At 69.8% G+C, this 56042-nt stretch carries 56 protein-coding genes, 1 tRNA gene and 1 riboswitch (2 of these 58 running past the window's edge); of the genes, 35 read left to right on the top strand and 22 right to left on the bottom strand.

What is annotated here, in order from left to right; genetic code table 11:
- Nucleotides 1-810, top strand: the 3' end of a protein-coding gene (locus FB381_RS13540; protein ID WP_141780764.1) for a UvrD-helicase domain-containing protein. The gene continues 951 nt to the left of window position 1, outside the view; the window shows 810 of its 1761 coding nt (coding positions 952-1761); the start codon falls outside the window, past its left edge; the stop codon is at nt 808-810.
- Between the two features lie 513 nt (nt 811-1323).
- Here FB381_RS13540 and FB381_RS13535 read toward each other — a convergent pair.
- Nucleotides 1324-1409 (bottom strand) — tRNA-Leu (locus FB381_RS13535).
- Nucleotides 1410-1629: 220 nt separating this feature from the next.
- Nucleotides 1630-2397 (bottom strand): glycerophosphodiester phosphodiesterase, encoded by a 768-nt coding sequence (locus tag FB381_RS13530; protein WP_170225151.1) that lies wholly within the window; start codon nt 2395-2397, stop codon nt 1630-1632.
- 104 nt (nt 2398-2501) lie between these two features.
- Between FB381_RS13530 and FB381_RS13525 the strand changes: the two genes are divergently transcribed.
- The gene (locus FB381_RS13525) at nt 2502-3794 is read left to right on the top strand and encodes a M20/M25/M40 family metallo-hydrolase (RefSeq protein WP_141780762.1); all 1293 of its coding nucleotides are present in this window, start codon (nt 2502-2504) and stop codon (nt 3792-3794) included.
- Nucleotides 3795-3845: 51 nt separating this feature from the next.
- Here the strand turns inward: FB381_RS13525 and FB381_RS13520 are convergent, their stop codons facing one another.
- From FB381_RS13520 to FB381_RS13510, 3 genes are all read right to left on the bottom strand, one after another.
- Nucleotides 3846-4403 carry a histidine phosphatase family protein gene (locus FB381_RS13520; protein WP_141780761.1) on the bottom strand — a complete coding sequence of 186 codons (558 nt, stop codon included), beginning with the start codon at nt 4401-4403 and terminating at the stop codon, nt 3846-3848.
- A gap of 65 nt (nt 4404-4468) precedes the next feature.
- Complete coding sequence (locus FB381_RS13515) at nt 4469-4687, bottom strand: DUF5703 family protein (protein WP_425465448.1); 219 nt, start codon at nt 4685-4687, stop codon at nt 4469-4471.
- Nucleotides 4688-4801: 114 nt separating this feature from the next.
- The gene (locus FB381_RS13510) at nt 4802-5752 is read right to left on the bottom strand and encodes an aldo/keto reductase (protein ID WP_141780760.1); all 951 of its coding nucleotides are present in this window, start codon (nt 5750-5752) and stop codon (nt 4802-4804) included.
- Nucleotides 5753-5848: 96 nt separating this feature from the next.
- Between FB381_RS13510 and FB381_RS13505 the strand changes: the two genes are divergently transcribed.
- The 3 genes from FB381_RS13505 (at nt 5849) to FB381_RS13495 (ending at nt 8236) form a co-directional block, all read left to right on the top strand.
- Nucleotides 5849-6673 (top strand): undecaprenyl-diphosphate phosphatase, encoded by an 825-nt coding sequence (locus FB381_RS13505; protein ID WP_141780759.1) that lies wholly within the window; start codon nt 5849-5851, stop codon nt 6671-6673.
- Nucleotides 6674-6692: 19 nt separating this feature from the next.
- Nucleotides 6693-7949 carry a threonine ammonia-lyase IlvA gene (gene ilvA / locus FB381_RS13500; RefSeq protein WP_141780758.1) on the top strand — a complete coding sequence of 419 codons (1257 nt, stop codon included), beginning with the start codon at nt 6693-6695 and terminating at the stop codon, nt 7947-7949.
- A 62-nt stretch (nt 7950-8011) separates the two neighbouring features.
- Nucleotides 8012-8236, top strand: coding sequence for a hypothetical protein (locus tag FB381_RS13495; RefSeq protein WP_141780757.1), 225 nt, complete (start codon nt 8012-8014; stop codon nt 8234-8236).
- Nucleotides 8237-8289: 53 nt separating this feature from the next.
- On the opposite strand, the gene corA is transcribed toward FB381_RS13495, so the two are convergent.
- Nucleotides 8290-9270, bottom strand: a complete 981-nt coding sequence (gene corA, locus FB381_RS13490; RefSeq protein ID WP_141780756.1) for a magnesium/cobalt transporter CorA — start codon at nt 9268-9270, stop codon at nt 8290-8292.
- Between the two features lie 73 nt (nt 9271-9343).
- Between corA and FB381_RS13485 the strand changes: the two genes are divergently transcribed.
- From FB381_RS13485 to mshC, 4 genes are read left to right on the top strand one after another with little or no spacing between them, the layout of a single operon-like run.
- On the top strand, nt 9344-10072 hold the full coding sequence (locus FB381_RS13485) for an MSMEG_4193 family putative phosphomutase (RefSeq protein WP_425465457.1): 729 nt from the start codon (nt 9344-9346) through the stop codon (nt 10070-10072).
- Between the two features lie 2 nt (nt 10073-10074).
- Entirely contained in the window at nt 10075-10680 is a 606-nt protein-coding gene (locus FB381_RS13480) for a DUF3090 domain-containing protein (protein ID WP_211352427.1), read from the top strand.
- Nucleotides 10681-10684: 4 nt separating this feature from the next.
- A complete protein-coding gene (locus FB381_RS13475) occupies nt 10685-11467 on the top strand; it encodes an SCO1664 family protein (protein ID WP_246088098.1) in 783 nt (260 codons plus the stop codon).
- A 32-nt stretch (nt 11468-11499) separates the two neighbouring features.
- Nucleotides 11500-12732 (top strand): cysteine--1-D-myo-inosityl 2-amino-2-deoxy-alpha-D-glucopyranoside ligase, encoded by a 1233-nt coding sequence (gene mshC / locus FB381_RS13470; protein ID WP_141780755.1) that lies wholly within the window; start codon nt 11500-11502, stop codon nt 12730-12732.
- Nucleotides 12733-12834: 102 nt separating this feature from the next.
- On the opposite strand, the gene FB381_RS13465 is transcribed toward mshC, so the two are convergent.
- Entirely contained in the window at nt 12835-13683 is an 849-nt protein-coding gene (locus tag FB381_RS13465) for a PAC2 family protein (RefSeq protein WP_141780754.1), read from the bottom strand.
- A gap of 190 nt (nt 13684-13873) precedes the next feature.
- Here FB381_RS13465 and metH point away from each other — a divergent pair, with 190 nt between their 5' ends.
- Nucleotides 13874-17596 (top strand): methionine synthase, encoded by a 3723-nt coding sequence (gene metH / locus FB381_RS13460; protein ID WP_141780753.1) that lies wholly within the window; start codon nt 13874-13876, stop codon nt 17594-17596.
- 77 nt (nt 17597-17673) lie between these two features.
- Here the strand turns inward: metH and FB381_RS13455 are convergent, their stop codons facing one another.
- A complete protein-coding gene (locus FB381_RS13455; RefSeq protein ID WP_141780752.1) occupies nt 17674-18396 on the bottom strand; it encodes a hypothetical protein in 723 nt (240 codons plus the stop codon).
- Between the two features lie 111 nt (nt 18397-18507).
- Between FB381_RS13455 and FB381_RS13450 the strand changes: the two genes are divergently transcribed.
- Nucleotides 18508-18909, top strand: a complete 402-nt coding sequence (locus FB381_RS13450) for a TIGR03668 family PPOX class F420-dependent oxidoreductase (protein ID WP_141780751.1) — start codon at nt 18508-18510, stop codon at nt 18907-18909.
- 42 nt (nt 18910-18951) lie between these two features.
- On the opposite strand, the gene FB381_RS13445 is transcribed toward FB381_RS13450, so the two are convergent.
- Complete coding sequence (locus tag FB381_RS13445) at nt 18952-19890, bottom strand: hypothetical protein (protein ID WP_141780750.1); 939 nt, start codon at nt 19888-19890, stop codon at nt 18952-18954.
- Between the two features lie 230 nt (nt 19891-20120).
- Between FB381_RS13445 and FB381_RS13440 the strand changes: the two genes are divergently transcribed.
- Genes FB381_RS13440 through fdhD form a run of 4 tightly spaced genes read left to right on the top strand, consistent with a single transcriptional unit; the run spans nt 20121 to nt 23366 of the window.
- The gene (locus FB381_RS13440; RefSeq protein WP_170225150.1) at nt 20121-20654 is read left to right on the top strand and encodes a CBS domain-containing protein; all 534 of its coding nucleotides are present in this window, start codon (nt 20121-20123) and stop codon (nt 20652-20654) included.
- A 35-nt stretch (nt 20655-20689) separates the two neighbouring features.
- Nucleotides 20690-21694 carry a Dyp-type peroxidase gene (locus tag FB381_RS13435; protein WP_141780748.1) on the top strand — a complete coding sequence of 335 codons (1005 nt, stop codon included), beginning with the start codon at nt 20690-20692 and terminating at the stop codon, nt 21692-21694.
- Nucleotides 21691-22491 (top strand): family 1 encapsulin nanocompartment shell protein, encoded by an 801-nt coding sequence (locus tag FB381_RS13430; protein WP_141780747.1) that lies wholly within the window; start codon nt 21691-21693, stop codon nt 22489-22491. The genes FB381_RS13435 and FB381_RS13430 overlap by 4 nt, the downstream gene beginning before the upstream one ends.
- Nucleotides 22492-22529: 38 nt before the next feature.
- Nucleotides 22530-23366: a formate dehydrogenase accessory sulfurtransferase FdhD gene (fdhD, locus tag FB381_RS13425; protein ID WP_141780746.1), complete on the top strand. Its 837-nt coding sequence runs from the start codon at nt 22530-22532 to the stop codon at nt 23364-23366.
- 20 nt (nt 23367-23386) lie between these two features.
- On the opposite strand, the gene FB381_RS13420 is transcribed toward fdhD, so the two are convergent.
- Entirely contained in the window at nt 23387-23977 is a 591-nt protein-coding gene (locus FB381_RS13420; protein ID WP_141780745.1) for a TetR/AcrR family transcriptional regulator, read from the bottom strand.
- 122 nt (nt 23978-24099) lie between these two features.
- On the opposite strand from FB381_RS13420, the gene FB381_RS13415 reads away from it, so the two are divergent.
- From FB381_RS13415 to FB381_RS13405, 3 genes are read left to right on the top strand one after another with little or no spacing between them, the layout of a single operon-like run.
- Nucleotides 24100-25644, top strand: coding sequence for a long-chain-fatty-acid--CoA ligase (locus FB381_RS13415; protein WP_141780744.1), 1545 nt, complete (start codon nt 24100-24102; stop codon nt 25642-25644).
- A 48-nt stretch (nt 25645-25692) separates the two neighbouring features.
- The gene (locus FB381_RS13410) at nt 25693-26805 is read left to right on the top strand and encodes a sterol desaturase family protein (protein WP_141780743.1); all 1113 of its coding nucleotides are present in this window, start codon (nt 25693-25695) and stop codon (nt 26803-26805) included.
- Nucleotides 26806-26826: 21 nt separating this feature from the next.
- Entirely contained in the window at nt 26827-27480 is a 654-nt protein-coding gene (locus FB381_RS13405) for an HAD family hydrolase (RefSeq protein WP_246088097.1), read from the top strand.
- Between the two features lie 13 nt (nt 27481-27493).
- Here the strand turns inward: FB381_RS13405 and FB381_RS13400 are convergent, their stop codons facing one another.
- From FB381_RS13400 to FB381_RS13380, 5 genes are all read right to left on the bottom strand, one after another.
- The gene (locus tag FB381_RS13400) at nt 27494-28600 is read right to left on the bottom strand and encodes an ABC transporter ATP-binding protein (protein WP_141780742.1); all 1107 of its coding nucleotides are present in this window, start codon (nt 28598-28600) and stop codon (nt 27494-27496) included.
- 79 nt (nt 28601-28679) lie between these two features.
- The gene (locus FB381_RS13395; RefSeq protein WP_141780741.1) at nt 28680-29687 is read right to left on the bottom strand and encodes an ABC transporter ATP-binding protein; all 1008 of its coding nucleotides are present in this window, start codon (nt 29685-29687) and stop codon (nt 28680-28682) included.
- Nucleotides 29688-29692: 5 nt separating this feature from the next.
- Entirely contained in the window at nt 29693-30661 is a 969-nt protein-coding gene (locus FB381_RS13390; RefSeq protein ID WP_141780740.1) for an ABC transporter permease, read from the bottom strand.
- Nucleotides 30662-30666: 5 nt separating this feature from the next.
- Nucleotides 30667-31677: an ABC transporter permease gene (locus tag FB381_RS13385; RefSeq protein ID WP_141780739.1), complete on the bottom strand. Its 1011-nt coding sequence runs from the start codon at nt 31675-31677 to the stop codon at nt 30667-30669.
- Between the two features lie 83 nt (nt 31678-31760).
- Nucleotides 31761-33410, bottom strand: coding sequence for an ABC transporter substrate-binding protein (locus FB381_RS13380; RefSeq protein WP_141780738.1), 1650 nt, complete (start codon nt 33408-33410; stop codon nt 31761-31763).
- A gap of 185 nt (nt 33411-33595) precedes the next feature.
- Here FB381_RS13380 and rpe point away from each other — a divergent pair, with 185 nt between their 5' ends.
- Complete coding sequence (gene rpe, locus FB381_RS13375) at nt 33596-34252, top strand: ribulose-phosphate 3-epimerase (RefSeq protein ID WP_211352425.1); 657 nt, start codon at nt 33596-33598, stop codon at nt 34250-34252.
- Here the strand turns inward: rpe and FB381_RS13370 are convergent.
- Nucleotides 34183-37215 (bottom strand): AfsR/SARP family transcriptional regulator, encoded by a 3033-nt coding sequence (locus FB381_RS13370; protein WP_141780736.1) that lies wholly within the window; start codon nt 37213-37215, stop codon nt 34183-34185. The two genes, rpe and FB381_RS13370, sit on opposite strands and share 70 nt — an antisense overlap.
- Nucleotides 37216-37274: 59 nt before the next feature.
- The gene (locus FB381_RS13365; protein ID WP_211352424.1) at nt 37275-38834 is read right to left on the bottom strand and encodes an AMP-binding protein; all 1560 of its coding nucleotides are present in this window, start codon (nt 38832-38834) and stop codon (nt 37275-37277) included.
- 84 nt (nt 38835-38918) lie between these two features.
- Nucleotides 38919-39080, top strand: a riboswitch (FMN riboswitch).
- A gap of 92 nt (nt 39081-39172) precedes the next feature.
- Between FB381_RS13365 and ribD the strand changes: the two genes are divergently transcribed.
- The 4 genes from ribD to ribH are packed head-to-tail and all read left to right on the top strand — an operon-like array spanning nt 39173 to nt 42590.
- Nucleotides 39173-40255 carry a bifunctional diaminohydroxyphosphoribosylaminopyrimidine deaminase/5-amino-6-(5-phosphoribosylamino)uracil reductase RibD gene (gene ribD, locus FB381_RS13360; RefSeq protein WP_246088096.1) on the top strand — a complete coding sequence of 361 codons (1083 nt, stop codon included), beginning with the start codon at nt 39173-39175 and terminating at the stop codon, nt 40253-40255.
- Nucleotides 40256-40864, top strand: a complete 609-nt coding sequence (locus FB381_RS13355; protein ID WP_141780735.1) for a riboflavin synthase — start codon at nt 40256-40258, stop codon at nt 40862-40864.
- Nucleotides 40861-42108, top strand: a complete 1248-nt coding sequence (locus tag FB381_RS13350; RefSeq protein ID WP_141780734.1) for a bifunctional 3,4-dihydroxy-2-butanone-4-phosphate synthase/GTP cyclohydrolase II — start codon at nt 40861-40863, stop codon at nt 42106-42108. Before FB381_RS13355 ends, FB381_RS13350 begins: the two co-directional genes overlap by 4 nt.
- Nucleotides 42108-42590 carry a 6,7-dimethyl-8-ribityllumazine synthase gene (gene ribH, locus FB381_RS13345; RefSeq protein WP_141780733.1) on the top strand — a complete coding sequence of 161 codons (483 nt, stop codon included), beginning with the start codon at nt 42108-42110 and terminating at the stop codon, nt 42588-42590. Before FB381_RS13350 ends, ribH begins: the two co-directional genes overlap by 1 nt.
- A gap of 11 nt (nt 42591-42601) precedes the next feature.
- Here the strand turns inward: ribH and FB381_RS13340 are convergent, their stop codons facing one another.
- Genes FB381_RS13340 through FB381_RS13330 form a run of 3 tightly spaced genes read right to left on the bottom strand, consistent with a single transcriptional unit; the run spans nt 42602 to nt 44610 of the window.
- Entirely contained in the window at nt 42602-43405 is an 804-nt protein-coding gene (locus FB381_RS13340; protein ID WP_211352423.1) for a MerR family transcriptional regulator, read from the bottom strand.
- Nucleotides 43406-43410: 5 nt separating this feature from the next.
- Complete coding sequence (locus FB381_RS13335) at nt 43411-43947, bottom strand: VOC family protein (RefSeq protein ID WP_141780731.1); 537 nt, start codon at nt 43945-43947, stop codon at nt 43411-43413.
- A gap of 57 nt (nt 43948-44004) precedes the next feature.
- Nucleotides 44005-44610, bottom strand: a complete 606-nt coding sequence (locus FB381_RS13330) for a class I SAM-dependent methyltransferase (protein ID WP_141780730.1) — start codon at nt 44608-44610, stop codon at nt 44005-44007.
- A 100-nt stretch (nt 44611-44710) separates the two neighbouring features.
- Here FB381_RS13330 and FB381_RS13325 point away from each other — a divergent pair, with 100 nt between their 5' ends.
- The 7 genes from FB381_RS13325 to FB381_RS13295 all read left to right on the top strand — a co-directional run bounded on the left by FB381_RS13325 (nt 44711) and on the right by FB381_RS13295 (nt 49684).
- Entirely contained in the window at nt 44711-45067 is a 357-nt protein-coding gene (locus FB381_RS13325; RefSeq protein ID WP_141780729.1) for an ArsR/SmtB family transcription factor, read from the top strand.
- Nucleotides 45064-46098 carry a cation diffusion facilitator family transporter gene (locus FB381_RS13320; RefSeq protein ID WP_141780728.1) on the top strand — a complete coding sequence of 345 codons (1035 nt, stop codon included), beginning with the start codon at nt 45064-45066 and terminating at the stop codon, nt 46096-46098. The genes FB381_RS13325 and FB381_RS13320 overlap by 4 nt, the downstream gene beginning before the upstream one ends.
- A 24-nt stretch (nt 46099-46122) precedes the next feature.
- On the top strand, nt 46123-46656 hold the full coding sequence (locus FB381_RS13315) for a gamma carbonic anhydrase family protein (protein ID WP_141780727.1): 534 nt from the start codon (nt 46123-46125) through the stop codon (nt 46654-46656).
- A gap of 44 nt (nt 46657-46700) precedes the next feature.
- A complete protein-coding gene (locus FB381_RS13310) occupies nt 46701-46964 on the top strand; it encodes a phosphoribosyl-ATP diphosphatase (protein ID WP_141780726.1) in 264 nt (87 codons plus the stop codon).
- 9 nt (nt 46965-46973) lie between these two features.
- On the top strand, nt 46974-47849 hold the full coding sequence (gene hisG / locus FB381_RS13305) for an ATP phosphoribosyltransferase (protein WP_211352422.1): 876 nt from the start codon (nt 46974-46976) through the stop codon (nt 47847-47849).
- Nucleotides 47833-48309, top strand: coding sequence for a PH domain-containing protein (locus FB381_RS13300; protein WP_141780725.1), 477 nt, complete (start codon nt 47833-47835; stop codon nt 48307-48309). The genes hisG and FB381_RS13300 overlap by 17 nt, the downstream gene beginning before the upstream one ends.
- A 121-nt stretch (nt 48310-48430) precedes the next feature.
- Entirely contained in the window at nt 48431-49684 is a 1254-nt protein-coding gene (locus tag FB381_RS13295) for an SGNH/GDSL hydrolase family protein (protein WP_246088095.1), read from the top strand.
- Nucleotides 49685-49688: 4 nt separating this feature from the next.
- Here FB381_RS13295 and FB381_RS13290 read toward each other — a convergent pair whose 3' ends face one another.
- The gene (locus FB381_RS13290) at nt 49689-50597 is read right to left on the bottom strand and encodes an aldose 1-epimerase family protein (protein ID WP_141780724.1); all 909 of its coding nucleotides are present in this window, start codon (nt 50595-50597) and stop codon (nt 49689-49691) included.
- Nucleotides 50598-50657: 60 nt separating this feature from the next.
- Between FB381_RS13290 and FB381_RS13285 the strand changes: the two genes are divergently transcribed.
- The 5 genes from FB381_RS13285 (at nt 50658) to FB381_RS13265 (ending at nt 55816) form a co-directional block, all read left to right on the top strand.
- Nucleotides 50658-51533: a LysR family transcriptional regulator gene (locus FB381_RS13285; protein ID WP_141780723.1), complete on the top strand. Its 876-nt coding sequence runs from the start codon at nt 50658-50660 to the stop codon at nt 51531-51533.
- A 118-nt stretch (nt 51534-51651) separates the two neighbouring features.
- The gene (locus FB381_RS13280) at nt 51652-52608 is read left to right on the top strand and encodes an ABC transporter substrate-binding protein (RefSeq protein WP_170225149.1); all 957 of its coding nucleotides are present in this window, start codon (nt 51652-51654) and stop codon (nt 52606-52608) included.
- Nucleotides 52608-53921 (top strand): quaternary amine ABC transporter ATP-binding protein, encoded by a 1314-nt coding sequence (locus tag FB381_RS13275; protein ID WP_141780721.1) that lies wholly within the window; start codon nt 52608-52610, stop codon nt 53919-53921. Before FB381_RS13280 ends, FB381_RS13275 begins: the two co-directional genes overlap by 1 nt.
- Complete coding sequence (locus tag FB381_RS13270; protein WP_141780720.1) at nt 53914-54831, top strand: ABC transporter permease; 918 nt, start codon at nt 53914-53916, stop codon at nt 54829-54831. Before FB381_RS13275 ends, FB381_RS13270 begins: the two co-directional genes overlap by 8 nt.
- 37 nt (nt 54832-54868) lie before the next feature.
- Nucleotides 54869-55816 carry a TauD/TfdA dioxygenase family protein gene (locus FB381_RS13265; protein WP_141780719.1) on the top strand — a complete coding sequence of 316 codons (948 nt, stop codon included), beginning with the start codon at nt 54869-54871 and terminating at the stop codon, nt 55814-55816.
- On the opposite strand, the gene FB381_RS13260 is transcribed toward FB381_RS13265, so the two are convergent.
- Nucleotides 55813-56042 carry the end of a nucleoside/nucleotide kinase family protein gene (locus tag FB381_RS13260; protein WP_246088094.1) on the bottom strand. Its footprint extends 355 nt past the window's final position, so the window shows 230 of its 585 coding nt (coding positions 356-585); its start codon lies off the right edge, out of view; the stop codon is at nt 55813-55815. The two genes, FB381_RS13265 and FB381_RS13260, sit on opposite strands and share 4 nt — an antisense overlap.

Below are 56042 nucleotides of genomic sequence, written 5' to 3'. Positions count from 1 at the left end.
CGCGGTCAGGCCGCAGAGATTGCGGCACGGGGTGTCCTGAATGACTCTGGCGTCGATCCCGTCGCCTGCCGGGTCATCGCCCATCGCCGCGCAGATGCCCAGAGCCTTGGTCCCGGGACAACGGAACTCCCGGCCACGGCGACAGTACTAGGCAGCATCCTGGCTGCAGCAGCGCAGTTCCTTCGGGCTACGGACACCAAGCACCGCCTGCAAGCGATAGGGCGTATCGAGCAGCACATGCTGGACCAGCTGGATTGGGGGGCCGACGGACAGCCAACGGATAAGAGCGAGCGCGTCGAATTGCTCGGCATCACCGTTGACCGCCTCCGGATCCTGGCGAAGATGGTTATCGGGGTAGCGCGAGATGCAGTCGACGCGAAAGCGTTCTGCACTACGGTCCAAGATCTGGTTCGCCGGTTCGCGGAGGCGACCAGTCTGGACGTGGTCAGCAACCTCAACAAGGTCCTCGCGAAACCCACAGCCAAAATATGGGAGCCGTGGGCCGCGTTTCGATCCGAGATACATTACGGGACGACGCCGGGACTTCGTGCATCCCACGTGCATGCCGTCAAGGGCTCCGAGTTCGAAGCCGTCATCTACGTCCTTCCGCCCCGAGCGAATGCAGGCGAACCGTACGTTCTCGACGATTGGATGTCGGATGAGAACAGCGAGGCGCGCCGCGTTATCTACGTCGGAATCAGCAGGGCGCGAAAGCTCTTGATCTTGGTGGTGCCCAAGGCGAGGCTGAAGCTACTCAAACAGCTCCTTGAGCGCGACGATATTCCCTACTTGCTCACAGACGCGACCTGAGCCCAGAGCACCGCTCTCCGCCTGCTGCGCGCGACCAGACGGACGTCCCCTGTGGCGCCTTGCCGGGATACCCACCCGGTGGCGCTCGCGGCGGCGGCCTTAGGGGATCTGGGCTGAGTGGCCGAACCCTCGCTCACGGCGGCCCTGTCGGCGCCAATGTGGGGTCATGTCCACGCCAGAACGGTCAAGCCCCGCGACTTGCTAAGGCACGTTGATCCATCGACTCGGCTTCCAACGGCAGGGGCTTGCCTCGACTTTGGGCACCGGATGGCGTGGATCGGAGGATCCCGGGGGTCGGGCTTGGCGTGAAGGTGGGTCCAACTGGCCGCGGGCGGAGTTCTGCCCGACCGACTCCTCCGGCGGTCACAGCGTTCGTGATGGTTCGGATACGCTGGTTGGGACAGTTCAACAGCGGATCCGTGCCAGCCGATGTGCCCGAACGGTGCCCGGACAGGCTGAAATGAAGAGTGGCCCCGCCTGAGTTTCCTCAGGTCAGGGCCACAATTCTCTGCGTGCGCGAGGGGGGACTTGAACCCCCACCCACTAGTACGTGGACTAGCACCTCAAGCTAGCGCGTCTGCCTATTCCGCCACCCGCGCGCAACAGGAAGAACATTATCAGGACGGGGTCAGGGTGCCGAATCGGGGCTGCCCTCAGCGTGGGGTGTCGTCCGGGGCCGCGAGAACCGGCTCGGGTGACCGCGGGAGCGTGACCGTGCGGAGCCCCGTGCGCGGCTGAGATCGAGGCGGCCGTCGTCTCGACGAGGAGACACGGGCGCGCCGCGACGGCCGGCGGCGCGGAGCCGCGACCAGGCCCGGATCAGGCGGGCGCGAGCGCCCGGGCGGGGTGGTTGCTGGTGACCATCCAGACGCGTTTGTCGTGCACGAAACGGTTCAGCCGGCCGGGGTGGTCGACCGTCCAGACCAGCACCTTGATGTTGCGGCGGTGGGCCCAGCGCAGCAGCCAGACGTCGGCGAGGCGCTGCTCGACGACGACGAGGTTGGAGCGGCAGCGGCGGATGCGGCCTTCGGGGAAGAACTCCGAGAGCTTGAGGCGGATCAGCTCGAGCGGGTGGTGGCGCCAGTCGACACCTCCGAGGGAGAGCCCGACGAGCGTGGAGGGGGCGCGGAGGTCGGCCCAGTCGCGCAGGACGCGTACGGACTCGTCGACCATCGTGGTGAGGATGAAGCTCGCGTCCATCACCTCGAGGGCGATCTCGGCGGCGTCGACCTCGTGCGGGATGCCGATGTGGCCTGCGGGCGAGGCGAACTTGTAGTCGATGTGGGCGTGCTTGCCGTGGGCGGCGAGCAGCTCGAGCGCCTCCCGGTAGCGCACCAGGCGGAACGGCGCGAGCGCGGACAGCGCGGCGTAGGTGCACTCCTCGATCCTGTGCTTGCGTCCGATGCGGTCGCGGATGTGGCTGTCGTGATGGAGCACGAACTCGCCGTCGACCGTCCTGTGCACGTCGAACTCCACATAGTCGACCGCCATCGTGGCGGCCTCCACCAGCGACTCCCAGGAGTTGTCGCGGTGCCCCGACTGCCGCGCCGCGGCACGGTGAGCGGAGAGGAGCGCGCGCTTGTGCATGCGTCCCATGGAAACGTACGCCCCGAACCGGCCCGAAATCCTCAGGTTGCGCATAGGTGGACGTCAGGCGGCAGTTTGTCGCACCCGGTCGCTACGGTGGCCGTATGACCAGTGCCGAGAACGAGGTCGTCGACCTCTGCCGTGACCTGATCCGCATCGACACCAGCAACTATGGCAACGACCCGGGGCCGGGGGAGCGGAAGGCGGCCGAGTACGTCGCCGCGCAGCTCGACGAGGTCGGGATCTCCTCGCAGATCTATGAGTCCGAGCCGGGCCGCGCCTCGGTCGTCGCCCAGTGGGGCGGCTCCACCGGCGACGGCCTCCTGCTCCACGGCCACCTCGACGTCGTGCCGGCCGCCGCCGAGGACTGGCAGGTCGACCCGTTCTCGGGCGAGATCGACGGCGGCTACGTCTGGGGCCGCGGCGCCGTCGACATGAAGGACTTCAACGCGATGCTGCTCGCGGTGGTGCGCGAGCGCCAGCGCACCGGACGGATCCCCGAGCGACCGATCACGCTCGCCTTCACCGCCGACGAGGAAGCCGGCGGGATGAAGGGCGCCAACGTGCTCGTCGAGGACCACCCCGACCTGCTGGCTCACTGCACCGAGGCGGTCGGCGAGGTCGGCGGCTTCTCGACGACGGTCAAGGGCCGCCGGCTCTATCTGATCGAGGCGGCCGAGAAGGGCATGGCCTGGATGAAGCTGACCGCCCGCGGCACCGCCGGCCACGGCTCGATGATCAACCATGACAACCCGATCACCCGGCTCTCGGGCGCGCTCGCCCGCATCGGCGCCCACGAGTGGCCGGTGACCCTCACCCCGACGATGCAGGCTCTGCTCGCCGCGGTCGGTGAGATCGCGGGGGAGGAGCCGACACCGGAGAACGCAGAGCGGCTCGTCGAGGAGTTCGGTCCGGCCGCGCGGATGATCGGCGCGACGCTGCGCAACGTGACCAACCCGACCATGACCGGCGCCGGCTACAAGGTCAACGTCATCCCCACCGAGGCCACCGCCCACGTCGACGGCCGCTTCCTCCCCGGTTACGAGGACGACTTCTTCGAGACCCTGCGCAAGCTGTGCGGCGAGGGCATCGACATCGAGTTCGACCAGAACCAGATGCCGTGGGAGACGCCCTACGACGGCGCGCTCGTCTCCGCCATGGAGAGCTCGCTGATCGCCGAGGATCCCGACGCCCTCGTGGCGCCCTACCTGATGTCGGCCGGCACCGACGCCAAGCACTTCAAGCGGCTCGGGATGAGGACGTACGGCTTCGCGCCCCTGCGTCTGCCCGAGGATCTCGACTTCACCGCGCTCTTCCACGGTGTCGACGAGCGGGTGCCGGTCGACGCGCTCGAGTTCGGCGCGCGGGTGATGGACCGCTTCCTGGACCAGGTCTGAGACAGCGTCGAGTCGGCTCGTTCTGACGAGCCGACTCGACGGGAGAGTGGGTCAGACCGGGAGGATCACTTCGGCGTTGAAGGTCTCGACCACGGGCTCGCCGGCGAGGTTGGGGCCGATGGTGGTGAGGGTGGCGTTGTCGAACGGGCCGATGCGCATCCAGGTCGCCGGCGGGGCACCCAGCACCTCGCGTACGAACCATGCGGCGACGAACGCGTGGGTGACCAGCACGACCTCGTCGTCGTGGTGGTCGAACCAGAGCTTGTGCCAGGCGGCGGTGAGCTCGGCGCCGTCGATGTCGCGCTCGGCCTCCGGCACCTCCTCGAGCCAGCCCCACCGGTGCGTCGGGTAGTCGCCACGGCGCTCGAACGACGGCACCGGGGTGCGGTCGGCGAGGGCGTCACAGCGCTGCGCGCCGGCTCCGAGCACCTCGGTGATCACCTGGGCCGTCTGGGTGGTGCGCCGGCTCGGGCCGTGCAGGATCTGCCGCACCGGCCTGAAGGAGAGACGGTTGGCGAGGGCCGTGACCTGACGGCGACCGAGGTCGGAGAGCCCGGGATCGGCGCCCTCCGCGCCGGCGGCTTCACCGTGGCGTACGAGATGGATCACGCCATGGACACTAGCCGCCCTGCTCTACGGCATAGGCCGGCGACGCGGCCGCCGAAAGGAAAGTCTCACACCGTGAGCCGCTGGCGGATGATCTTGCGGCGAAGGATCACGCGGCGGGTGCCGTCGGCCGTGATCCGCACCCGGTCGAGCTCCCAGCCGCCGTGCTCGGCGCGCTCGACGAGCAGCTTGGTGACGATGTTGCGCGAGAACTCGCGCGTGAAGATCACCTTGTCGTACTCCCACATCACGCCGGGGCGGGGTGGGCGGCGTTCGGCTCGGGCCAAGGCTGTGTCCTTTCCTGCTTCAGGAGAACCAGTCTGCCGGATCGGATGTTCCCGCGGGGCCAGACGGAACAGCTTGGCCGGAGCAGCTTGGCCGCGCAGCTCAGACGGTGCAGCTCAGACGGCGGAGACGTCGTCGAGCGCGAGCGCGATCTCGGGAGGCAGGGTGAGGTCGGCGACGCTGAGCGCCTCCTTGAGCTGAGCGGCCGTGCGCGCGCCGAGGATCGGGGCGGTGACGCCGGGTCGGTCGCGGACCCAGGCCAGGGAGACCTGCAGCGGAGTCCACTCCAGACCCTCGGCGGCCTTGGCGACGGCGGTGATGATGCCGCGGCTGCGATCCTCCTCGTAGATCTCCACGCGGGAGGCGAACGCGGGGTCGGCTCCGCGCGACTGCGAAGGGGTGCCGGTGCGGTACTTCCCGGTCAGTACGCCGCCGGCCAGCGGCGACCAGGCCAGCACGCCCATCCCCATCGCCTCGGCGGCCGGCAGCGTCTCGTACTCGATGTCGCGGGCCAGCAGCGAATACTCCACCTGCGTCGAGGCGAGGGTGGCGCGGCCCGGGACGGCTCGTTGCCAGGTCGCCGCCTGGGCGGTCTGCCATCCGTTGTAGTTGGAGACGCCCACGTAGGAGGCCCGACCGCTGCTCAGCGCGAGATCGAGCGCGGAGAGCGTCTCCTCGAACGGGACGTCGGGGGACCACACGTGCACCTGCCACAGGTCGACGTGGTCGACGCCGAGTCGCTTCAGCGACGCGTCGAGGCCGGAGAGCAGCGCGCCCCGCGAGGTGTCGACGCCACGGTTGCCGCCTCGCCAGGTGATCCCGCCCTTGGTGGCCAGGACGATCTCGTCGCGGGCCACCGACCCGTCGGCCAGGAGCGAGCCGAGCAGCGACTCGGAGGCTCCGTCGCCGTAGGCGGCCGCGGTGTCGACGAGGGTGCCGCCGGCCTGGGTGAATCCGGTCAGCTGTTCGCGGGCTTCGTGCTCGTCGGTCACGCTGCCCCAGGTCATGGTGCCCAGGGCGAGAGACGAGACTCGCAGCCCGGTGGCTCCGAGGAGTCGGCTCTGCATGGACCCAATCTATCGGTGCATGCAGAGCGGCTCTCGCCGGACACGCTGTGGGGGAGCCGGGTTGGGTGCCCCGTACCTGCCATCTAGAGTGCGCCCGTGGATTATCTGCAGGCGATCGCACTGGGCATTCTTCAGGCACTCACCGAGTTTCTGCCCGTCTCATCCAGCGCACACCTGCGCATCTTCCCCGAGCTGCTGGGCTGGGGCGACCCGGGTGCGGCGTTCACCGCGGTGATCCAGATCGGCACCGAGCTCGCGGTGCTGGCCTACATGGGCAAGCACATCTGGAGCATCCTCTCCACCTGGGCCCGCAGCCTGTTCAATCCCGAGCTGCGCAGCCACACCGATGCCCGGATGGGCTGGTTCATCATCGTCGGGTCGATCCCGATCGTGGTCATGGGGCTGCTGCTGCAGAACGTCATCGAGCACGACCTGCGCAGCCTCTACATCGTCGGCACCATGCTCGTCGTGATGGGCATCGTGCTCGGCATCGCCGACCGGATCGGGGAGAACCGCAAGCGCTTCGACGACCTGTCCTGGCGCGACGCGATCCTGATGGGCTGCGCCCAGGCCTGCGCGCTCATCCCCGGCGTCTCCCGCTCGGGCGCGACGATCTCGATGGGCCGGGCGCTCGGCTACGAGCGCGCCACGGCCACCGAGTACGCCTTCCTGCTGGCGCTGCCGGCGGTCTTCGGGGCCGGGCTGTTCGAGATGAAGGACATCGCCCACGAGGACAACCTCTACGGCTGGGGCCCGACGATCGTGGCCACGATCGTCTCGTTCGTGCTCGGCTACGCGGTGATCGCATGGCTGCTGAAGTATCTCTCCCGCAACACCTACACCCCGTTCGTGATCTACCGCGTGGTGCTCGGTCTCGCGGTTCTGGTGCTCGTCGGCGTGGGTGTGCTCAGCGAGTGGTGAGCGTGCCAAACTCACTCATGTGTCTGAGTCCGGGACGAAGCCTGCCGTAACACCCGCTGCCATCGAGGAAGCCGCCGCGCGCACCATCGCCACGCGTACGGCGCTCGAACGCTCGGTCAGGCTCTCGCAGAGATACGCCGCCGACGTGTTCCTCAAGCGGGAGGACCTGCAGCTGGGCCGCTCCTACAAGGTGCGTGGCGCCTTCAACCTGATGAGCTCGCTGAGCCCTGAGGAGCTCGAGCGCGGCGTCGTGTGCGCCTCGGCCGGCAACCACGCCCAGGGTGTCGCGATCTCCTGCGCCCGGCTCGGGGTGCCCGGTCACATCGTGGTGCCGACCAACACGCCCAAGCAGAAGCGCGACCGGATCGTCGCCCTCGGCGGCGAGCACGTGACGCTCACCCTGCACGGCTCGACCTACGACGAGGCCTCGGCCTACGCCTACGAGCTCGGCCGCGGGCTCGGCGCCCGATACGTCTCGGCGTTCGACGACCCGCGCACGATCGCCGGGCAGGGCACGGTCGGCTACGAGCTCACCTCCCAGAGCGAGGAGCCCCTCGATGTGCTGCTGCTGCCGATCGGCGGCGGTGGCCTCGCCTCCGGAGTGGCCACCTGGGTGCGCGAGGTCTGGCCGCAGACGCGGATCATCGGGGTGGAGCCGGCTGGTGCCGCCTCGATGGCGGCCGCGGTCCAGGCCGGCGGCCCGGTGCGGATCGACGCGCTCGACACGTTCGTGGACGGTGCCGCCGTCGCGACCGCGGGCACGGTGACCTACCCGATCGTCAGCGAGCTCGTCGACGAGCTGGTCGCGGTGCCCACCGGCGCGATCTGCGTGGAGATGCTCGAGCTCTACCAGACCGAGGGGATCATCGCGGAGCCTGCTGGCGCGCTCGCGGCGGCGGCGCTCGGGCAGATCGACCTGCGTGGTGCGGCCCGGGTCGGCACGGTCGTCTCAGGCGGCAACAACGACGTCTCCCGCTACTCCGACATCCTCGAGCGCGCCCTGATCCACCAGGGCCTGCGCCACTACTTCCTGGTCTCGTTCCCGCAGGCACCCGGCGCGCTGCGCGGCTTCCTCGACGACGTGCTGGCCGACGGTGAGGACATCGTCGTCTTCGAGTACGTCAAGAAGTCCAACCGCGAGCTCGGGCCGGCGCTGATCGGCATCGACCTCGACACCGCCGACGGGATCGGCGCCCTCCTCGAGCGGATGGGCGCCAGCGACCTCGTCATCGAGCGGATCGAGGCCGACTCGCCGCTGTTCACCTTCTTGCACTGAGGTCGATGTCATGTCATGCGTTTTGGCTCCCAACCATGCGCAAACATGAAATACTGACCGCGATGAGTACGACTCAGAGCCAGGTGGCATGGCTCGAAGCAAAAGCGGCGAAATACGTCGAAGACGCCAAGGTCTTCACGAGCGCGAGAAGCAGCGACCTCCAGGTCGGCGGCCTCACCGGCGAGCAGTGGGCGACCGTCTACCGGGCCGTCGCCCACGAGCTTCGCGAGTGCGCCCGCGAAGCCGCCACCGTGCATGTGCCGCGCAGCCGCTGGCGCAAGGGATAGGCGCGGCCCGGACTGACTGACCGGTCAGGCAGGCCAGATCGGTCGTGCTCGGGTCAGAGCCAGCCCGACCTGCGGAAGAAGACCCACAGACCTGCGACGACGACGCCCATGAGCAGCAGTGAGAACGGGTAGCCGAAGGTCCAGTCGAGCTCGGGCATGTGGGTGAAGTTCATGCCGTAGACCCCGGCGATGAGGGTCGGCACCACGACCAGGGCGGCGCCGGCGGAGATCTTGCGCATGTCTTCGTTCTGCTGCAGCGAGAGCTGGGCCATGTGGGCCTCGAAGGCCGAGGACAGCAGCGACTCGAGGTTCTCGATCGTCTCCGAGATCGAGGAGAGATGGTCGAGCACGTCACGGAAGTAGGGGCGCAGGTCGGGGTCGATCCCGTCCTCGCCGTTGGCGAAGCGGCGCACCGGCTCACGCAGCGGCATCACGGCGCGGCGTACCTCTGCGAGCTCGCGACGCAGGCGGTAGATGCGGGCGGAGTCTTGCGTGCGCTCGTCGGAGAAGACGGAGGTCTCGACCTCGTCGACGTCCTCGGTGAGCCCTTCCATGACGTTGACGTAGCCGTCGACGATGTAGTCGACGACCGCGTAGACAGCGGAGTAGGGGCCCTCGGTGAGCAGCTGCTCCTCGCCGCTCTCGAGCAGCTCGCGAGCGGGCGCGAGCTTCGAGCCGCGCCCGTGGCGGACGGTGATCACGTGGTCGGGGCCGATGAAGAAGGCGACCTCGCCCGTCTCGACGGCGTCTTCGGCATCGACGTACCACAGCGTCTTCACGACCAGGAACATCGCGCCGGCATAGCGCTCCAGCTTCGGTCGCTGGTGGGCGGTCAGGGCGTCTTCGACGGCGAGCGGGTGCAGGTCGAAGGCCGCGGCGACCTCCTCGAGCTCGTGCTGGCTGGGTTGGTAGAGGCCGAGCCAGACGAAGTCGCCCTCGTGCTTCGCGCCGGCGCGAAGCGTGGGGTAGTCGTGGGGCGCGCAGTCGACCTCCGCACGCGCGCCGCCGCGGTAGAGGGCGCTGTCGACGATCACCCCGCAAGGCTAGAACATCGAGGCCACGTGATCCGTGGCCACGCGGTGGATAGGGTCGCCAATCGTGGCGACGATGATCCTGGTGAGACACGGCCGTACGACGGCGAACGCATCCGGCACCCTGGCCGGCCGGCTGCCGGGGGTGATGCTGGACGAGCGCGGCCTCGAGCAGGCACGCACGGCCGCTGAGCGGATCGCTCCGGTGCCGCTCGCGCTGGCCGTGACCAGCCCGATGGAGCGCTGCCAGCAGACGCTGTCCACGATCCTCGAGGGTCGCACCGGCGAGGTGGCCGACGGCCCCAAGGTGGTCGTCGAGGACGGTCTCGCGGAGTGCGACTACGGCGAGTGGCAGGGCGAGAAGATCTCCGCTCTGGCTCGCCGCAAGCTCTGGAAGACCGTGCAGACCCAGCCCTCGGCGGTGACCTTCCCCGGCGGTGAGTCGATGGCGGCGATGCAGGCGCGAGGCGTCGAGGCCGTACGCCGTCACGACGCTGCCGTCACGGCGGCTCATGGTGACTCGGCGGTCTGGCTGTGCGTGAGCCACGGCGACCTGATCAAGGCGATCCTGGCCGACGCGCTCGGCATGCACCTCGACCTCTTCCAGCGACTCCACGTCGACCCGGCCTCGATCTCGGTGATCCGCTACGGCGAGGGACGGCCCTCGGTGCTCTCGACCAACACCCACGCCGGCGACCTGTCGTGGCTGGCTCCCAAGAAGGGCCGCAAGTCGTCTCGCCGCCGCAACGACGACGCAGTCGTGGGCGGTGGCTCGGGTCCTGGGGACGGTCTGGATAAGGTTTGATCATGCCCTTGATGCACACCTTCGACCCGCCCGAACGATTCGTCGTCGGCACCGTCGGCGAGCCCGGGGCGCGTACGTTCTTCCTCCAGGCTCGTCAGGGTGCACGCGTCGTCTCCGTGGCTCTGGAGAAGCAGCAGGTCACCGTGCTCGCCGAGCGGCTCGACGAGCTCCTCGACGAGGTGATGAAGTCGGCTCCCACCGTGGTGCCCGCGCTCGCGCCGCACGGTCTTGACGACAAGGCGCCGTTGGAGCAGCCGATCGAGGAGGAGTTCCGTGCCGGCACGATGACGCTGGCCTGGGACCCCGACGAGGACAAGGTCGTGCTGGAGGTCTTCCCGATCAGCGAGGCCGAGGTCGTCGCCGAGGTCGACGAGTCCGGCAACCTGGTCGACGAGGACGCCGTCTCCGCGATCGAGCTGGATGAGCCGGAGCCCGAGGAGGTGCTCCTGGTGCGCATCGAGCCGGGCAGCGCCCGTGCGTTCGTGAAGCGAGCCGAGGCCGTGCTGGGCGCCGGACGCCCCAACTGCCCGTTCTGCGGCAACCCGATCGACGCCGAGGGACACCTGTGCGTGCGCGCCAACGGCTTCAAGCGCCGCGACCCGGTCTGAGCCGGTGGGTGAGACTGCACCGGAGGTCGGGCACAGCGCCGAGGACGGTGCCATGGAGCTCGTCGGGCGACTGACCACGGCCTCGAACGCGACCTTCCTCGCCACCGTCGGCGAGACCGAGGTCGTCTACAAGCCGATCGCGGGGGAGCGGCCGCTGTGGGACTTCCCCGAGGGCCCGCTGGCCAACCGCGAGGTCGCCTCCTATCTCGTCTCCGAGGCACTCGGCTGGTCGGTGGTGCCCGAGACCTGGCTCGGCGATGGCCCGCACGGAGTCGGGATGGTGCAGCGCTGGATCACCTCCGAGGAGAGCCTCGAACCAGTGACCATCGTGCCGGCAGGTGAGGTGCCCGACGGGTTCATGCACGTCTTCGACGGCTACGACGCGCTCGACCAGGAGGTCTCCCTCGCCCACGAGGACACGCCCGCGCTGCGGCGGATGGCGGTCTTCGACGCGATCACCAACAACGCCGACCGCAAGGGCGGCCACATCCTTCCGGTCGCCGGCGGGCACAGGTTCGGCTGCGACCACGGGCTGACGTTCCACGAGGAGCCGAAGCTGCGCACCATCTTGTGGGGCTGGCACGGGCTGGCGTTCTCCGAGGAGGAGCTGGCCGGGATCCGGACGATCCTCGAAGGGCTCTCCGGTGCGTTGGGGCGCGAGCTGGCGGCGTACGTCTCGGGTGCGGGTTTCGAAGCGCTCGGTCTGCGCTGCGAGGCGCTGCTCGCCGAGGGGGTCTTCCCGCGGCCGGAGTTCGACCGCCATGTCATCCCGTGGCCGCCTTTCTGAGACACGCGACCAGCGACAAGTAGGCTGCACCCATGCGCGCATGGTCTGCACCCGACGTCCCAGAGCTGTCGATCCCAGGGCCCGAGGTGGAGCTCTATGACCACCAGCGAGACGCGGTGGTCTCCACGGCAGGATCCGGGCGGCGTTCGCTCTACGTGTGTGGCATCACGCCCTACGACGCGACCCACATGGGCCACGCGAACACCTACGTCGCCTTCGACCTGCTCCACCGGGCATGGCGCAACGCCGGCTACGAGGTCGACTTCACCGAGAACGTCACCGACGTCGACGACCCGCTGCTCGAGCGAGCCGAGAAGGTCGGCATCGAGTGGGAGGCGCTGGCCGAGCGTGAGACCGAGCTCTTCCGCCAGGACATGGAGGCGCTGCGCGTGATCTCGCCGCAGCACTACGTCGGCGCGGTCGAGTCGATCCCGCTCGTCGTCTCTCTGATCGGTGAGCTGGAGGCCGCCGGCGCGACCTACAAGGTCGACGACGACGTCTACGCCTCCGTGGCCGTCGACGACGCCTTCGGAGACGAGTCGCGCATGGACCGCAAGGAGATGCTGGCCATCTTCGGCGAGCGCGGCGGCGACCCCGACCGTGGCGGCAAGAAGGACCCGCTCGACGCGCTGCTGTGGCGCGCCGAGCGTCCCGGTGAGCCGTCGTGGCCCTCGCCCTGGGGCCCGGGGCGTCCTGGTTGGCACGTCGAGTGCACCGCGATCGCCCTCGAGCACCTCGGTGCCGGCTTCACCGTGCAGGCCGGCGGCTCCGACCTCGTCTTCCCGCACCACGAGATGTCGGGCTCCCACGCCCGCTCGGCCGGCAAGTCGTTCGCCGACATCTACACCCACGGCGGGATGGTCGCCTACGACGGCCACAAGATGTCCAAGTCACGCGGCAACCTGGTCTTCGTCTCCGCACTGCGCAACTCCGAGATCGACCCGATGGCGATCCGGCTGGTGCTGCTGGGCCACCACTACCGCGACGACTGGGAATGGACCGACGCCAAGCTCTTCGACGCCGTCGACAAGCTTGCCGCGTGGCGCAAGGCCGTCACCCTCGGCCGCGGCGCCCCCGCCGCGCCCGTCGTCGAGACCGTCCTCGGTGCCCTCGCCGACGACCTCGACGCCCCGCGCGCCGTCCAGGCCATCGACGCCTGGGTGGCCGCCACGCTCGGCGAGGGCGGCCTCGCCGAGACCTCCGACCCCCTCGCCGGCGAGTCGATCGCGGCCGTCGTCGACGCCGCGCTGGGCATCAAGCTCTAGCCGAGAAGTCACCCCTGCAGGCCGAAAGGTCACGTCTGCAGGTCGAGCGGGCACCCGGGTGACCTCTCGTCCTGCAGGGGTGACTTCTCGACCCCGGGGTGGTCAGGAGTCGTCGGAGCGGCGCTTGAGGTAGCGCTCGAACTCGCGGGCGATGGCGTCGCCGCTGGCCTCCGGGAGGTCGGCGGTGTCGCGGGCCTCTTCGAGGGAGCGTACGTAGTCGGAGACGTCCTCGTCCTCTTCGGCGAGCTCGTTGACGCCGCGCTCCCAGGCTCGGGAGTCCTCGGGGAGGTCGCCGAGGGGCACGGAGCACTGCAGCAGGTCTTCGAGCTTGCTGATGATCGCCAGGGTGGCCTTGGGGCAGGGCGGGGCGGCGACGTAGTGGGGGACAGCGGCCCAGTAGGAGACGGCCGGGATGTCGGAGGCGACGCACGCCTCCTGCACGATGCCGACGATGCCGGTCGGACCCTCGTAGGAGGGCGAGTCGAGCTTGAGCCGGTCGACGAGGTCGGGCTCGGTGGCGGTGCCGGAGACCGGGATGGGGCGCGTGTGCGGCGCGTCGGCGAGCAGCGCGCCGAGGGTGACCACGAGCTGGCCGCCGAGCTCGTCGACGCACTCGAGGATCTCGCGCACGAACTGTTTCCAGCGCATGTTGGGCTCGATGCCGCGTACGAGGATGATGTCTCGGTCGAGGTCGGGCGGCGAGCAGACCGCGACCTGAGTGGTGGGCCAGGTGATCTTGCGGAACCCGTTCTCGTCGGTGCCGGTGTAGGGTCGGTTGACCTGATAGTCGTAGAACTCCTCGGGATCGATCTCGGCCACCACCCGCGCGCCCCAGACCTCCATCAGATGGTCAACCGTGCCGGACGCGGAATCAGCTGCGTCGTTCCAGCCCTCGAACGCGGCGATCACCACAGGATCGACCAGGTCGCGGGTCTCTTCGATCTCGATCACGCTCTCCAGCCTAGTCATGCGGACCAGCCCGAAGGTGTCGTTCACCCCGCGTACACCTGGGCAATTCCCATCTGGCGGACAAGGGTGTCAGGATTCGGAATGAGATGGCTCGGCCCGCACACCTACGCCGTAGCGTGTTCAGGCAAGCCATGCCCGCCACACCTGCCCGCCAAGGGAGAGGAAGATCGAAGTGAGTCTGCGCCCTGATGTCACCGAGACACTGACCGCCACCTTCAAAGAGCGGATCATGGTGCTCGACGGCGCGATGGGCACTGCGATCCAGCGTGACCGGCCCGACGAGGCCGGCTATCGCGGCGAGCGGTTCAAGGACTGGCACACCGATCTGGTCGGCAACAACGACCTTCTCAACCTCACCCAGCCGCAGATGATCGAGAACATCCACCGGGAGTATCTCGAAGCCGGCGCCGACATCATCGAGACCAACACGTTCAACGCGAACGCGATCTCGTTGATCGACTACGACATGGTCGACCTCGCCTACGAGATCAACCTCGAGGCGGCCAAGCTGGCCCGCGCGGCGGCCGACATCTACTCGACCCCCGAGAAGCCGCGCTACGTCGCCGGCACGCTCGGGCCCACGTCGCGTACGGCCTCGATCTCGCCGGACGTGAACGACCCCGGCGCCCGCAACATCACCTACGAGGCGCTGCGCGACGCCTACGCCGAGGCGACCCGGGCGCTGCTCGAGGGCGGCTCGGACCTCATCTTCATGGAGACCATCTTCGACACCCTCAACGCCAAGGCTGCGATCTTCGGCGTCGAGCAGGTCTTCGAGGAGTACGGCCGCCGCTGGCCGGTCGTGATCTCCGGGACCATCACCGACGCCAGCGGACGCACGCTGTCCGGGCAGGTCACCGAGGCGTTCTGGGATTCCGTACGCCACGCCGAACCGCTCCTGATCGGCCTCAACTGCGCGCTCGGCGCCGAGGAGATGCGCCCCTATATCGCCGAGCTCTCCCGGGTCTCGGACACGTTCGTCTCCTGCTACCCCAACGCCGGCCTCCCGAACGCGTTCGGTGAGTACGACGAGGGCCCCAGCGACACCGCCACTCACGTGCACGAGTTCGCCACCGCCGGGTTCGTGAACCTGGTCGGCGGTTGCTGCGGCACCACGCCGGAGCACATCGCCGAGATCGCCAAGCAGGTCGAGGGGGTCGCTCCACGCACCGTGCCGCAGATCGACCCGGCGCTGCGCCTCTCCGGCCTGGAGCCGTTCACCGTGACCGAGGAGAGCCTCTTCGTCAACGTGGGTGAGCGCACCAACATCACCGGGTCGGCGAAGTTCCGCAACCTGATCAAGGCCGGTGACTACGACACGGCTCTCTCGGTGGCCGCCCAGCAGGTCGAGAACGGCGCGCAGGTCATCGACGTCAACATGGACGAGGGCATGATCGACGGCGTCGCGGCGATGACGCGGTTCTTGACGCTGGTCGCCTCCGAGCCCGACATCTCCCGGGTGCCGATCATGATCGACTCCTCCAAGTGGGAGGTCATCGAGGCCGGTCTCAAGCTCGTGCAGGGCAAGCCGATCGTCAACTCGATCTCGATGAAGGAGGGCGTCGAGCCCTTCATCGAGCACGCACGGGCGTGCAAGCGCTATGGCGCCGCAGCGGTCGTGATGGCCTTCGACGAGGACGGCCAGGCCGACTCCTACGAGCGCCGGATCGCGGTGTGCGAGCGGGCCTATCGGGTGCTCGTCGACGAGGTCGGCTTCGACCCCGAAGACATCATCTTCGACCCCAACGTGTTCGCGGTGGCGACCGGCATCGAGGAGCACGCTGCGTACGGTGTCGACTTCATCGAGGCCGTGCGCTGGATCAAGCAGAACCTGCCCGGGGCGAAGATCTCCGGCGGCATCTCCAACGTCAGCTTCTCCTTCCGCGGCAACAACCCGGTGCGAGAGGCGATCCACGCGGTCTTCCTCTACCACGCGGTCGAGGCCGGACTCGACATGGGCATCGTCAACGCCGGCCAGCTGGTGCCCTACTCCGAGGTCGACCCCGAGCTGCGTGAGCGCATCGAGGACGTCATCCTCAACCGGCGTTCCGACGCGGCCGAGCGTCTGCTCGAGATCGCCTCGAAGTTCAACAAGGAGAGCGCCGAGGCCGAGGAGAAGGCCGAGGAGTGGCGTGAGCTGCCGGTCAGCGAGCGCATCACCCACGCCCTGGTCAAGGGGCTCGACGCCTACGTGCAGGAGGACACCGAGGAGCTGCGGCTCGAGATCGCCTCGCGCGGTGGCCGGCCGATCGAGGTCATCGAGGGCCCGCTGATGGACGGGATGAACGTCGTCGGCGACCTGTTCGGCGCCGGAAAGATGTTTCTGCCCCAGGTGGTCAAGAGCGCCCGTGTCATGAAGAAGGCGGTGGCCTACCTGATCCCCTTCATCGAGGAGGAGAAGGCGGCCAACCCGGAGCTCTCCCAGTCCGACACGAACGGCACGATCGTGATGGCGACGGTCAAGGGCGACGTGCACGACATCGGCAAGAACATCGTCGGCGTGGTGCTGCAGTGCAACAACTACGAGGTCATCGACCTCGGCGTGATGGTGCCCGCGCAGAAGATCCTCGACGCGGCCAAGGAGCACGACGCCGACATCATCGGCCTCTCCGGGCTGATCACGCCGTCGCTGGACGAGATGGTCAGCTTCGCCGCCGAGATGCAGCGCGTCGGCATGGAGATCCCGCTGATGATCGGTGGCGCGACCACCTCGCGTGCACACACGGCGGTGAAGGTCGACAAGAAGTACGACGGTCCCGTCATCTGGGTCAAGGACGCCTCGCGTTCCGTGCCCACCGCTGCGGCTCTGCTCGACGCTGGCCGGCGCGAGAAGCTGATGGCCGAGATCAAGACCGACTACGACTCGTTGCGGACGCGACACGCGGAGCGCAGCGAACGGGCCTCTCTCACCTACGCCCAGGCGAAGGCCAACAAGCCGGAGATCGACTTTGCGAAGCTGCCCAAGGCACCGGCGCAGACCGGTGTGCACGTGCTGTTGGACTACTCGATCGCCGAGCTGCGCGACTACATCGACTGGCAGCCGTTCTTCAACGCCTGGGAGATGAAGGGGCGCTTCCCCGACATCCTCAACAACCCGGCGACCGGCGAGGCCGCGCGCAAGCTCTTCGACGACGCGCAGGCGATGCTCGACAAGATGATCGAGGAGAAGTGGGTCGAGGCGCGCGGCGTCTACGGTCTCTTCCCTGCCAACTCGACCGGCGAGGACGTCGTCGTCTACGGCGACTCCTCGCGCACCGACGAGCGGGCGCGACTGTTCCAGCTGCGTCAGCAGGGCCAGCACCGCACCGGCATCTCCAACAAGTCGATGGCCGACTTCGTCGCGCCGGTCGGGGAGGGGGCCGACCATGTCGGCGCCTTCGCGGTGACGGCCGGGATCGGTCTGCCCGAGCGGGTCAAGGCGTTCCGCGACGAGCTCGACGACTACTCGGCGATCATGGTCGAGGCCTTGGCGGACCGTCTCGCGGAGGCGTTCGCCGAGCGCCTCCACCAGCGCGTGCGCACCGAGTTCTGGGGCTACGCCGCTGACGAGGGTGGCGACGGTCAGCTCGCCAACGACGACCTGATCGCCGAGAAGTACTCCGGCATCCGCCCGGCGCCGGGCTACCCGGCCTGCCCCGACCACACCGAGAAGCAGACCATCTGGGAGCTGCTCGACGTGCACGAGAACACCGGCATCGAGCTCACCGAGTCGATGGCGATGTGGCCGGGCGCCTCGGTCTCCGGTCTCTACTACGGCCACCCCGACTCGCAGTACTTCGTCGTCGGACGCCTCGGACAGGACCAGGTCGCCGACTACGCCGAGCGCAAGGGCTGGAGCATGGCTGAGGCAGAGCGCTGGCTCTCGCCCAACCTGGGCTACGACCCCGAGGACTGATCCTTCCCGGCGAACGAAAGTTCGTTCGGTCCACGCGGGCCGAACGAACTTTCGTTCGGCTCACGGAGGGACCGGCCTCACGGAGCGATCTGCGCTCCATCGAGCCACGACGGAGGCACCCGGCCGACGCTGACGATGTTCCAGAATGCCGTACGCCGGGTCAGGATCGTGACGAGGTGGTAGCCGTCCGGGTGGCGGGTGAGCACGCCTGCGACCGGGGCCTGGTCCGGGTCGAGGGTCAGCGGGATGACGTGAGCCCAGGTCTGGGTGGCGGGATACCAGTAGGCGCCGACGGTCGAGGCGTCCCAGGAACTGAGCTCGGCGTTGGCACGGGCGACCGCCGGCCGGAGGCGGGCGAGCACCTGATCGGGCGCCATCCCGGCTCGGTCGGCATGGTCGTAGGCGATGTGGAGGGCCCCGACCGAGGTGATCGACGAGGTCAGGTCCAGCGCCGGCGGGTCCCAGCTCTCCAGCGCGGTGCGGCACCGCTGGCAGTCGTCGTCGCGGCTCCAGTCGACGAACTCGACGTCGTCGATGGCGAGGTCGTCGCCACGGCTGGTGACGAGCACCAGCCGCAACCCCTCGGGGTCGCGCAACGGCAGCGGGTTGTGCTCCAGCCCGTCGCGGAAGTGCAGCAGCCCGAAGGCCTCGTTGACCCCGACTCTGTGGACGACCGCGGCGGCGAGGCCCGCCCGTTGCGCTCTCGATGACTCCTCCCGGATCAGCGCCGGGTCGACCAGATCTGCCAACCACTCCACCAGCTCGTCGTCCAGGAGACGCTCGGCCTCAGCAGGCAGCACAGGTCACCGGACGCCGGGCAGAGGGTTGCGTCACCATGGAGGAACCGTATCCACCGGTCCGCGTCGCCCGCACGTGCGGCGGGTCGATCCGGGGTCACCTACTCTCGAAGGGTGCAGCGAGACGAGAGATGGGCGGCGGAGCGGTTCGCTGCCGCCCGCGTGGCCCGGCTGGCGACGGCTTCGGCTGATGGTGTGCCGAGGATCGTGCCGATCGTGTTCGCGGTGCTGGGCGACCAGCTGATCACAGCGGTGGACCACAAGCCGAAGTCGACGACCCGGCTGCGGCGTCTGGCCGACATCGAGGCGAACCCCGCGGTGTCGGTGCTCGTCGACGAGTATGACGACGACTGGTCGCAGCTGTGGTGGGCACGTGCCGACGGCACGGCGAGAGTGCACGAGAGCCATGACGTCGATGCGTTGGTCGAGAAGTACCACCACTACCGCGAACAGCGCCCACGCGGCCCGGTGATCGTCATCGACGTCGCCCGGTGGTCCGGCTGGTCGGCCACCTGACCCTCACCCTCAACTCAAACCTGAGACTTGAAGACGCTCAGATCAGCGCGGAAACCGGAACGGCCGCAGGAATTCCCCGCTGGCAGACGTGCCGCGAGACGGCGCCGGGGGAGCAGGCACGGGAGGGGCAGGAGGCGCCATCGGCGCCCCGGGATCGGTCCAGGGCCGGCGTACGTCGAGGACGGTCGCCCACTGCGAAGCCGTCGGACGCACGCCCGGGGGGCCGGCCGCCTGGTCCATGAGCCGGGTGAGCGGCCCCACGAGGAGTCCTGCCTGCCCGGTGAAGGTCAGGTCGGGGCGGTGTCCGGGGGCGGCGTTGCGGTCGCCGGTGAGCACCCGCGCGATGGCCAGGGCGAGCTTGAAACGGTCGCTGTCGGCGGTCGGCTGCATACCGAGGTTGCTGGGGTCCTCCCAGCCACGCGTGTCAGCCGGCGGCAGCACCCCCGGCTCGCCGGCGGGCCGGATGCCGTCGCAGTCGAGGAGCATCACCCGCGGCATCGGGGTCGTCGACCAGGCGATGTTGCGCGGCGAGAGGTCGCCGAGCACGAGACCCTGACGGTGCAGCGCGTCCATCGCAGCGGCCAGCGCACGCAGGAGCAGCACCCGCTCGTAGACGCCCGGCATCGGCACGTCACCCACATTGATCAGCAGCCCCAGCTCGGCCAGTGCGGTCGTCGGGCCGAAGCCGGCCAGGAACGGATCGTGCACCCGCTGCATCAAGAAGCCGGCCGTACGCAGCCCGTCGAGCACCACCGTGTGCGGCCAGGCCGCGAAGTCGTCGACCTGAAGCCCTTCGCTCGCGACGAACCGCCGGATCCGCACCAGCTCGGCCAGCGCACGCCCGTCGACGAGCCCCAGCTCGCGCGAACGGTAGAGCTTCGCGACCGTGCCGGGGTGGTCGGCCAGCTCGATGATGCGGCCCTGCGAGCCTTCGGCGATGCAGCGCCCCAGGCTCAGGCGGCTGAGCTGGATTTCGTTCACGGACCCTCCGGCGCCGAATCTTGTGGAGCCCAGATCGTACGGGGCGGCGCCACCGGTTGCCGAGTCTACGGTCCGTCCGTCGACACCCGACTGGTGACAGGATGGTTCAGCCGAGCGCACGAGACTACCGAACGGTGCGGACGAGGATGGTGCGTGACGCGACAGGGCCGATGCCTGCGGCTCGCCGCCCGGCCGGGAGAAGCGCCCACACGCCTGAGATGATGGAGCCGATGGCGACCAGACCGACGGCCACACCCGCTGAGGTCGAGTTCGACGGCGGGAGGATCGTGCGCGCGCCGGGGGAGGCGAGCGTCGCCGAAGCGATGGTCAACCGTCCGAAGGTGCTCCCGGCGACGTCGGTCGCGAGGGACGTACGCGACTTCTTCGGTGACGATCACGTCCACGCTGCCTTGGTCTGTGACGGCAGCCGTCTGCTGAGCGTCATCGAGCGCCAGGACCTCACCCGTGCCCACGACGACGAGCCCGCGACCGGGCTCGGCACGCTCGCCGGCCGGACCGTCGCTCCGGAGGCAGACCTGTGGACCACCTGGGCCTCGATGACCCAGGAAGGTCTCCGCAGGCTCGCTGTCGTCGAGGACGACCGTTGCGTCGGTCTGCTCTGCCTCAAGCGCAGCGGCCGTGGCTTCTGCTGCGACGCCGGCGTCTGGGCGCGCAGCCGGAACGGCGACCGAACGCCCCGAGTCGTGGCTATTGTCGGTGATGACGCCGTGACGGCGACGCGAGAAGGCAGGAGACCCAGTTGACGCCGCAGGATCGGGCACAGAATCAGGCACAGGACGTGCTGGCACCACCCGCCAAGGCAGCGATCTTCCTCACCGTGACGATCAGGGACGGCAAGGAGCAGGAGGCACGCGACGCGCTCGCCGACGTCGCCGGGGTGACCCGCGCGATCGGCTTCCGCATCCCGGAGGCCGCGCTCACCTGCGTGGTCGGCATCGGAGCCCACGCCTGGGATCGGATGTACGCCGCGGCCCGCCCCGACGGCCTGCACCCGTTCCGTCCGCTCGCCGGTGACAAGCACGTCGCCGTCTCCACCCCCGGAGACCTGCTGTTCCACGTCCGCGCCGACCGACCCGACCTCTGCTTCGAGCTCGGTCGGCAGCTGATGGTGCTCTTCGCGGGTCTCGTCGACACCGTCGACGAGGTCCACGGCTTCCGCTACTGGGACCAACGCGACCTGCTGGGTTTCGTCGACGGCACCGAGAGTCCGACCGATGCGGCCGAGTCAGGCCCCGCAGCGCTGGTCGGCTTCGAGGGGAGCGGCGACCTGACCTACGCGGGGGCCAGCTACGTCATCGTCCAGAAATACCTCCATGACCTCGACACCTGGGACCGGCTCTCCGTCGAGGAGCAGGAGCTGGTCATCGGCCGCAAGAAGCTCAGCGACATCGAGCTGCCTGACTCGGTCAAGCCCGACGATTCCCACGTCGAGCTCAACACCATCACCGACCCCGACGGCACCGAGCGCGACATCGTGCGCGACAACATGCCGTTCGGTGCGGTCGGCACGGGGGAGTTCGGCACCTACTTCATCGGCTACGCCGCCGACCCGGGCGTGACCGAGGAGATGCTGCGCAACATGTTCCTGGGCCGCGACCCGGGCAAGCACGACCGGATCCTCGACTTCTCCACGGCCGTGACGGGGTGCCTGTTCTTCGTCCCGCCCGCGGACTTCCTCGAGGACCCTGAGCCGTTCCTCGCGCAGCCCGGCTCGACGGCTGCCGACGGCTCGCTCGGCATCGGACGCTTGGCGCACAGCGCCGGAAGGAGTGATCACGCATGAGGAACCTTCATCGGGAGCTCGCCCCGATCTCCGAGCCCGCCTGGGCGGAGATCGAGGAGGAGGCACGGCGTACGTTCAAGCGGCTGATCGCCGGTCGCCGCGTCGTCGACGTCGTCGGACCGTCGGGCCCAGAGCTGGCCGCCGTCGGCACCGGCCACCTCACGCCGCTGGCGGCGCCGGCCGACGGGGTGCGCGCACGGCAGCGCCAGGCCCAGCTCCTCGTCGAGCTGCGGGCACCGTTCCGTGTCACCCGCGATGCCGTCGACGACGTCGAGCGCGGCTCGCAGGACTCCGACTGGCAGCCGGTCAAGGACGCCGCCACCGCGATCGCGGGCGCCGAGGACAAGGCGATCTTCCACGGCTCCGAGGCGGCCGGTATCTCCGGCATCGCCCCGGCCAGCTCCAACACCCCGGTGCCGTTGCCCTCGGACCCGCGGGAGGTGCCCGACGCGGTCGCCAAGGCGGTCAGCGCGCTGCGGCTGGCCGGCGTCGACGGGCCCTACGACCTGCTGCTGTCCGCGGACACCTACACGGCCATCGCGGAGACCACCGACCACGGCCACCCGATCCTGCACCACGTGGCCCGGCTCCTCGACGGCGAGATCGTCTGGGCGCCGGCGCTCGAGGGTGCGCTGCTGGTCTCGACCCGCGGCGGTGATCACGAGCTCCATCTCGGCCTCGACCTGTCCATCGGCTACACCTCACACGATGCCGAGGGCATCGAGCTCTACCTCGAGGAGTCTCTGACGTTCTTCGCCTACACGGCCGAGGCGAGCGTCCCTCTGCCGGCCGGCTGAGCGGACCCAGGCGGTCACACCACACATGAGGAGCTGACATGGGAAGAGTGACAGTCGGACGGCCCGTGGTGCGGGTGCGCGACGGCGTGATCTCACGGCGACCGGACACCCTGGCCGCCGAGGAGCCGATGGAGATCAGGGTCAACGGCCGTCCGCTGACCGTCACGATGCGCACCCCCGGAGGTGACTTCGACCTGGCGATCGGCTTCCTGGTCAGCGAAGGTGTGGTGCACTCCGCCGAGGACGTCACGAGCGTCCGCTACTGCGCCGGCGCTACCGACGACGGCAGCAACACCTACAACGTGGTCGACGTCGGCCTGGCCGCGCACGTCCCGCCGCCGGACGCCTCCCTGGAGCGCAGCTTCTACACGACCTCCTCGTGCGGACTGTGCGGCAAGGCGTCGCTCGAGGCGGTGCGTACGACCTCGGCCTGGTCGGTCGCCGACGACACCCTGCGCGTCACCCCGGAGCTGCTGGCCACGATGCCCGAGCGGCTGCGGGAGGCGCAGCGTGTCTTCGACAGCACCGGCGGCCTGCACGCGGCCGGGATCTTCGACGCCGAGGGCAACCTGCTCTGCGCCCGCGAGGACGTCGGCCGCCACAACGCCGTCGACAAGGTGATCGGTCACGCGCTGCGCGAAGGCATGGTGCCGCTGCGCGACAGCATGCTGATGGTGAGCGGCCGAGCCTCCTTCGAGCTGGTGCAGAAGGCCGTCATGGCCGGCATCCCGCTGCTCGCCGCGGTCTCCGCCCCGTCATCGCTCGCCGTCGACCTGGCCGACGACAACGGGCTCACCCTGGTCGGTTTCCTGCGCGGATCCTCGATGAACATCTACGCCGGAGCCGACCGCGTCGAGCCCGTCCCCGTCGGCTGAGTACCCGGCACGCAACCGGCTCAGCCGGCCGTGATCGTGCGCCGCACCATGTCCTGAGCGACGCCGATCACCTCGGCGAGGCTGCGCACCTCGGGCCGCCACCACTCCACGACCCAGTTCATCGCACCGAGCAGGAGCATCCGGAAGGTCGTGATGTCGAGGTCGTCGCGGATGGTGCCGTCCTGCTTGGCCGCGTCGAAGAGGTCGCGCCAGAAGTGGCTGTAGCGCGACTCCTCCTCGGCCGGACGCTCGCGCAGCGAATCAGGCACGTGCCGGGCGTTGCGGATCGATGCGGTGGCGTAGTCGGAGATCTCCAGCTCGTAGCGGAGGTGGGCGTCGACCGCCGTCATGATGCGGTCGAGCGGCGCCGAGCCCGCGGGGAGGGCGGCGACGGCGTCCTCGACGTGGAGGCGTACGTCGTGAGCGCCCGACCACATCACCTCCTCGACCAGCTCGTCGCGGGAGGCGAAGTGGTAGTAGATCGCAGGCGTCTGCACGCCCGCGACATCGGCGACCTCTCCCAGCCGCATCCCGGCATAGCCCTTCTGCGAGAGCACGCTCGCGGCGGCGTCCAGGATGCGCCTGCGCGTCTTCTCCGACTTCGATCCCATCAGAAAAATTCTAATACAAATTCAGAAACCCTTGCGGCCACTGCGGATCGGCACCAAAGATGGTGTGACGCACAGCACAGCCCGTAGAGCACAGCCTGACCCGGGCTGGAGACGGAGGACCGATGACGGACGAATCTGCGCAGGCGCCCGCCTGGACGTTCCGCAGCCACTGGATGAGCCAGGCCGCCGGGCACGCGGTGATGCGACCCGACGCGACGGCGCTGCGCTTCCTCGGTGCGGACACGACGTGGCGAGAGCTGCACGAGCGCTCGCTCCGCTTCGCCGGTGCGCTCCGGCAACGTGGTGTCGAGGAGGGCGACCGGGTCATCCTGCTGACGCTCAACCGTCCGGAGTTCGTCGAGGCCGTCTTCGCGATCAACAGCCTGGGCGCCATCGCGGTGCCGGTCAACGCCCGCCTGACACCGCCCGAGCTCGTCGGGTTGGTCGAGGACAGCGGCTCGAAGGTGATCATCACCGAGGAGCTGCTCGCGCCGCTCGCCGCCGCCGTCGCGGCTCTCGCGCCCATCCTGACGACCAGGGTCGTGATGGGCGAGGCCGACGGGATGGAGGCGTACGAGAGCCTCGTGGAGACCGGAGACCCGATCGAGCTCGGCGACATCGCGGAGGACTCGGTGGCGCTGATCATGTACACCTCGGGCACCACCGGCAAGCCCAAGGGCGCCATGCTGACCCACCACAACATGCAGATGCAGGCGCTGACCTGCATCCGGGCCAACGACGTCGGCGACGAGTCCGACATCGCGTTCATGACCGCGCCGTTCTTCCACATCGCCGGGCTGGGGTCGCTGGCCGCCAACTTCGTGCTCGGCATCCCCAGCGTGATCCACCCGCTGGGTGCCTTCGACCCCGCCGCGGTCGTCGACGCCTGGGAGCGGGAGCGGGCCACCGTGGTCTTCAACGTGCCCCAGCAGTGGCAGGCCATCTGCGCGCTGCCGGGCATCAAGGAGCGCGACCTGGCGCTGCGGATCATCTCCTGGGGTGCCGCTCCGGCATCCGAGACGCTGTTGAAGGCGATGGCCGACACCTTCCCGAACGCACTCAACGTGGCCGTCTTCGGGCAGACCGAGACCTCGCCGATCACGTGCGTGCTGCGCGGTGAGGAGTCGCTGCGCAAGCTCGGCTCGGTGGGCCGCCCGATCCCGACGATCCAGTACCGCATCGTCGATGGCGAGATGAACGACGTGCCCACGGGCGAGGTCGGCGAGATCGTCTATCGCGGCCCCACGGTCACCCGCGGCTACTGGAACAACCCCGAGGCGACCGCGAAGGCGTACGTCGGTGGCTGGTTCCACTCCGGCGACCTGGTGCGGCAGGACGAGGAGGGGTTCGTCTGGGTCGTGGACCGGGCCAAGGACATGATCATCAGCGGCGGCGAGAACATCTACAGCGCGGAGGTCGAGAACGCCATCCACGCTCACCCGGCGGTGCTCGAGGCCGCGGTGATCGGCCGCAGTGACGAGCGGTGGGGCGAGGTGCCGGTGGCCTATGTCGTGACCGCTCCGGAGGAGAGCATCGACCTCGAGGGGCTCAACGACTTCCTCACCACCCGCCTGGCCAGGTTCAAGCTCCCGAAGGACCTGGTCCTCCTCGACGCGCTGCCCCGCAACGCCGGCGGCAAGGTGCGCAAGACCGAGCTGCGAAGTTGAGTACCTGAGCTCACGCGGCACCCACGGGCGGGCGACCAGACTGCTGCCATGTCGATGCTGCGTCACCACCTGCTCGCTCCGGCCGCCTCCTGCTTCCTGGGTGTGCTGAGCCTGACCACGGTGCTGTGCTTCCACTTCCCTGAGCTGCTGACCACGCGCGAGTTCCGCGCGGTGTACACCGAAGACTTCGCCCGTACGCTGCTCCTGATCGGTCTGGCCGTGGCGTTCTTCGCCGGCACGATCGCGGTGCTGCGCGACCAGCACAAGAAGATGGCGTTCCTCGGGGTGGGCACCGCGACCGCTGCGGTGCTGCTCGGGGGCACCGAGGTGCCGTTCGAGGGCACGGTTCACAACACGCCGTTCGCGCTCGGTCTCGACTGGTTCGTGCTCGCGCTGTTCTTCTCGGCGCTGGTGTTCATCCCGCTCGAGCACGCCTTCGCCCGCCGGCCGGTGCCCGTCTTCCGGCCCGGTTGGCGCACCGACGCGTGCTACTTCTTCATGAGCCACGTGCTGGTGCAGCTCATCTTGATCCTGGTCACCGCCTCGACCTCGCTGGTCGTCTCGACGGTGAAGATCCCGGGCATGCAGGAGTGGATCCAGGACCTGCCGTTCGTGGTGGCGTTCCTGCTCGCGGTCTTCCTCGCCGATCTGGCCCAGGCGGTGCTGCACCGCTGCTACCACCGGATCATGGTGTTGTGGCGCTTCCACGCGGTGCACCACTCCAGCCCCGAGCTCGACTGGCTGGCCGGCTCCCGGGTGCACTTCGTGGAGACCGTGCTCACCCGCAGCATCGTGCTGCTCCCGCTGCTGCTGGTGGGGTTCAGCCCGTCGGTCGTCAACGCGTACGCCGTGCTCGTCGGCATCCAGGCGGTGGTGGCTCACGCCAACATCGGCATCCGGTTCGGCGTCCTCGAGTATCTGGTCGTGCTGCCCCGCTACCACCACTGGCACCACGCCCGGCACCTCGACTACTGGGACCGCAACTACGCGATCCACCTGCCGGTGGTCGACATGCTGATGGGCTCCTTCAAGCTGCCGCGTGACGGCAGCTGGCCCGAGGAGTACGGGGTGCTCAAGCGGGAGACGGTGCCTGTCGGCATCCTCGCCCAGCACGTCGCTCCGTTCCGCGGCCGACGCACCTTCGAGGACTACGTCCACTGAGGCTGTGGCAGGATTCCGGGCATGAAACCCGCGGCTGTTCTCATGGACATGGACGGCACCCTGGTCGACACCGAGCCCTACTGGATGGCGACGGAGTATGCGATCGCCGAGCGCTTCGGAGCGACCTGGACCGAGGAGCAGGCGATGGGCCTGGTCGGCAACGCGCTGATCGAGTCGGCGCGGCTGGTCAAGGAGGGCATGGGCCTGCCCCACGAGCCCGAGGAGATCGTCGAGATGCTCCTCGACGGCGTCGTGGAGCGCGTCGAGCGTGAGGTGCCTTGGCGTCCGGGCGCCCGCGAGCTGCTCACCGACCTGTTCGAGCAGGGCGTGCCGTGCGCGCTGGTGACGATGTCGTACGCCCGGTTCGTCGGTCCCATCCTCGAGCACCTGCCCGAGGGCACCTTCAAGGTGATCGTCACCGGTGACCAGGTGCGCAACGGCAAGCCCCACCCGGAGCCCTACCTGACCGCGGCCGCCGCGCTCGGGGTCGCCGCCGAGGACACCGTGGCGGTCGAGGACTCCAACACCGGTGCCCGCTCGGCCGAGGCCGCCGGCTGCACGGTCCTGGTCGTCGAGAACCACGTGCCCGTCGCCCCCGGCGAGCGCCGGGTCTTCCGCGACACGCTCGAGGGCATGACGTACGCCGACCTGGCCGCGCTGGACGCCGGAGCCTGAACGCGCACGGCGTTCAGGGCGTGATCTCCACGTCCGGTACGCCGATGCCCGCATCCGGATCGAAGGGCAGCACCGCCTCGGCCCGGACCTCGTGCGGCTGGATCTCGCCGCTCGCGATCGGCTCGGCGAAGTGGCAGGCGACCCGGTGTCCGGCAGCGACCCCGTCGATCGACACGGTCCTGAGCTCGGGGCGCTCGGTGTCGCACCGCTCGGCCTGCTTCCAGGGGCAACGGGTGTGGAAGCGGCAGCCTGACGGCGGCGCGGCGGGAGAGGGCAGGTCGCCGGTGAGCAGGATCTGCTCGCGCGCGTCCTCGACGGCCGGGTCGGGAATGGGGACGGCGGACATCAGGGCGCGGGTGTAGGGGTGCAGGGGAGTGGCATAGAGGGAGTCGGCGTCGGCCTCCTCGACCAGGCCGCCGAGATACATCACCCCGACCCGGTCGCTGATGTGGCGCACGACCGCGAGGTCGTGGGCGATCACCAGGTAGGTCAGCCCGAGGGCGTCCTGCAAGGACTCCAGGAGGTTGATCACCTGCGCCTGGACCGAGACGTCGAGCGCCGAGACCGGCTCGTCGGCGACGATCACGGTGGGGTTGACCGAGAGCGCGCGGGCGATGCCGATGCGCTGGCGCTGACCACCGGAGAACTCGTGGGGATACTTCGACAGCGCGGCCTGCGGCAGCCCGACCGCGTCCATCAGCTCACGCAGCCGCGCGCTGGTCGCCTCCTTGTCCGAGGCCAGGCCGTGGGCTTTCATGCCCTCCACCAGCAGCGACTGCACCGACTGGCGCGGGTCGAGGGAGGACAGCGGGTCCTGGAAGACCATCTGTAGATCCTGTCGCTTGCGGCGCAGAGCCTCCCCGCGCAGCGGCGCCAGATCCTCGCCGTCGAAGACGACGGACCCCTCGGTCATCTCCGCCAGCCGGAGGATCGCCCGGCCCAGCGTCGACTTCCCGCACCCCGACTCTCCGACCAGCCCGTACGTCTCGCCCCGGCGGATCTCCAGGTCGACCCCGTCCACGGCGTAGACGTGCCCGATCGTCCTGTCGAAGATCACACCGCGCTTGATGGGGAAGTGGACCTTCACCCCGGTGGCGGAGACCAGCACATCCGAGCTCATCGGGCCGCCTCCGTAGCGCAGGCGCCAGGGTACGGACGTGGCCCGATGAAGGTTTTGATGTTCACTCGCTGACGCTCGTTCATGAGGAGACCTCCGTCGGGACGACCGGGTGGAAGCAGCGAAGGGCACCCTCGCCGTCGGTGCCGCCGCCACCGTGCGGAACCAGCGGGGGAGAGGAGGCGAGGCAGTCCTCGGCCGCCGCCGGGCAGCGGGGCGCGAAGGCGCAGGCGCCGGCCCAGGGCAGGTTGTCCGAGACCGACCCGGGGATCGGGGCGAGCGGCTCGCCGCGGCCGGCGTCCAGCCGCGGGATCGAGCCGAGCAGACCGTTGGTATAGGGGTGTGCCGGCGCGGCGAAGAGCGAGTGCCGCATGCCACGCTCGACCAGACGACCGCCGTAGAGGACGTTGACGTCGTCGCACATCCCGGCCACGACGCCGAGGTCGTGGGTGATCATGACCAGCGCCGTGTCGGAGTCGGAGACCAGCTCCTTGAGCAGCGCCAGGATCTGCGCCTGGATCGTCACGTCCAGCGCAGTCGTCGGCTCGTCGGCGATCAGCAGCCGCGGCCGGCAGGCCAGCGCCATCGCGATCAGGGCACGCTGACGCATCCCGCCGGAGAGCTGGTGAGGGTATTCACGCAGCCGCCGCCGCGGGTCCGGGATGCCGACCTTGTCGAGCATCACCTTGGCGTCCTCCATGGCGGCCGACTTCGAGACCCCGCGGTGGCGCTGGACGACCTCGGCGACCTGGACGCCGATCGAGACGACCGGGTTGAGCGAGGAGAGCGGGTCCTGGAAGATCATCGCCAGGTCGCGGCCGCGCCGCTCGCGCATCTGCGTGGCCGGGAGACCGAGCAGGTCGGTCCCCTCGAACAGCACCTCTCCGGTGACGGTGTTACCCCGGCGCGGGAGCAGCCCCATGATGGCCAGCGAGGTCACCGACTTGCCGCAGCCCGACTCGCCGACGAGCCCGACGGTCTGCCCGGGGCGTACGTCGAAGGAGACTCCGTCGACGGCGTCGAACGGCTCGGCTCCATGCCGGGTGAAGGTGACCCGGAGGTCTCTCACGGACAGCAACGGCTCGCTCATGAGCCTCACCTCCTGCTCTTCGGGTCGAGGGCTTCGCGCAGCGACTCGCCCATCAGGGTGAAGCCGAGCGCGACCACGATGATGCAGCCGGCCGGCCAGAAGGCGAGGTGCGGATGCTCGTTGAGGTACTGCTGCGAGGCGCCCAGCATCTGGCCCCACTCCGGTCGCCGGTCGTCGGGGTTGCCGAGGCCGAGGAAGGAGAGCGCCGCGGCGTCGATGATCGAGGTGGCCACGACCAGCGTCGACTGCACGATCACCGGCCCCAGCGAGTTGGGCAGCATGTGCCGCAGCACGATCGAGGCCGGACGTACGCCGAGGGCCCGTGCCGCGAGCACATGGTCGCTGTGCCGCTGGGCGAGCATCGAGCCGCGCAGCAACCGGGAGAAGATCGGGATCTGGACGACCGCGATCGCGATGATCACCGTCCACTGGCTCGGCCGGGCGGCCAGCGCGGCCAGGGAGAAGGCGAGCAGCAGGCCGGGAATCGAGAGCATCACGTCGACGATGCGCATGACCAGGGCGTCGACCCAGCCGCCGAAGGCGCCGGCCAGGGTGCCGAGCACGAGCCCACCGGCCAGCCCGATCAGCGTCGCCAGGACACCGACGACCAGGGTCTGCTGCGACCCGACCAGGACGCGGGAGAGCAGGTCGCGGCCTCGGTTGTCGCCACCCAGCGGGAAGCCGGGCTCGGGGCCGGGCACCGGGTTGGACTGCCGTTCGACCTTGTCGATCAGGGGCTGCGCCGCCGGGTCCCAGGGCGCCAGCCACGGCGAGATGATCGCGAGCAGCACGAACAGCGCGGTGAGGGTGAGCCCGATCAGGAAGATCGGGTTGCGGCGCAGCCGGCGCCAGGCGCCGGCCAGCAACGACTCGCCGCCGGTGTCCCTCACCGTGCCGGCCTCGGCCACCTCCACCTCGGCGACCGAGGCCGCCAGGGTGTCGATGCGCGTCTTCTTCGGGGAGATCAGGTTCATCACGCTCACCTCGTCCGTACGCGGGGGTCGATGATGGCGTAGGCGACGTCGACCAGCAGGTTGACGACCACGTAGACCGCCGCGGCCGCGATGATCAGCATCTGCAGCACCGCGTAGTCGCGCTCGGTCGAGGCGACGGCGAGGGCGTCCCCGACCCCGCGGAAGGAGAAGACCCGCTCGGTCAGCACCGCGCCGGCCAGGAGGCTGCCGACCTGCAGGCCGATCACGGTCGTGACCGGCAGCATCGCGTTGCGCAGCACATGGCGGCCACGGATGACGCGCGCGGTCAGCCCCTTGGCCTCGGCGGTGCGTACGTAGTCCTCGTCCAGCACCTCCAGGACGGAGGCCCGGGTGATCCGGAAGATGATCGCGAACGGGATCGAGGAGAGCGCGATGCCCGGCAGGATCAGGTGCAGGAACGCGTCCCAGGCGGCGTCGTACTCGCCGGTGATCAGCCCGTCGAATATGAAGAAGTTGGTGATGTGGGTGGCGTCGATCGTCGGCGTCTGACGGCCCGAGACCGGCAGCCAGCCGAGCTGGACCGCGAAGACGTACTTGAGCAGGAACGCCAGGAAGAAGACCGGCACCGCGACGCCCACCAGCGAGACCACGATCGAGGAGTTGTCGAGGAAGGTGGCGCGGCGCCGGGCCGCCAGGTAACCGAGCGGCACCCCGATCGAGATCGCGATGACCAGGGCGAACGTGGTCAGCTCGATGGTGCCGGGCAGCCGGTCGAAGAAGATCTCCAGCGCGTCGGTCCCCGCCTGCACCCGGATCGAGGCGCCGAAGTCACCGTGCACGATCCGGCCGAGGAAGAGCAGATACTGCTCCCAGATCGGCTTGTCGAGCCCGAAGGTCTTCTCCAGCGCGGCTCGGGTGGCGGGGGTCGCGCGCTCGCCGAGGATCGCGGAGACCGGGCCGCCGGGAAGGGCGCGCAGCCAGGCGAAGATGAGGAAGGAGAGCACGACCATCACGCCCACCATCTGCAGCAGGCGGCGTAGGACGAATCTGAGCAAGTTCTCTCCTTGGTGCTGATGCGTGAGCGGCAGCGCCGGTCGAGCCGCAAGCTGGGCTCGCGGGCTCGACCGGCGGATGTGGGCTACTCGCCCCCGACGGAGACCGGTGCGAAGTCCTCCGCGGTCAGGGGGCTGGGCACCAGACCCTTGGTGTCGGCGTCGACCACGATGGCCGGCGGGGAGTGGCTGATCGGGAAGCCGGGCAGATACTCGGTCATGATCTGCTCGTTGAGCTCCTCATACCGCTTCGTACGCTCGGCCTCGTCGACGATGGAGTCGGCGGCCTTCAGGTCGTCGGACAGCTTCTTGCCCCAGGAGATGTTCGAGGTCTTGAAGTCGTTGGCGACGGGTTCGGTGAAGAACGAGCCGAGGAAGTTGTACGCATCGTTGAAGTCGCCGGTCCAGCCGAGGATGTGTGCGTCGTACTTACCGGCGGTGACGTTGTCGGTGTAGGCCGTCCACGGTGCCGAGACCGCCTTCACCGTGATGCCGACGGCCTCGAGGTCGGCGCGCAGGGCGTCATAGATCGTGGACGGGTCCGGCATGTACGGCCGGCTGACCTCGGTCGGGAACGCGAAGGTCATCTCGAGCCCCTCGGCTCCGGCCTCCTTGAGCAGCTGCTTCGACTTCTCCGGGTCGTAGGCGTACGGCTCGAGGTCCTTGTTGTAGCCGGCGACCGTGTCGGGCATGAACTGGGTCGCGACCGTGGCCCCCTCGGGCAGCTGGGACTTGACCAGCTCCTCGCGGTTGAGCGCGTGGTAGATCGCCTGACGGACCTTGAGGTCGTGGAACTTCTTGTCCTTCAGGTTCAGGCCGAGGTAGAGGATGTTGAACGGGTCGCGGATCTCGACCTGGTTGCCGTTCTCCTCCAGCGAGTTCCAGTCGACCGGGTTGGGCAGGTCGTAGCCGTTGATCGAGCCCGCCTCGAGCTCCTGGCGGCGGGTGGACTCGTCGGGGATGATCCGGAAGACGAGCTTCTCGGACTTGGCGGCCTCACCCCAGTAGTCGTCGTTGCGGACCAGGGTCACGGTGCCGTTGGCCTCGTCGTACTTCTCCAGCTTGAACGCGCCGGTGCCGACCGGGTTCTTGGCGTTCTCGGGGAAGGTGAAGCCTTCGCCGGCCGCCTTGATGCCGTTGGCGTCGCCCTCCTCCATCGCCTTGGGCGACTGCATCGAGAACGAGGTCTGCGACAGCAGTGTCGGGAAGCTCGCGGTCGCGCGGTCGATGGTGATCACCGCGGTGGTCTCGTCGGGCGCCTCGCAGCCCTTGTAGAGCGAGGGGTCCTTCTCCGCGTCGTTCTTGAAGCCTCCGAAGAAGGAGCCCCAGTACTCGGCGGCGGTCTGGCCGTCGGCACCCTGGTCGTACATCCGCTCCAGGTTTGCGCAGACCGCCTCGCCGTTGAACGGTTCGCCGTCGATGAAGGTGACGTCGTCGCGGAGCTTGAAGGTCCACTTGGTGCCGGACTCGTCCGGCTCCCAGCTCTCGGCGAGGGCGGGCTCGATCTCGGAGGTGCCCGGCTTGGAGTCGATCAGGGTGTCGAAGATCTGCCGCGAGATGCGGAAGGTCTCGCCGTCGGTGGCGTAGAAGGGGTCGAAGGTGGAGGGCGCACCTGCCGCGCCGAAGGTGAGGGTCGAGCCCCCAGCACCGCCACGCTCGGACTGTGCGCAGGCCGCGAGCGAGAGCGCCAAGGCTCCTGCCGCGACAGCCGGAAGGATTCTCCGGGAGATTCTCATCGCTAAACCTCGCTTGTTCGTAGACCAGTCTGGTCAGCGACCCGGGATGGGTGCCTCGGCGCCGAAAGTGACCTGGGTCACAGACGCGACGTCGTGCCCGGCACCCTAGCGATCAATTCGGGCCGTGGCGGGCGGAGTGCGTCGTTATTTATCCGACCGAGACCAACTAGGGTCCTCTCGTGGCCATGCAGATCACCCCTTCCATCCTCAACGCCGACTTCGCAGCCCTCGGGGCGGAGGTGGCCAGGATCCCTGACGCCGACTGGATCCACGTCGACGTGATGGACAACCACTTCGTGCCCAACCTGACCTTCGGGCCGGCGATGGTCGAGGCGCTTGCCCGGTCCACGGACACGCCGCTCGACGCCCACCTGATGATCGAGAACGCCGACCGCGAGGCGCCCGCCTACGTCGAGGCCGGCTGCGGCTCGGTGACCTTCCACGTCGAGGCGACCAAGGCTCCGGTGCGGCTGGCCCGCGAGATCCGGGCGAAGGGCGCTCGGGCGTCGATGGCGCTCAAGCCCGCCACCCCCATCGAGCCCTATGAAGACATGCTCTCCGAGCTCGACATGGTCCTGCTGATGACCGTGGAGCCCGGCTTCGGGGGACAGAAGTTCCTCGACATGGTGCTGCCGAAGATCCGCCGGGCGCGCGCGATGATGGACAGGGCCGGCGTCGAGACGTGGCTGCAGGTCGACGGCGGCGTCTCGCTGGAGACCATCGAGCGCTGCGCCGATGCCGGCGCCGACGTGTTCGTCGCGGGCTCGGCGGTCTACTCCGCCGACGACCCCGACGCGATGATCACCGCGCTGCGCGAGCGGGCCTCGGCCAGCTCGACCTGAGCCGCGTCGGCCTCGACGGCATCGAGACGCCGAAACAGGGCGTACGCCTCCTGCCAGTGCTCGGCGGCGGCGACCGTCTCGCCCAGGTTGGTGCTCGCCGCGCCCAGCCCGGCGTGGGCCCGGGCGCGTTCGTACTCGGCGCCGCGGTAGCCGGTGATCTCGAGCGACTCGCGAAACGTCGCGGCCGCCTGCCGGTCGAGCCGCTCGGCGACGTAGGTCTCGGCGTCACCGTTGAGCGCCTGCGCCCGTAGCTGGCGGCTCCCGATCGAGGTGCCGATCTCGAGCGCGCGCTGGTAGCCGCGGTGGGCCTCGCCGTGGTCGAGCAGCCGGGTCCAGATGCTGCCGAGGCGCACCAGGCAGAGCCCTTCGAGCAGGCGGAAGCGTGCCTGCTGCGCGAGGTCGAGCGCGCGTCGGGCGAGCTCGAGCGCGACGCCCAGCCGATCCCGGTCGCGGTGCACGCCCGCCAAGCCGTACGCAGCGTGGGCCTGCCCGACGAGCAGCCCGGCGTCCACGGCGCGGGCGTAGGCCTCCTGGAGCAGTCCCTCGGCCTCCTCGAGGTTGCCCCGGCGCCGGTGCAGCAGCCCGAGGCTGGTCAGTGGGCGGTAGGCCATCAGCCAGCCGGGCTCGATCTCCTGGTAGAGGTCGATGGAGCCCACGAATGCTCGCTCGGACTCCTCGGTCCTGCCGCTGAAGCCGTAGAGGACACCGAGGCAGTTGAGCGTCGTCGCCGCCTGGATCGTCGCGCCCGCCTCCTGGTGCAGGGTCAGCGCGCGCTCGGTGAGGCGGGTGCTCTCGGCGTAGCGGCGGGCGCGGAAGTGCACCAGGCCGGCACCGCGCAGCGCCGTCCCGGCGGCGACCGGGTCGCGGGCCTCGCGCGCGACCTCGAGCGCCTGCTCGTGCAGGGCCCGGGCGTCGTCGAGATAGCCGGCGACGTCCAGATACCACGTCAGGATCGCGGAGAGACCGGTGACGTAGTCTCCGCGCCCGATCTCGACGGCGGGCCCGCACGCCCGCAGCAGGCCGGCCCGTTCGGAGTCGAGCCAGCGCATCCCGTCGGCGTACGTCGGTCTGCCGGTCGTCGACGCGACCGTCTCGGCCTCCTCGGGGAAGATGATCGTCGAGGCACGGTTGGCCTCGGTCAGGTAGTGGTCCAGCAGCCGCCCCAGGGCGTCCGCTCGCTCCTCGGGCGAGTCCGCCGCGTCGGCCAGCTCGGCGGCGTAGGTCCAGAGCAGGTCGTGCAGCCCGAAGCGTCTCGGCCCGCACTCCTCGACGAGGTTGGCGCGCACCAGCGCCTGGACGTGGCGCCGGGTGAGGGAGAGGCCTTCGCCGGCGAGCGCGGCGAGAGCGGCGAGGTCGCAGTCGGGGCCGGGATGGATCCCGAACAGCCGGAAGACACGCCCCGCCCCGACCGGCAGGAACCGGTAGGAGGCGTCGAAGACCGCTCGCAGCGAGGTCTCCTCGTCGCCGCCGTCGAGCACGTCGAGACGAGCCGCGTGGTCGGCGAGGTCGGTGACGAGGTCGATCACCCGATGTCCCGCCGTCTCGCGGAGACGCTCGGCGGCGATGCGTAGCGCCAGCGGGACCCCCGCGCACATCGCGGCGAGCTCGGAGATGGCGTCGGGGTCGGAGTCGTGCTCGGGTCGTTCGGACCCGTCCTCGAGGAGCGAGGTGAGCAGCTGGACCGACTCGCTGCCGGTCATCCGGGCCAGGTCGATCCGGTGCACACCCTCCTTGGCCACCAGCCCGGAGAGCGAGTCGCGGCTGGTCACCACGACCCGACATGTCTCCGACCCCGGCAGGAGCGGGCGCACGTGCTGGGCCGAGCGCGCGTTGTCGAGCACGATCAGCAGCCGCCTGCCCTCGGTCAGTGTGCGGAACCGGGCCGCCCGCTCGGCGGCGTCCTCGGGGATCGAGTTGCCGTCGACGCCGAGGGTGCGCAGGAACCCGGCGAGCACCTCGGCCGAAGACCTGGCCTCGTCGGGCCCGAAGCCGCGGAGGTCGGCGTAGAGCTGGCCGTCGGGGAACCGGTCCTTGACCTGGTGCGACCAGGTCAGCGCGAGCGCGGTCTTGCCGACCCCGCCACCGCCGACCACGGCGGCGACCAGCAGCGGCGAGGTCTCGCGCAGCAGGCCGCCGAGCGCGGAGAGGTGGGCCGTACGTCCGACGAAACCGGCCGGCGCGTGCGGGAGCTGTGCCGGTGGCGCCGGAGCCAGGGACCGGGAGCGCGGGTGGGTCGGGGGCGCGAGCTGGACGCCGAGGGGCCGACCGTCGAGGACCGCCTGCTCCGCTGCCCGCAGCTCGGGCCCCGGGTCGAGCCCGAGCTCGGTCGCCAGGACCTCCCGGGCGTCGCGGTAGGCGGCGAGCGCGTCCGCCGACCGTCCGCTGCGGTGCAGCGCCGTCATCAAGAGCACGTGCATCCGCTCCCGCAGCGGGTGTCGCCGCGCCGCCTCGCCGAGCTCGCCGGCGACCTCGGCGTGCCGTCCGCGACCCAGCTCGGCGGCGTAGAGCGCCTCGGTCGCGTCGGCCCTGCGTTCCTCGAGCCGCGCTGCCTCCTCGGTCACCTCGAGCAGCTCGACCCCGGCGTACGCCGGTCCTCGCCACAGGTCCAGCGCCTCTCGCAGCAGGGCGGAGGCCTGGTCCGGAGCAGCATCGGCCGCCTCTCGGACCAGCTCCTCGAACCGGGCGGCATCGCACTCGTCGGGGTCGACCCGTAGCCGGTAGCCCGACTGGTCCCAGGAGATGCGGTCGGGGTCCTCGAGCACGGACCGCAGCCGGTGCACGTGGGTGTGCAGGCGCACCGACGCCTCCTCGCCCCACAACGACTCGGTCAGCGCCTCGGCCGACACCGGGCGGTTGGCGTGGACCAGCAGGAGGGCGAGCAGGTTGCGGCGCAACGTGCCGGTGACCGGTGACCGGCGCCCGTCACGGGACAGGTGGAGCGGACCGAGCACCTCGAATCGCACGCTGACCACCTCGTCCCGAAACGTCCCCCACTTTACGTCCGGGCGCCGGATCGCGCAGGTCAGTTGATCTGCCGTTCCCGGTCGCGCCAGTGACTCTCGCGGAGCGACCGCTTGAGGACCTTTCCTGTCGGCGTGGTCGGCAGCGCCTCGACGAACTCCCAGCCGGCGGGCACCTTGAAGCCGGAGACCAGGGAGGCGCAGTGCTTGCGCAGCCGCTCCTCGTCGGGCTCGGCGCCCGGGTGGAGGACGACCACGGCGTGCACCTTCTCGCCGGTCTCGCCGTCCGGCATGCCGATGACGGCGCAGGTGGCGACATCGGGGTGGGAGGAGAGCGCGTTCTCGACCTCGGCCGAGTGCACGTTGTCACCGTCGACGATGATCATGTCCTTGAGCCGGTCGACGACATAGAGGTAGCCATCCTCGTCGAGGCGTCCGACGTCGCCGGTGTGCGTCCAGCCACCGCGCCGGATGTGGTCGGTCGCCACCGGGTCGTCCCAGTAGCCCTGCATGTCGCCCGCACCGCGCAGCAGGATCTCGCCCTCGACGCCCGGGGCGACGTCGTCGTCCTCGGCATCGACGACGCGCACCTCGGAGATGACGCTGGCGCGGCCGGCCGAGGCCCGCTGGGGCCCGGGACGGTGGTCGTCGCCGGTCAGGATCGTAGGCGACATGGCCTCGCTCATCGCGTAGAGCTGTGCGAAGGCGACGCCGGGAAGGGCGGCCATCGAACGCTCCAGGACGGACTCGGTCATGGGGGAGGCGCCGTAGAACACCTGCCGCAGGCTGCTCAGATCGTGGCTCGCGGCCTCGGGGTGGTCGATGACCAGCTGCAGCATCGTGGGCACGATGAACATCGCGGTGATGCGGTGGCGGTCCACGTGCTCCAGGACCGCGGCCGGCTCGAAGCGGGGCATCGGCACGAAGGTGCGACCGAACTGCGACATCGCCAGGCTCGACCCCACCCCGGAGATGTGGGACATCGGGGTGAGCTGGAGGAGCCGGGTGCCCGGGCTGACGAAGTCGGGGATGGAGGCACCGAGACCGAGCACGATGTTGATCATGCTGCGGTGGGAGTGCATCACCGTCTTGGGCAGGCCGGTGGTGCCACCGGTGTGCACGAGCCCGGCGGTCGCGTCGCCGCCGCGGCGGGCGTCGGCGACCGGAGCGCTGGCCGCGATGAGGTCCTCGAAGCCGGGCATGTCGAACGGGGTCGGCCCCTCACCCATGTGCACGACGGTGCGCAGCCCCGGGTAGGCCTCGCGGATCATGGGTGCGGCCGCCGCGAAGGTGTCGTCGACGAAGAGGACGCGGGTCTCGGACTCGGCCAGCATCGGCGCCATCTCGGCCGGGCTCCGCATCGTGTCGAGGACGTTGAAGATGCCGTCCGCCCAAGCGATGGCAAGGAGCACCTCGGTGTAGCGGTCGGAGTTGAGGCCGAGGATGCCGACCCGGGCGCCGTCGCGCACGCCGAGGTCGCGCAGGGCGCCGGCGAGCCGGGCCACGCGGTCGGCCTGCTCGGCGAACGTGCGGGTCCGGTCGCCGAAGATCGTGGCCGGCTCGTCGGGCTGCTGCTGCACCGAGCGGTGCAGTCCTTGGGTCCAGTACATGGTGGTGGTCATGGATCCAGCGTGAGTCTCATCACTGACATCTGTCTGACATGTCTCTGTCACCGTGTGGCACACTGGAGAAAGACGAGCTTGTGCTCGCGTGCTCTGGGGTCGGTGAAATTCCGAGCCGGCGGTGACTGGACGAAGGTCCAGAAGTCCGCGACCCGATGACAGCCAGTCATCGGTTGACCAGGTGCCAGAAGGAAACTTCTCAGTCCTGGACCGACGGTTAAAGTCCGGATGGGAAGACGCACGCAGCCCGATTCGTCGTGAGCGCTCTGGTTTCGCGGAGCGCGGCGCGATGTCTCGGCCTGACCCCGGAGTCCGTGAGACGGACCAGAGGGGATCAGATGAAGAGCTACGACCAGCGTGACCCGGTCTCGGGTGCGATGCGTCGCGCCCTGGGCCTGGCCGCTGAGATCGGATCTCCGGGACCAGCCACCTATCCGAACCCGCGGGTGGGCTGCGTACTCCTGGGGGCGGACGGTTCGACGATCGCCGAGGGGTTCCACCGTGGGCCCGGCACCCCGCACGCCGAGGTGGACGCGCTGTCGAAGGCGGGCGCGCGGGCCGAAGGGGCGACCGCGGTGGTCACGCTCGAGCCGTGCAACCACACCGGCCGCACCGGCCCGTGCTCGCAGGCGCTGATCGATGCCGGAGTCGCCCGCGTCGTCTACGCGCAGCCCGACCCCAACCCGGTCGCCGCCGGGGGAGCGGAGCGGCTGAAGGACGCAGGCATCGACGTCGAGCAGGGCCTCTTCGCCGCCGAGTCGCGCGAGCTCAACCGGGTCTGGAGCCGGGCCGCAGAGCTGCAGCGCCCGTTCGTCACCTGGAAGTTCGCCGCCACGCTCGACGGCCGCAGCGCTGCCGCCGACGGCACCTCACGCTGGGTCTCCTCCCGTGCCGCCCGGATCGACACCCATCGGCTCCGGGCGCTGAGCGACACGATGCTGGTCGGCACCGGCACGGTCCTCGCCGACGACCCCGCGCTGACGGTGCGCGACGCGGACGACCGGCCGGCCGGCGTACAGCCGCTGCGGGTGGTCATGGGGGAGCGCGACCTCCCCGGCGACCGGCGGGTCTTCGACGAGCAGGCGCCGTCGCTGCAGCTGCGCACCCGCGACCCGCACCAGGCGCTGGCCGCGCTGTGGCAGCGCGAGCGTCGCCATGTCTTTCTCGAAGGCGGGCCCACGCTGGCCGCCGCCTTCCTCGAAGCGGGCCTCGTGGACGAGATCGTCGTCTACGTCGCGCCGTTCCTGCTCGGTGCCGGTCGCTCGGCCGTCGCCGACCTCGGCATCACCAGCATCGCCGACGCCTTCCGGCCGCAGGTGCGATCCATCGACGTGATCGCGCCCACGACCGAGGGCGATCAGCCCAACGTACGGCTCGTCCTAGAGCCCGCCGCACCAGCTCAGAACAGAGAGGACCGCTAGATGTTCACCGGGATTGTCGAGGAGCTCGGCACGGTTGCCGGGATCGAGGAGCAGGGCGACGCCGTGCGCCTGACCATCGCGGCCGAGACCGTGCTCACGGACGCCACCCTGGGTGCGTCCATCGCGGTCAACGGCTGCTGCCTCACCGTCGCGTCGCTGGGCGAGAAGGAGTGGACCGCCGACGTGATGCTGGAGACGCTCAAGCGCACCGGCCTGCACGCCATCGAGGTCGGCGACCGAGTCAACCTCGAGCGCGCCGTCACCCCCACCACGCGGTTGGGCGGTCACATCGTGCAGGGCCACGTCGACGGTGTCGGCCGGGTCGTCTCGCGCGAGCCCAGCGAGCACTGGGAGGTCGTGACGGTGTCGCTGCCGGCCGAGCTGGTGCGCTACGTCGTCGAGAAGGGCTCGATCGCCGTCGACGGCATCAGCCTCACCGTGGTCTCCGTGACCGAGGACGCGTTCACGGTCAGCCTCATTCCCGAGACCCTGGCGCGTACGTCGCTGGGGTTCCGGGCCGTCGGCGACGAGGTCAACCTCGAGACCGACATCATCGCCAAGCACGTCGAGAAGCTCGTGCTGACCTCACCGGAAGGAACGCAGTCATGACCGAGCAGCACGAGCAGTACGTGGGTGTGCGGCTGGACCCGATCGAGACCGCGATCGCCGACCTCGCGGCCGGCAAGCCGGTCGTGGTCGTCGACGACGAGGACCGGGAGAACGAGGGCGACCTGATCTTCGCCGCCGAGCTGGCGACGCCGGAGGTGATGGCGTTCGCGATCCGCTGGTCCTCCGGTGTGATCTGCGTGGCGCTGCCGGGCGAGCGTCTCGACGCCCTCGAGCTGCCGCCGATGACTCGTGTCAACGAGGACCGCAAGCAGACCGCCTACGCGATCTCGGTCGACGCCCGTGAGGGCGTCTCGACCGGCATCTCGGCGGCCGACCGGGCGCTGACCACCCGGCTGCTGGCCGGGCCCAGCTCGGGCGCCGCCGACCTGACCCGGCCGGGTCACGTCTTCCCGCTGCGCGCACGCGACGAGGGTGTGCTGGTGCGGGTCGGTCACACGGAGGCGGCCGTCGACCTGACCCGGCTGGCCGGTCTGGAGCCGGCCGGTGCGCTCGTCGAGCTGGTCAACGACGACGGCACGATGCAGCGCGCCCCGCAGCTGCGCCAGTTCGCCGACGAGCACGGTCTGGCGATGATCTCGATCGCCGACCTGGTCACCCACCGGCGGCGCACCGAGGTGCTCGTCGAGCGCAGCGCCGTGACCCGGCTGCCGACCGAGTTCGGCGACTTCACCGCCTACGGCTACCGCACCATCGACGACCAGGTCGAGCACGTCGCCCTGGTCCACGGCGACATCTCCGGGTGTGAGCCGGTGCTCGCACGGGTGCACTCCGAGTGCCTGACCGGCGACGTGTTCGGGTCGCAGCGCTGCGACTGCGGGCCACAGCTGCGTGAGGCCCTCGCCCGGATCGCCGACGCCGGTTGCGGGGTCGTGGTCTACCTGCGCGGCCACGAGGGCCGTGGGATCGGGCTGCTCGCCAAGCTGCAGGCCTACCAGCTGCAGGACGGTGGCCGTGACACCGTCGACGCCAACCTCGACCTCGGGCTGCCCGCCGACGCGCGCCACTACGGCGCCGCCTCGCAGATCCTGCGCGACCTCAAGGTCGACTCGGTGCGGCTGCTGACCAACAACCCTGAGAAGGTGAGTCACCTGGAGGCGTACGGTGTCGAGGTCGCCGAGCGGGTCCCGCTCACCCCGCGGCCCAACGAGCACAACCTGACCTACCTGCTGACCAAGCGCGACCGGATGGGTCACGCGCTTCCCGACCTGAACGAGGAGAACTGATGAGTGGCAAGGGAGCCCCGACCCCCGAGGTCGTCGACGCGAGCGATCTGCGGGTCGCGGTCGTCGCCGCCAGCTGGCACGACGAGGTGATGAACGGTCTCCTCGACGGTGCCGACAGGGCGTTGAAGGACGCCTCCGTCGGTGGGCTGACCGTCGTGCGGGTGCCGGGCGCCTTCGAGCTCCCTGTGGCGGCCGCCGCTCTGGCCAAGTCGGGCTACGACGCCATCGTGGCGCTGGGCGTCGTCATCCGCGGAGGCACGCCCCACTTCGACTATGTCTGCTCAGCGGCCACCGACGGTCTCAACCGGGTCGCGATCGACCACGGCACGCCCGTCGGGTTCGGCCTGCTGACCTGCGACGACGAGGCCCAAGCACTCGACCGGGCAGGCCTCGAGGGCTCCAGCGAGGACAAGGGCTACGAAGCCGCCTCTGCCGCGATGACCACCGCCCTGACACTGCGCGACTGCGTGCGTCACTACTGACGCAGCGGAGGTCACTGCCAGGTGGCGAGGTCGGGGTCGATCCCGTCGCCGCGGGCGGCCTCGTCGATGATCTGGCGGAACCAGGTCGCCAGCCCGTCCCGGATCCCGTCGTAGTGGGCGGCGAACCCTGCGTCATCCTCGAACATCCGGCCCAGGCAGACCTGCATCTGGCGGGTGATCGGGAAGAAGTTGCCGAAGATCGCACGGTGACGGTCGGCGAGGTCGTTCGCCTCCGGGCTCCCGGCGCGTACGCCACGAGCGAGCGCGGCGCCGAGATCCTGCTCCAGCCTCGACATGGCGTCGCTCAGGTCACGCCAGTCGTCGGGGGAGCGGGACGCGGCGCGCTCGGCGAACTGGGCCCACTGCGGCGAGTCGCCCCACCTGGCGCGCGCCCGGGCACCCTGCTGAGGGTCCCAGTCGGGCCCGAACGTCGCCTTCTGCTCCTCGGCGCTGAGCAGGATGCCGTGCTGGTGGGCGTCGGCCAACCGTGCCAGTCGTTTATCGATCCGTTGCAGGTCGCAGATCCGCTCGGCGAGCCGCTCGCGCTGCTCTTCCAGGGTGGCGGCGATACCGGTGGCTGCGTCGTCGAGCACACCGCGGATCGCGTCCAGGCTCAGCCCGGTCTCGCGGTAGGCGAGGATCCGGCACAGTCGCTCCAGGTCGGCGCCGGTGTAGAGGCGGTAACCCGCCGGCGTACGGCCCGACGGTGTGGCCAGGCCGATCTCGTCCCAGTGGTGCAGCGTACGCACCGTCACGCCGACGAGGGCGGCGGTGTCGCCCACCGTCAGATCGGTGTCCTGGCGAGACTCGGCCATGTGCATCATTGTGCGCTCTCGGCCCCGTCCGGCGCCGGGATGCCCATGGAGTCGAGGTTGTGGGCTGCCTCGCTCCCGGGCTCGTACTCCTTGGCGGCCGTGAAGATCACGCGAGCGCGCTCGGGCGTGGTCACGGCGATGTCGCGGGTGTTCCAATAGGTGTCGTAGGGGCCCTGCACGCTGTCCGGGACGATGGCACGGCAGGCGGCGGCGATCTCATCGATCTGGTTCAGGACGCAGGAGAAGCTGACGCTGATCGGCGTGGACCAGGCAACGGTCTCCGAGGCTGCGGCGTCGGCGGCGACGAGCAGCACGTCCTGGAACATCCACCGGCGTAGGTGCGTCACCTGCCCGGGCGTGCTGAAGAGGTCGAAGAAGCCGAGGCCATGGGTCCAGAAGTCGGTCGAGGCGGCCATGTCGGTGGTCGGGACGGTCAGGAACTGCGGCATCCCGTAGATCCCGCGGTAGGGCTCGGGCGCCACCGCGTCCGGTCCGGGCGGCGGCACCGGGCTGACCTCGAAGGCGTTGAAGAAGTCGCTCATACCCCCGAGCGTCCGGCCTCACGCGACGTGAGGGTCAAGCCGGCAGCGCACCGTGGATCAGGCGAGGGTCGCGATCAGCTCGCCGTGGCGGCGGCGTACGCCTGGGTCCTGTCGGGTCTCGGCGTGGCCGATCACCAGGCCGTGCTCGGCCAGCAGGTCGCCGAGTGCCTGCGCCGACCAGTAGTAGGCGGTGTGCACGGCGTGGTCGAACGGCTCCTCGGGGGTGCCGTCGAAGTATCCGAGCAGCAAGGAGCCGCCCGGGGTGAGCACTCGGGCGAGCTCGCTCAGGATCGACGGTAGACCGGCCGGCGGGGTGTGGATGATCGAATACCACGCCAGGACGCCACCGACCGACGAGTCGGCGAGGGGGAGCGCGGCCAGGTCGGCCCGGGCGAGGGCGAGGTCGCGATGGCGTGCGCGCGCCGAGGAGAGGAACCCGCTGGACGCGTCGACGCCCACCACCTCGCCGGTGCCGGTCTCTGCCAGGAACCGGCTCCACTGGCCCGGCCCGCAGCCGGCGTCGAGGATGCGGCCGGAGACCTTCGCGCGCCAGCCGGCGATCAGGTCGCGATCGGCTCCGGAGAGCTGGTCGACCGATCCGAAGAGGTCGATGTATTCGTCTGCGCGGCTGTCGTAGGAGGCGCCGATCTCGGTCCTGGTCATCGGGAGTCGAGGGTAGTGGGGCTCGGATGCTCGTCGGTCCCGATCCGGGGTGTGTCGGTCGGGCCTTCTGTCCGGTGTTCGCTTCCGCTATAATTTGCGCATGCATGCAAGTACGCAACCTCCGATCTGGGGCGACGACGTGGTCACGCTGGCCGTCGAGGTGCTGCGGATGCTGGCCGACCCCACGCGCCTGCAGCTGGCGGGGCTGCTGCTCGACGAGGAGCGCTCGGTCTCGGAGCTGGCCGGGATGCTGGAGAAGCCGGTTCCGGGGGTCTCCCAGCATCTGGCGAAGATGCGGATGGCCCGGCTGGTGACCACGCGGAAGGAGGGCACCTCGGTGCTCTATCGGGTCGAGAACGGGCACGTGCGCCAGCTCGTGCTCGACACGATCGGCCACGTGGAGCATCTCCTGGACCAGGTGCCCGCACATCACCGGTCCGGCGAGGAGCCGGCATGACCCATACGCTGCATGCCCACAAGCACGAGCACGAGCACGACCACAGTCACCGGCACGGTCATCGGCACAGTCATCGTGAAGGCCGATGGGCCAGGGTCGGGCACATGGTCTCCGAGCTGCTCGGCACGCACTCCCACGATGCCGCCGACCAGGTCGACGAGGCGCTCGAAGCCGACGTCCGTGGCCGCCGGGCGCTCTGGATCAGCCTTGGAGTGCTCGCGCTGACGGCCGTCCTGCAGGCAGGCGTGGTCGCGCTGACCGGGTCGGTGGCCCTGTTGGGCGACACGCTCCACAACGTCGCTGACGCGGTGACGGCGGTGCCGCTGCTTCTCGCTTTCTGGCTGGCTCGGCGTCCGGCCAACGACCGCTTCACCTACGGCTACGGCCGGGCGGAGGATCTCGCCGGGCTCTTCGTCGTGGCGATGATCGCCCTCTCCAGCGTCCTGGCCGGCTGGCAGGCCATCGACCGGCTCTTCCATCCTCGCGACATCGAGCACGTCTGGGCCGTGGCGGCGGCGGGCGTGGTCGGGTTCGCGGGCAACGAGGTCGTCGCACGCTACCGGATCCGGGTGGGCCGCCAGATCGGCTCGGCGGCGCTGGTCGCAGACGGGCTCCACGCGCGTACGGACGGGTTCACCTCGTTGGCCGTGGTGCTGGGCGCCGCCGGTGTCGCCTTCGGGGTGCCTTGGGCCGATCCGGTCATCGGGCTGCTGATCGCGGTCGCGATCCTCGGTGTGCTGCGCTCGGCGCTCAAGCAGGTCGGTGCCCGGCTGATGGACGCGGTCACGCCCGAGGACGTAAGGCGTGCGCGGGAAGCGGTCTGCACCGTCGAGGGTGTCCTCGAGATCCGCAGCCTGAGGCTGCGCTGGATCGGCCACACCCTCCACGCCGACGGCGACATCACGGTCGCCGCCGACCAGCCGGTCTCCGCCGGTCACGACATCGCTCACCATGCCGAGGAGCACCTCCTCGAGGTCCTGCCGCGGCTGACCAGCGTGGTCCTCCATGTCAGCCCCGACGGGTCACACTGAGGGGTGCCTCTAGGCTCTGCTCCGATGAACATCTTCGAGTTCGACGGCAAGAGTCCGCAGATCCATCCCGACGCCTGGGTCGCGCCGACGGCGACGCTGATCGGTGACGTACGTCTCGAGGCCAACGCCAGCGTCTGGTACGGAGCGGTGCTCCGCGCTGACATCGGCCCGATCATCATCGGGGAGGGGTCGAACGTGCAGGACAACTCGGTGCTCCATGTGCGCCCCGGATCCTCGCTGGGGATGGGGCCGCACAGCACCGTCGCCCATGGCTGCGTGGTGCACGGTGACCGGATCGGCGCCGGGTCGTTGATCGGCAACGGGGCGGTGATCTCCGATGGCGTCGTGATCGGTGACGGCTGCCTGGTCGCCGCCGGTGCCATGGTGGTCGAGGGCGCCGAGATCCCCGACCACAGCCTGGTCATGGGCGTGCCTGCCAAGATCCGCGGCGCCATCGAGCCCGGCACCAACCCGGCCGCGATCCTCGAGCTCAACGCGCCGGCCTACGTGGAGTTCATGAAGCGGCATCGCGCCACGGTCCGCCCCGTCCAGGGCTGAGACGATTCGGGCGGCGGGCCGCGTACGGCCTAGGGTTGAGGCTTGTGAAGACGTTCGACGAGCTCTGGGCCGAGCTGAGCGAGAAGGCCCGGACCCGACCTGCAGGATCCGGCACTGTGGCACAGCTCGACGCCGGGGTCCATGCGATCGGGAAGAAGCTGGTCGAGGAGGCCGCCGAGTCGTGGATGGCGGCCGAGTACGAGGGCAAGGAAGCGACCGCGGAGGAGATCTCCCAGCTGCTCTACCACGCCCAGGTGCTCATGCTCGCCAGCGACATCTCGATCGATGACGTCTACTCACACCTGTAGGGAACCCACATGACTGACATGCTCCGGATCGCCGTGCCCAACAAGGGCTCGCTCTCCGTCGCCGCCTCCGACCTGCTGCGCGAGGCGGGCTATCGCCAGCGCGAGGACTCCAAGCGCCTGACCCTCATCGACGAGGAGAACGGCGTCGAGTTCTTCTACCTGCGCCCGCGCGACATCGCGCTCTACGTCGGCGAAGGCACCCTCGACATCGGCATCACCGGCCGCGACCTCCTCCTCGACTCCGGCGCGAAGGCCGACGAGGTCGTCGGGCTCGGCTTCGGGCGCAGCCGGTTCCACTTCGCCAGCACCGTCGGCGCGTTCACCTCGATCGAGCAGCTGCGCGGCAAGCGGATCGCCACCTCCTACGTCGGGGTCGTCACCGACTACCTCGAGCGCGAGGGCATCGACGCCAGCGTCACCCGCCTCGACGGCGCCGTGGAGACCTCGATCCAGCTCGGTGTCGCCGACGCGATCGCCGACGTGGTCGAGACCGGCTCCACGATGCGCCAGGCCGGGCTCGAGGTCTTCGGCGAGCCGATCATGCACTCCGAGGCTGTCGTGATCACCCGCTCGGGAGACGAGCCGGGCTCCGCCACGAGCGCGCTGCCTGCCGCCTACGAGACCTTCAAGCGTCGCCTCGACGGCGTGCTGATCGCGCGCAGCTACGTGATGATGGACTACGACATCCGCGCCGCCGACCTCGCCGAGGCCTCCGCGATGACTCCTGGACTCGAGGGGCCCACGGTCAGCCCGCTGCACCGCGAGGGCTGGGTCGCGGTGCGAGCCATGGTGCCGCGCGAGGGGTCGCAGCGGCTGATGGACGACCTCTACGCCGTGGGCGCCCGCGCGATCTTGCTGACGGCGATCAATGCCTGCCGCATCTGAGCCCGATCCCGCCTCCGCCGACGGCGTCGCGGTGACGCTGCCGCACACCTGGCGGCCGTTCGGCGTGCGGGTGATGGGGTGGATGCTCGTGATCGCCCTGGCGGTCATGATGACCGTGGTCTGGGTCGGTTTCACCCCGGAGATCAAGGCCCAGGTCACCACCTTCGAGAAGCTCACCCTGGCAGCACTCGGTATCGGGGTCCTGGTCTGCATGCACGCGCTGACGCGCTCGCGGGTGGTCGCCAGCGAGGCCGGGCTGACCGTCGTCAACGGCTACAAGCGCCGTGACCTGGAGTGGGCCGAGATCCTCGCCATCAACTTCCCGCGCGGGGCGCCCTGGCCCAACATCGACCTGGCCTCTGGTCACAACATCTCGATGCACGGCATCCAGGCCTCCGACGGAGGCTCGTCCCGCAAGAGCGTGCGCACCCTGCGCGCGCTGGTCGCTGCGCACTCCTGAGCCGCGCCCGAGCGCGCGAAACCGCTGGTCGGATGACCGCGCGGCGAACCGTGTGCGACGCAATGCCCAATCCTTGCGAACTTCGCCCGGGCCGCGCCGATCGCAGCCTTAGCGTGCAGGCGTGACTTCGACGCGATGGACTCGGCTCGCCGCCCCCACGTTCGCCCCCACGATCGCTCTCAGCGCCGCGCTGGCGCTCGCCACGATGGCTCCGGCCCAGGCGACGACGGATCAGGTCGGGCCCGTCCACCCGGTCGCCACCTGGGGTGCCTCGGCCGACAAGGTGGCCGGCGAGGCCGGCGCGGCGGGCATCACCGACCGCTCGGTGCGCAACCTGGTGCACACCTCCCTGGGTGGTTCCGGCGTACGCATCACGCTCTCGAACGCCTTCGGCGACCGTCCGGTGACCTTCACCTCCGCCCACCTGGGCGTGGCCGCCGCCGGCGCCGCGGTCGTGGCCGGCACCAACCGGCCGGTGAGCTTCGAGGGAGCCGACGAGGTCACGGTGGCGCCCGGCGCCGAGGTGATCAGCGACCCGGTCGAGGCGAGCGTGCCGGCCGACACCACCCTGGCGCTCAGCTTCCACGTCGTCGGGGCGAGCGGTCCGATCACCGGTCACAACGTCGCGATGCAGACCTCCTACGTGGCGGGCGCGGCCGGCGACATCGCCGGCGACGAGGCCGGCGCGGGGTTCACCAGCGAGATCCCCAGCTGGTACTGGGTCGAGAGCGTCGTGGTCACCAAGCCGCGCCGGGTCAAGACCGCGGTGCTCTTCGGCGACTCGATCACCGACGGCAACGGCTCGAGCGTGGGTGCCAACCGGCGCTGGCCGGACGCCCTTGCCGACCGGGTCGCGACGAGCCGCCTCCACGGGCGCTACGGCGTCATGAACGAGGGCATCTCCGCCAACCGTGTGCTGGCCGACGGCACCGGCGGACAGCGGGCGCTGGACCGCTTCAGGCGCGACGTGCTGGACCAGCCCGGGGTCTCCATGGTCGTCGTGCTGGCCGGCATCAACGACATCCGGTGGGACCTGGCCACCGACGCCTCGGCCCTGGTCGCCGGCTACCGCGACCTGATCGCGCAGGCGCACGCGGAAGACCTGTGCATCGTCGGCGTGACGCTGACGCCGTACGAGGGCGGGAGCCGCTACACCCCCGAGCGCGAGCGGGTGCGCACGGCAGTCAACGAGTGGATCCGCACCTCGGGCGAGTTCGACGACGTCGTCGACTTCGACGCCGCCACGCGCGACCCCGCCCGGCCGAGCCGTTTCCTGCCCGCCTACGACTCCGGCGACCATCTCCACCCCGGGGATGCCGGATACGCGGCGATGGCCGAGGCCTTCGACCTCGGGCTGCTCGGATGCGAGCGCTGAAGGCCTACTCCGGTAGCGCCGTGATTCCCCAGGTGACCTCGAACCGCTCGTCGGGGGCGAGCATGCGCAGGTCGGTGCCCGAGTTGAAGGCGTCCGGGGGAGCGGTCATCGGCTCGACGGCGAGGCTGCCGCGGGCCGGCGACCGGTCATCGGCGCTGTAGATCATCAGCCACGGGTGGTGCTCGTCCACCCACAGCGCGACCCCGCCGCCGGGGCCGTGGACGGTGAGCGTGGCTCGCCCGTCCGGGTCGCGCTCGAGGTCGGTGAAGGCGTGGTCGAAGACGACGTCGCCGATGGGCCTGGCGCTCGTGAAGTCGTAGGCCGTCGAACCGGTCGACTCGGTGGTGGTGGGCAGCTTGCGCTCGGCGTCGGAGAGCAGCCGGGTGCGCGCGGGGGAAGCGAGCCTCCACCCGTCGACGGGGCCCTCGCCGAGGCTGAGATAGGGGTGGGCGCCCGAGGCGTACGGCGCCGGGGTGGCTGCGTGGTTGGTCGCCGCCTGGGTCACGGTGAGCCCGTCGGGGCCGAGGGTGTAGGTCACCTCGAGATCGAGGGTCCACGGGTAGCCGCTCTGCGCCATCACCCGGGTGGCCAGGGTGATCGAGCTCCGCGACTCCTCGATGGGCAGCCACTGCGCCCACCGCGCCAGCCCGTGGGAGGCGTTGTTGCGCGAGGGCTCGGTGATGGCGAGCTGATAGGACGTGCCGTCGACCAGGTAACGCCCGTCGCGGATCCGGTTGGGCCACGGCATCAGCAGCTGGCCGCTGCCGCCGCTGGACTTCGCGTCCTCGTCGAACCCGTCGACCAGATCCCGCCCCTCGTGGCGGAGCACCCGCAGCGCCCCACCGCTCTCCGTCACCATGGCGAGATATCCGCCGCCGTCGATCGTGAACTGCTCTCCGCTCGGTCTCAGCACGCGTCCAGGCTATCGAGGTGCCCCAGCCGCACCGGCCCCCGGTCGCACTAGCCTGCTGGCATGGAGCGACGTCAGCTGGAGTTCTTCCTCGCCATCTCCGAGGCGGGCAGCTTCACCAGCGCTGCCGCGAGGCTCCACGTCGCGCAGCCCTCGTTGTCGTACGCCGTGCGGGGGCTCGAACGCGAGCTGGGAGGTGCGCTCTTCGAGCGTCACGGCAGGGGAGTGCGGCTCACCCCGGCCGGCTCGGCGCTGATCGGTCCCGCCCGCCGTGTCGTACGAGGCTTCGAGCTCGCCGCGGGTGCAGTCCGGTCGATCTCCGACGAGGGTTTCGGGCGGCTGCGGATCACCTCGAGCACGGTGTGGGCGGTCGAGCCGCTGGTGCCGCTGCTGGCCGAGTTCCGTCGGATCCAGCCGGGTGCGCACGTGGTCGTCGGCGACCCGCAGCACCGCTCGGACGTGCTCGACCAGGTGCGCAAGGCCGAGGCCGACGTCGGGTTGATCGACGGCGCGCCGCCGCGTGGTCCGTTCGCCTCGCACCACCTCGTCGAGCACGAGCTGGTCGCCGTCCTTCCGCCCTCTCCCGAGGGGCCGGAGGAGGTCGGTATCGAGGAGCTCGCCGAGATCGGTCTCATCGCGACCCCTGGCGGCACGGCGCTGCGTACGTACCTGGACGCACGCCTGGAGGCCGCCGGCCTTCCCACGGAGGTCGCCATCGAGACGGCCCACGTCGCCTCGATCACCCCGTTGGTGCTCGCGCGCGCCGGGGCGGCGGTGCTGACCGAAGGCATGGCGGGCGCGGCGTCACGGGCGGGTGCGAGGGTGGTGCCGCTGTCTGCCGGTGTGCGGGTGAACGTGTCGTTGGTGTGGCTGCCCGACCGTGGTGACGCACTGGTGGAGCAGTTCGTCGAGCTTGCCCAGGACGCCAACGGGGTATAGATCTGCTCTATGTCTGCATCTGGATCCTGGTCTTGCTCATAGCGTGGACAGACTGGAATCCACGGTCGCCTAATGTCTAGTGTCTTAGACATATATGTACCGAATAGATGGAGCACCCATGCGCCGCGCCCAACGCCTCGCCGTGGCCGCCCTCACCATGGCGATGACAGCAGCCACCGTGACCGCCTGCACGACCGCGAGCGAGCGTGACGGCTTCGCCCAGAGCGACTCCGGAGGTGCCGAGAACTCGGTGGTCCTCGCCGAACAGCCCTGGGTCGACCTCCAGGTCGAGAACGAGGTCGCCGTCCAGGTGCTCCAGGAGCTCGGCTATGAGGCGAGCATCAAGAAGAACCTCTCGGTGGAGAATGCCGCGACCGCGGTCTCCTCGAGCCAGATCGACGCCTACCTCGGCAACTGGTGGCCCTCGCAGAAGCCCAGCTTCGGCCAGGCCATCGACGACGGTGACATCGAGGTGCTCTCCACGATCGTGAAGGGCACCGAGTATGCCCCGGCGATCCCCGGCGACGTCGCCGAGAAGCTCGGCATCACGTCGCTGGCCGACCTCGACGCCAACGGCGCCAAGTTCGGCAAGAAGATCTACGGCATCGAGGCGGGCTCGCCCGGCAACGAGACGATCCAGAAGGCGATCGACGAGGATGCGTACGGGCTGGGCGACTGGAAGCTCGTCGCCAGCGGCACCCCGGCGATGCTCGCCCAGGTCGACAAGGCGCAGAAGGCCGGCCAGCCGATCGTCTTCCTCGGTTGGAGCCCGCACTGGATGACGGTGGAGTTCGACGCGGTCTTCCTCGACGACCCCGACAAGGTCTGGGGCGGCGCGGGCGAGATCCGCACGGTCACGCGCAAGGGCTATGCCGACGAGAACCCGCAGATCGCGAAGTTCCTCTCCAACCTGAGGTTCACCACCGACGAGGCCGGCGAGTTCTACTACGAGCACGACAAGCAGGGCAAGGAGCTCTCCGCGATCGCCGAGGCATGGATCAAGGACAACCCGGACAAGATCGAGAAGTTCCTCGACGGAGTCGAGGACGCCGACGGCGAGAAGGCAGAGATCTGATGAGCGAGACCCAGCCGAAACAGAGCCAGCCAGAGGCTCAGCCGGAGACCCAGCCGGAGACCCAGCCGGAGACCCAGCCGGACGGGGCCGCGAGCGAGGAGGCCGTCCGGCCGGCGATCGTCGGGCGGGGTCTGAGCAAGGTCTACGGGCTCAGCCAGCGGCAGGCCGCGAAGGCGCTGGCCGCCGACGACCCGCGAGCGGCGGCGGCAGCCGCGGGCGGCTACCTCGGTGCCCACGAGATCGACTTCGAGGTCGCCACGGGCGAGATGTTCGTCGTGATGGGCCTGTCCGGGTCGGGCAAGTCGACCGTGCTGCGGATGATCAACCGCCTCAACGAGCCCAGCGCCGGTGAGCTCCTCATCGACGGCGAGGACATCACCAAGGTCTCAGACCAGCGGCTGCGCGAGATCCGTAACAACAGCATCGGCATGGTCTTCCAGCACTTCTCGCTGTTCCCGCACCGCACGGTGCGGGAGAACGCGGCGTACGGCCTGAAGGTACGCGGCATCGCGAAGTCCGAGCGCCTGGAGAAGGCCGACGCGGCCCTCGAGCGTGTCGGCCTCGGCGGTCGCGGCGACCAGCTCCCGCACGAGCTCTCCGGTGGGATGAGGCAGCGGGTCGGTCTGGCTCGCGCGCTGAGCGTCGACCCGCCGATCCTGCTGATGGACGAGCCGTTCTCGGCCCTGGACCCGCTGATCCGCCGTGACATGCAGGATCTGCTCGTCGAGCTCCAGGCGCAGGATCAGCGCACGACGGTCTTCGTCACCCACGACCTCAACGAGGCGATGCGGATCGGTGACCGCGTGATGGTGATGCGCGAGGGCCGCGTCGTGCAGCTGGCTCCCGGGCCCGAGATCGTGGCCAACCCCGCCGACGACTACGTCAGTGAGTTCGTCTCCGACGTCGACCGGGCGCGGGTGCTCAGCGCGGCCGACCTCGTGCGTCCGGCGCGGCTGGTCCTGCCCGAGGACATCTCGCCCCGGGAGGCGCTGCGTCGCCTGGGCGACAACGAGGTCAACGGTGCGTTCGTCACCGATTCCGCCGACAAGCTGCTCGGCGTCGTGACCGACGATCGTCTGGTGAGCCTGACCCGGCGCCGCGCTAAGGACGTCAGCGACGCGCTGGGCGACGACTACCACCAGGTCAGGGACAGCGACGTGGTCGGTGACTTCATGCATCTGGCCGGCAAGCAGGTCGTTCCCCTCACCGTGCTCGACGACGAGGGTCGGCTGCTGGGCGTGGTGACTCGCGGCGCGATCCTCTCGGCGCTGTCCACCGCCAACGACGACACCACGGAGGTGGCCCATGCCTGATCTTCACATCGGTGACATCGGCGAGGACATCATCAACTTCCTCACCGACAACCTCGGCCCCTTCTTCGACGGCATCAAGGAGGCGCTCAACTTCCTGCTCCGGATGGTCTACAACGTGCTCGGCGGTCTGCCGCCGATCGCGATGATCATCGTGCTCGCCGTCATCGCGCTCCTCGTCTCCCGGCAGGTCGTGCTGACCCTGGTGCTGAGCGTCGGTCTGCTCCTGATCGAGTCGATGGACCTGTGGTACGAGACGATGCAGACGACCACCTCGGTGCTCGTCGCCGCGCTCGTGGCCCTGGTGATCGGCATCCCGCTGGGCATCTGGTCGGCCTTCAGCCCACCGCTGCGGGCAGCGCTGCGTCCGATCCTCGACCTGATGCAGACGCTGCCGGTCTTCGTCTACCTGCTGCCGACGATCCTCTTCTTCGGGGTCGGCGACGCTCCCGGTCTGGTCGCCACCATCGTCTTCGCGCTGCCGCCCGCGGTCCGGCTCACCCAGCTCGGCATCATCCAGGTCGACGAGGAGACCGTCGAGGCGGCCACCGCGTTCGGCGCCGGCCGCTGGGAGATCCTGCGCGAGGTGCAGCTCCCGCTGGCCAAGGACTCGATCATGACCGGCGTCAACCAGGTCATCATGCTGGCGCTCTCGATGGTCGTCGTCGCCGGTCTCGTCGGTGGCACCGGCCTCGGTGGCGTCGTCGTCAACGCCGTCCAGGGCCTGCAGATCGGCGCCTCGATCGAAGGCGGCCTCGCCGTGGTCGTGATCGCGATCTACCTCGACCGCGTCTCCGCCGCCCTCGGTGGTCAGGGCCGCTCGCTGCCCTCGTGGTGGCCCAGGCTCGGCCGCCGCGACGGTGCCGAGGCCGACTCCGAGCCCGAGGCCGAGCGCGAGCTCGCCGCCGCCTGACCCGCTGCCCAACATCCCACGACTGGAAGGGGTCCACGTGACCATCACCGAGCTGCACCGCCCCGAGGGCGTCGTCGAGACACCGTCGGGCATCCGCGTGCGCCGAGCCGGCGCCCGGATCGGCGCCGTCATCGAGGGCCTGAGCATCGCCGAGGCCGACGACGCCCAGATCCACGACGTACGCAGCGCGCTGCTGCGTCACAAGGTGCTCTTCTTCCGCGGACAGGACGGGCTCACCGACGAGGCGCAGGGTGTCTTCGCGGCGCGGTTCGGCGAGCTCACGACGGCCCACCCGACGGTCAACACCGGCTCCGGGCGGGTGCTGCGGGTCACCGCCAACGCCGGGATGGCCGCCAACGCCTGGCACACCGACGTCACCTTCGTCGACCGGGTGCCGGCGATCTCGGTGCTGCGCGCGGTGACCCTGCCGCCCTACGGCGGCACCACGATCTGGGCCAACACCGCAGCCGCCTACGACCGGCTGCCCGCTCCGCTGCGGGCGCTGGCCGACGAGCTGTGGGCGGTGCACACCAACTCCTACGACTACGCCCAGCGCGACGAGGAGCACGACCAGCCCGACGCCAACTACTCACGCGACGACTTCGCCTCGGTCGACTTCGAGACCCGCCACCCGGTCGTCCGTGTCCACCCGGAGACGGGGGAGCGGACCCTCGTGCTCGGCTCGTTCGTCAAGGAGTTCGACGGGCTCACCTCGACCGAGTCGATCCACCTCTTCAACCTGCTCCAGGACCGGGTCACCAAGCTCGAGAACACGATCCGCTGGGGGTGGCAGCCCGGCGACGTCGCGATGTGGGACAACCGCGCCACCCAGCACTACGCAGTGGCCGACTTCGACCACCACCCGCGCGAGATGCGCCGGGTCACGATCGCCGGTGACGTGCCGGTCTCGGTCGACGGCCGTTCCTCGGTGGTGCTCAAGGGTGACGCCAGGGCCTACTCGCGCCTCGACGAGCTGATCAGCTAGTCGTCGGTCAGCACGACGATGTCGGCGCGGGCGGCGGTCATCTCGCGGGCGAACAGGTCGGTCTCGGCGATCGCCCACTCGTCCCAGCGCGGAGCGAAGGTGTCGCCGTCGCGCTCGATGCCGCGGGCGCGGCGTACCTGAGGTGGTGCGTCGACCCAGGCGAGGGCGGTGCGCAGGTCGGAGTAGGCCGCGGCGCCGCTGCCGACGCCCTCGATGACGAGCAGGG

The organism is Nocardioides albertanoniae, assembly GCF_006716315.1.
Lineage (GTDB): Bacteria > Actinomycetota > Actinomycetes > Propionibacteriales > Nocardioidaceae > Nocardioides > Nocardioides albertanoniae.
Note: the sequence above shows the minus strand (reverse complement) of the source record. Positions and strands in the feature narration are given on the sequence as shown.

Bases quoted from the DNA above. Each gene is read 5' to 3' on its own strand.
- FB381_RS13530 (WP_170225151.1), bottom strand. From the start codon at position 2,397: ATGCACAAGCGCGCGCTCCTCTCCGCTCACCGTGCCGCGGCGCGGCAG.
- FB381_RS13525 (WP_141780762.1), top strand. From the start codon at position 2,502: ATGACCAGTGCCGAGAACGAGGTCGTCGACCTCTGCCGTGACCTGATC.
- FB381_RS13510 (WP_141780760.1), bottom strand. From the start codon at position 5,752: ATGCAGAGCCGACTCCTCGGAGCCACCGGGCTGCGAGTCTCGTCTCTC.
- FB381_RS13495 (WP_141780757.1), top strand. From the start codon at position 8,012: ATGAGTACGACTCAGAGCCAGGTGGCATGGCTCGAAGCAAAAGCGGCG.
- FB381_RS13485 (WP_425465457.1), top strand. From the start codon at position 9,344: ATGATCCTGGTGAGACACGGCCGTACGACGGCGAACGCATCCGGCACC.
- FB381_RS13480 (WP_211352427.1), top strand. From the start codon at position 10,075: ATGCCCTTGATGCACACCTTCGACCCGCCCGAACGATTCGTCGTCGGC.
- mshC (WP_141780755.1), top strand. From the start codon at position 11,500: ATGCGCGCATGGTCTGCACCCGACGTCCCAGAGCTGTCGATCCCAGGG.
- FB381_RS13440 (WP_170225150.1), top strand. From the start codon at position 20,121: ATGGCGACCAGACCGACGGCCACACCCGCTGAGGTCGAGTTCGACGGC.
- FB381_RS13430 (WP_141780747.1), top strand. From the start codon at position 21,691: ATGAGGAACCTTCATCGGGAGCTCGCCCCGATCTCCGAGCCCGCCTGG.
- fdhD (WP_141780746.1), top strand. From the start codon at position 22,530: ATGGGAAGAGTGACAGTCGGACGGCCCGTGGTGCGGGTGCGCGACGGC.
- FB381_RS13420 (WP_141780745.1), bottom strand. From the start codon at position 23,977: ATGGGATCGAAGTCGGAGAAGACGCGCAGGCGCATCCTGGACGCCGCC.
- FB381_RS13415 (WP_141780744.1), top strand. From the start codon at position 24,100: ATGACGGACGAATCTGCGCAGGCGCCCGCCTGGACGTTCCGCAGCCAC.
- FB381_RS13410 (WP_141780743.1), top strand. From the start codon at position 25,693: ATGTCGATGCTGCGTCACCACCTGCTCGCTCCGGCCGCCTCCTGCTTC.
- FB381_RS13405 (WP_246088097.1), top strand. From the start codon at position 26,827: ATGAAACCCGCGGCTGTTCTCATGGACATGGACGGCACCCTGGTCGAC.
- FB381_RS13400 (WP_141780742.1), bottom strand. From the start codon at position 28,600: ATGAGCTCGGATGTGCTGGTCTCCGCCACCGGGGTGAAGGTCCACTTC.
- FB381_RS13395 (WP_141780741.1), bottom strand. From the start codon at position 29,687: ATGAGCGAGCCGTTGCTGTCCGTGAGAGACCTCCGGGTCACCTTCACC.
- FB381_RS13390 (WP_141780740.1), bottom strand. From the start codon at position 30,661: ATGAACCTGATCTCCCCGAAGAAGACGCGCATCGACACCCTGGCGGCC.
- FB381_RS13380 (WP_141780738.1), bottom strand. From the start codon at position 33,410: ATGAGAATCTCCCGGAGAATCCTTCCGGCTGTCGCGGCAGGAGCCTTG.
- rpe (WP_211352425.1), top strand. From the start codon at position 33,596: ATGCAGATCACCCCTTCCATCCTCAACGCCGACTTCGCAGCCCTCGGG.
- FB381_RS13365 (WP_211352424.1), bottom strand. From the start codon at position 38,834: ATGACCACCACCATGTACTGGACCCAAGGACTGCACCGCTCGGTGCAG.
- ribD (WP_246088096.1), top strand. From the start codon at position 39,173: ATGAAGAGCTACGACCAGCGTGACCCGGTCTCGGGTGCGATGCGTCGC.
- FB381_RS13355 (WP_141780735.1), top strand. From the start codon at position 40,256: ATGTTCACCGGGATTGTCGAGGAGCTCGGCACGGTTGCCGGGATCGAG.
- FB381_RS13350 (WP_141780734.1), top strand. From the start codon at position 40,861: ATGACCGAGCAGCACGAGCAGTACGTGGGTGTGCGGCTGGACCCGATC.
- ribH (WP_141780733.1), top strand. From the start codon at position 42,108: ATGAGTGGCAAGGGAGCCCCGACCCCCGAGGTCGTCGACGCGAGCGAT.
- FB381_RS13340 (WP_211352423.1), bottom strand. From the start codon at position 43,405: ATGGCCGAGTCTCGCCAGGACACCGATCTGACGGTGGGCGACACCGCC.
- FB381_RS13335 (WP_141780731.1), bottom strand. From the start codon at position 43,947: ATGAGCGACTTCTTCAACGCCTTCGAGGTCAGCCCGGTGCCGCCGCCC.
- FB381_RS13330 (WP_141780730.1), bottom strand. From the start codon at position 44,610: ATGACCAGGACCGAGATCGGCGCCTCCTACGACAGCCGCGCAGACGAA.
- FB381_RS13325 (WP_141780729.1), top strand. From the start codon at position 44,711: ATGCATGCAAGTACGCAACCTCCGATCTGGGGCGACGACGTGGTCACG.
- FB381_RS13320 (WP_141780728.1), top strand. From the start codon at position 45,064: ATGACCCATACGCTGCATGCCCACAAGCACGAGCACGAGCACGACCAC.
- FB381_RS13315 (WP_141780727.1), top strand. From the start codon at position 46,123: ATGAACATCTTCGAGTTCGACGGCAAGAGTCCGCAGATCCATCCCGAC.
- hisG (WP_211352422.1), top strand. From the start codon at position 46,974: ATGACTGACATGCTCCGGATCGCCGTGCCCAACAAGGGCTCGCTCTCC.
- FB381_RS13300 (WP_141780725.1), top strand. From the start codon at position 47,833: ATGCCTGCCGCATCTGAGCCCGATCCCGCCTCCGCCGACGGCGTCGCG.
- FB381_RS13285 (WP_141780723.1), top strand. From the start codon at position 50,658: ATGGAGCGACGTCAGCTGGAGTTCTTCCTCGCCATCTCCGAGGCGGGC.
- FB381_RS13280 (WP_170225149.1), top strand. From the start codon at position 51,652: ATGCGCCGCGCCCAACGCCTCGCCGTGGCCGCCCTCACCATGGCGATG.
- FB381_RS13275 (WP_141780721.1), top strand. From the start codon at position 52,608: ATGAGCGAGACCCAGCCGAAACAGAGCCAGCCAGAGGCTCAGCCGGAG.
- FB381_RS13270 (WP_141780720.1), top strand. From the start codon at position 53,914: ATGCCTGATCTTCACATCGGTGACATCGGCGAGGACATCATCAACTTC.